The organism is Methyloceanibacter sp. (assembly GCF_035650995.1).
GTDB lineage: Bacteria > Pseudomonadota > Alphaproteobacteria > Rhizobiales > Methyloligellaceae > Methyloceanibacter.
Genome location: NZ_DASRGO010000206.1, coordinates 1 through 54,014, shown reverse-complemented (window position 1 = coordinate 54,014; position 54,014 = coordinate 1). Strand labels below are relative to the sequence as shown.

The following is a 54,014-nucleotide window of genomic DNA, read 5'->3' as shown; positions in this document are numbered from 1 at the left end:
ACGATCGGAAGGCCACCATGTCTATCAACCTCAGGGTTCCTGATCTCACAGAACTCAAGCCGCGCATCACCGTATTCGGTGTCGGCGGCGCCGGCGGCAACGCCGTCAACAACATGATCGAATGCGGCCTCAAGGGCGTTGAGTTCGTGGTCGCCAACACGGACGCGCAAGCCCTGGCGAGCTCGACCGCCGAGCGCCGCATCCAGATGGGGGCGAACGTCACCGAGGGGCTCGGTGCCGGCTCGAAGCCCGAGGTGGGCGCCGCTGCGGCCGAGGAGGCCATGGCCGACATCAAGGCTCATCTCGTCGGCTGCCACATGGTGTTCATCACCGCCGGCATGGGCGGCGGCACCGGAACGGGAGCGGCCCCTGTGATCGCGCGCGCCGCGCGCGAGGAGGGCATCCTCACCGTCGGCGTCGTCACCAAGCCGTTCCAATTCGAGGGCGCCCGCCGTCTACGCGCCGCCGAGGCGGGCATCGAGGAATTGCAGAAATACGTCGATACGCTGCTCATCATCCCGAACCAGAACCTGTTCAGGGTGGCGAACGAGAAGACGACCTTCACCGACGCCTTCGGCATGGCCGACGACGTGCTCCGGGCCGGCGTGGCCTGCATCACCGATCTCATGGTGAAAGAGGGCCTCATCAATCTCGACTTCGCCGACGTCCGTACCATCATGGCCGGCAGGGGCAAGGCGATGATGGGCACGGGCGAATCGAGCGGCGATCGCCGTGCTCTTGAGGCCGCCGAGGCCGCCATCTCGAACCCGCTGCTCGACGATGTGTGCATGAAGGGGGCGAGCGGCCTGCTCGTCTCCATCACCGGCGGCAACGATCTCACCCTTTACGAGGTCGATGAGGCGGCGAGCCGCATCCGCGCCGAGGCCGATCCCGACGCCAACATCATCGTCGGCGCAACCTTCGACGACGAACTCGACGGCTCGATCCGCGTGTCGGTGGTGGCGACCGGCATCGGGCTCGCTCCCCAGATTCGGGTGCAGCCGCAAGCCATGCAGGCTCCGGCTCCCGCCATGCCTGATCGCGGCAGATTGAGCGAACGGCTTGCTGGCCTGAGCGCCATGCCGCCTCAGGCTCGGACCGATCTCGACGAGGCGAGCCTTGTGCTTGGCCCGAACGAGATGGTGAAGGAGCCCCAAGTTTGGCGCGCTCCCGGCAACGTGACGATCGAGAAGCGTCCCATGCAGATGCAGGGGGCGCCGCTGCCGATGGGCGCGGCTAAACCCCAAGCGCCGGCGCCGCAACGGAGCTTCCAGCCGGCACCCCCGGCCATGATCCGCCGCCCGGTGCGACGCATGCCGGCCGTGGAGGAGCTTCCCGTCGTCGCTCAGAACGAGATCAAGGCGCAGGCGGGGCAGGCGCCGCAGCTCGGCCTTGCCGCGCAGAAGCGGCGGGTGGGGTTCCTCGAGCGGCTTGCTGGTGTCGGCCGGTCGAAGAAGGAGCCTGACGCCGAGATGGCCCCGGTGAAGCGCGAGCCCGAATTTGGCCAGCAGTGGCAGGCGGAGAAGCCGAGACTCCAGCCGCGGCTGCAGGCGGAGCCCGAGGCCGATTTTGAGCCCGATCTCGATGACGAGGTTCAGCCTCAAGGCCAGGCCGTGACGGGGCCGCGCATCGAACGTCCGCGCGCCGCTCCGGTGCCGCTCGCCCCGAAACGGGTCGAGCCGCAGCCGCGCCTGGCAAAGGCTGAAACCGCGGCGAATCCCGCCGAATCAAAGGGAGACGACGACCTCGAGATTCCGGCTTTTCTCCGCCGGCGAGCCAATTAACGGGAGATCGCATCGTTAACCAAAACGCGCGACCGCCGACTCGCGATTGGTGAAAGACTAACAAAATCAAATGACTAAGAAGAGGGGTAGGCGGTAATACAGTGAAAGAAACCGTGATTTGTCGCCCTCTGGCCCCAGCGTTAAGGTTCCTTGCAGGTTGATCGGCGGAACCAAAGAGGCACACGCCAAGGACTGACGACGTCCGGTTCCAAGTGCCAGGGACGCTGATCGATGGGGGGCTCGGGGGTCTCCTCGAGCTAGGGAACTCAAAAAGACGGCGCGGGGGCCGACGGGGGCTATGAAGGGTTTCATAGGGGCACGGCAAACAACACTTGCCGGCGAGATTTCACTAACCGGCACCGGAGTCCACAGCGGAGCGCCAGTTTCCATCACGCTCTGTCCCGCCGACGGGGACACCGGAATCCGCTTCCACCTTTCCAACGGCGATGCCGAAGGCACTGAGATCGCTGCCGATCAGCGCTCCGTGACGGGTGTAACGCTCTGTACCGTGCTTGGCGACGGCAACGGCGCCTCGATTGCGACGGTCGAGCATCTGCTCGCGGCGCTACGCGGCCTCGGCGTCGACAACGCCCTGATCGAGATCGACAGCAACGAAGTGCCGATCATGGACGGGAGCGCCGCACGCTTCGTCGAGGCGATCGACGAGGTCGGCCTTGCCGAACTCGACTGCCCGCGCCGCTTCCTTAAGGTGCTGAAGCCGGTACGCGTGGAGGAGAACGGCGCCTTCGGCGAGCTCCGGCCCTATAACGGCTTCCATCTCGACGTCGAGATCGATTTTGACACCACGCTGATCGGCACCCAACGGATCGAGATCGAGGTCAATCCCGGCTCCTTCCGCCGCGAACTGTCGCGGGCCAGAACCTTCGGCTTCATGAAGGATGTCGAGCGGCTGTGGGCGGCGGGTCTCGCGCTCGGGGCATCGCTCGACAACACCGTCGCCATCGGCGACGACCGCATCATCAACCGCGAAGGCCTGCGCTATCACGACGAGTTCGTGCGCCATAAGGCACTCGATGCAGTCGGCGACCTCGCGCTGGCGGGCGCTCCCATCCTCGGCGCATTCCACTCTCGCCGCGGCGGCCATCGCCTGAACACGCTCGTGCTCAAGGCTCTGTTCGCCGATGCCGACGCTTGGACCATGATCGAAGCCCCGCGTTACCGCGAGGTTCGTCATGCGGAACTCAGCCACCGCTTGGCCGCCGTCAATTTCGCGGCTGAGCGCAGCTGAGGCCCTTCGCGCTTCTTTTTGGCGGTAGCCCTAAGGCACAAAGCGCGTTTCGCGCCGCGAAGGGTCTTGCCCGCATGTCTCGAGTGGCATGCTCCGCAGTCGGGCCAAAAAACACCATAATCGGCGCGTTGGTTGGCCCTCGGCTGCGCTAGTTTCACGGCGGCTCTGCGCTAGTTTCCGGGAGCGATGATCTCCCGCGCGATCCTATGCGCGAGGGAGCAGATCTTGAGGGGTGGCATGTCCGGTCGGGGAGGGAAGGGGCTCACGCCGAGGCCGATCCGAATCGAGGTACGGGGCCTTGGTCTGCCCGTCGCCCTTCTGGCAATGGCGCTTGCGGCGAACGCGCTTTCGGGCTGCGGCTCTTTTTGGGGCAGCAAGAAGGAGATCGCGGAAGACAACGACCCCCCGGACGTCATCTACGGCAAGGCCGAGGCCATGATCAACAAGGGCTCGTATGCCGATGCCGCCAAGGAATATGAAGAAGTCGATATCAATCACCCCTATTCGCAAGAGGCGCGCCGGGCCATCGTCATGGCCGCCTATGCCTATTACAAGGCGGGCAAATACGACGAGGCGGTCTCCGCCGCCGACCGCTATCTCACGCTGCACCCGGGTACGCAGGAAGCGGACCTCGCCCAGAACATCATCGGCATGTCCTACTACGCCCAGGTGCTTGATCCGACCCGCGACCAGACCTTCGCCCGCAAGTCGCTCTCAGCCTACGAGACGCTGCTTCAGCGCTATCCGGACTCGCGTTATGCCGCGGAAGCTGCCAACCGCGCCCGCATCCTCCGCGACCTCCTGGCGGCAAGCGAGATGACTGTCGGGCGCTATTATCTTCGCCGTAACGAATATCTCGCCGCCATCAATCGCTTCCGCACCGTGGTCACCTCCTACCAGACCACCGAGCAGGTCGAAGAGGCCTTGATGCGTCTGACCGAGGCCTATATGGCGTTAGGTATCGTCAACGAGGCGCAAACGGCGGCTGCCGTGCTCGGCCATAATTTTCCGGAGAGCAAGTGGTACGGCCACGCTTACGATATCCTGCAGCGCTACGGTGTGCAGCCGCAGGAACACGAAGGGTCGTGGATCACTCAGACCTTCAAAGGCAACGCCCCACCGGCCTGATTCTCGCGTCATGCTAGCGGCGCTCTCGATCCGCGACATCGTTCTGATCGACAGGCTCGATCTCGAATTCGGCGAGGGACTGTTCGTGCTGACCGGCGAAACCGGCGCCGGCAAGTCGATCCTGCTCGATGCGCTGTCGCTCGCGCTCGGATCGAGGGGCGACGTTTCGCTGGTGCGGCGCGGCGCAGCGCAAGGTCAGGTCACAGCCATCTTCGAGCTTGAGCCGTCGCATCCCGTGTTTGCGCTTCTCGCCGCGGACGGCATTGATGTCGAGGGACCGCTGATCCTTAGGCGCGTGCAGGGCTCCGATGGAAGAAGTCGAGCCTTCCTCAATGACATGAGCGTGAGTATTCAGCTCTTACGTCAAGTCGGCCGCGCTCTGGTCGAGATCCACGGTCAGCATGACGAGCGCGCCCTGATCGACCCGAGCGGCCATCGCGATCTGGTCGACGCCTTCGGCGGTTTGAGCGGGCAGGCCGCGCGGGTCGGAGAAGCATACGCGGCCTGGCAAGACGCCGAGGCCGCGCTTGAACGCCATACCGCCGAGATCGCCACCTCCCGCGCCAACGCCGACTATATCGCCCATGCGCTCGAGGAGCTCCGGCTGCTCGATCCGAAGCAGGGTGAAGAGGAGGCTTTGGCAACCCGCCGCCAGACGATGATGCACGCCGAGAAAATCGCCGCCGAGCTGGCCGAGGCGCTCGACGCCTTGCAGGGCGAAGGCACCGACGGGGCACGGCTCGCGGCGGCGCTCCGCCGCATCGAGCGTCAGTCCCCGCTCGCGAGCGGGCTGCTTGTTCCGGTGGCTGAGGCGCTTGAGCGCGTTCTGGCCGAGACGAACGCCGCCCGCGCCAAGGTCGAGGAGGCGTTGGCACAAACGGCATTCGAGCCGAGGGAGCTTGAAACCGTCGAGGAGCGCCTGTTCGGCCTGCGTGCCGCCGCCCGCAAGCACAAGGTCCAGGTGGACGACCTGCCAGCGCTCAAGGAACGCCTCGAAGCGGAGCTTGCCGCGCTCGATGTGAGCGAAGGCCGCGCCGCCGCGCTTGCCAAGGCAGCGGCTGCCGCGCGTGAGGCATACGAGACGGTGGCCCTTTCCTTAAGCCAAGCACGCAAAAAGGCTGCGGCAAAGTTGGACGAAGAAGTGACACGCGAGCTTGCCCCGCTAAAGCTCGAAAAAGCATCGTTCATGACCCATATAGACAGCGTGCCTCTTGGCGAAGGGGGGCCGAGCGGGATCGATCGCGTCAGCTTCTTCGTCAGGACCAACCCGGGCACCGAGCCCGGCCCGTTGATGAAGGTGGCTTCAGGCGGGGAACTGGCTCGCGTCATCCTTGCGCTCAAGGTCGTGCTCGCCGCGCGGGGCTCCGCGCCGACGCTCATTTTCGATGAGGCCGATGCCGGGGTCGGCGGGGCGACCGCGGCGGCCGTCGGCGAACGGCTGGCGAAGCTGGCGACGCGGGTCCAGGTGCTTGCCGTCACGCACGCGCCTCAAGTTGCGGCGCTCGCGAGCGGCCACATGCTGATCGCAAAGGAGGTAGTGCGAGGGCCGGAGGGTGAGACCATGGCGACGCGGGTGAGGGCGCTTGAAGGGGCCGAGCGGCGCGAAGAGATCGCCCGCATGCTCGCGGGCCAGACCATCACCGACGAGGCGCGGGCCGCGGCGATGAGACTTATGAACCGCCCGGCGTAACGCGACGATGAGCAAGACCAAGACCAAGGCGAAGGGCATCGAGACGAAACCCGTTTCCGCCCTCGACGAGACGGAGGCGGCTTCCGAGCTTGCGCGGCTCGCCGCCGAGATCGCCCGTCACGACGAACTCTACTACCGCAAGGACGAGCCCGAGATCTCCGACGCCGCCTATGACGGCCTCCGCGCGCGGAACGATGCGATCGAGGCGCGCTTTCCCCACCTCGTCCGCGACGACAGTCCCTCTTTGCGCGTCGGCGCGGCACCGGTCGAGGCCTTCGGCAAGGTCGTCCATCGCGTGCCGATGCTCTCGCTCGCCAACGTGTTCGACGAAGAGGGTCTGCACGACTTTCTCGACCGCATCGCTCGCTTCCTCGGCCTCCAATCGGTCGAGGGTCTCGCTTTCACCGCCGAGCCCAAGATCGACGGGCTGTCGATCACGCTGCGCTACGAGAGAGGCAAGCTGGTGCAGGCCGCCACCAGGGGCGACGGCTATGAAGGGGAAAACGTCACCGCCAATGTCCGCACCATCGCCGACGTGCCCAAGGCGATCAAGGCCAAGGACTTCCCCGATCCGTTCGAGGTGCGCGGCGAGATCTACATGAGCCGCGCCGCCTTCCAGAAGCTGAACGAGGCCCAGGCGCAAGCCGGCGATCGCCTGTTCGCCAATCCGCGCAACGCCGCTGCAGGTTCGCTGCGCCAGCTCGATCCGGCCGTAACTGCCAAGCGTCCTTTGCGTTTCTTCGCCTATGGCTGGGGCGAGGCGGCCGAGCTTCCCGGCGATACCCAATCGGACGTGTATCGTGCGCTGCGCGATTGGGGATTTCCCTTGAACCCGCTCGTCAGGCTCACTCATTCCGTCGATGAGATGCTCGAAACCTACCGCGACATCGAGAGCGGCCGCGCGGGGCTCGACTACGACATCGACGGCATCGTCTACAAGCTCGACCGGCTCGATCTCCAAGAGCGGCTCGGCTTCGTCTCGCGCTCGCCGCGCTATGCCATCGCCCACAAATTCCCGGCCGAGAAGGCCACCACGGTCTTGCGCGACATCGACATCCAGGTCGGCCGCACCGGAGCGCTCACGCCCGTCGCCAAGCTCGATCCCGTCACCGTCGGCGGCGTCGTCGTGCAGAATGCGACGTTGCATAACGAGGATGAGATCGCGCGCAAGGACGTTCGCATCGGCGACACGGTGATCGTGCAGCGGGCGGGCGACGTGATCCCGCAGATTCTCGCCGTGGTTCAGGAGAAGCGGCCTAAGGGCGCGAAACGATTCGTCTTTCCCACCGTCTGTCCCGCCTGCGGCAGCCACGCCTCGCGCGAGATCAATCCCAATACCGGCAAGGAGGATGCGGTCAGGCGCTGCACCGGCGGACTGATCTGCCCGGCGCAGAGGGTCGAGCGGCTCAAGCATTTCGTCTCGCGCAACGGCTTCGACATCGAGGGGCTCGGCGAAAAGCACATCAAGGCCTTCTACGAGGACGGCTTGATCCAGTCTCCGCCGGACATTTTCACGCTTGCCGCGCGCGACAAGCGCGCAAGCTCCAAGCTCGCCGAGCGCGAAGGCTGGGGAGAGACGTCTGCCGCCAAGTTGTTCGCCGCCATCGAGGCGAGGCGCGCGATCAGGCTCGACCGCTTCATCTATTCGCTCGGCATCCGTCATGTCGGCGAGACCACGGCGCGGCTGCTTGCGCGGAACTATGGGACGGCCGAAGCCTTCCTTGCTGCCATGAAGGAGGCGGCCGCCGACCGTGAAGGCGAGGCCTTCGCCGCGCTCGACAATATCGAGCAGATCGGGCCCGCTGTTGCCGCGGCCATCGCCGATTTCTTCGCCGAGCCGCATAATGTCGGCGTGGTCGAGGAGCTGTTGAAAGAGGTGCACCCCGAACCGCTCGAGGCGGTCGACCATGCCTCTCCCGTATCCGGCAAGACGGTCGTCTTCACCGGCACGCTCGAGCGCATGACCCGTTCCGAGGCGAAGGCGAGAGCCGAGCGCCTCGGCGCCAAGGTCGCCGGCTCCGTGTCGAAGAACACCGACTATGTCGTGGCAGGTCCCGGCGCCGGTTCAAAGCTCAAGAATGCCGAGGCTCTAGGCGTCCAAGTCCTCACCGAGGACGAATGGCTCGAGTTGATCGGCGATTGACGGTCTGGCTCACCCGTATTTCAGCTTCATGGCGATGATGGCGAGCGCGAGCCCAAGCGTGATCGCGTTCGACACGATGATGGGCAGATTGCCGATCAGGCAGCCGAACACGAGCCACAGCGCCACTCCGGTCGCAAACGCCACGTACATGGAAAGCGAGATCGCCCGCGTCTCCTTGTAGCGGATGATGTGCAACGCCTGCGGCACGAAAGCCGCCGTGGTGAGCGTGGCCGCCGTGGCTGACACGAGAATCTCGAGGGACATGTCGCCTGACTAGCGCCTCTCGGGCGGAATGTCGCGCACCATTGCGGCAAAGCGGGCCACCTCCTCCGTGGGGTAGGAGAGATGTACACGCTTGGGCGAGGCGGGGCGCTTAGCGACGCACAAACCGGGCCGCCGCTCGGTCATTGGGCGAATGGGCCGCGGCGCGAAACCGCCGCCGCAATTCGGGCAGACATTATGCAGGACGGTCTCCACGCAGTCGGCGCAGAAGGTGCATTCATACGAGCAGATGCGCGCGTCGGGCGCGTTCGGCGGCAGGTCCTTGTCGCAATATTCGCAGTTCGGCCGAAGCTCGAGTGCCATGTGTGCCTCGTCGCTAGCCGATCGGCGCGGTGGCATGGCGGAGCCAGGCCTTGTCATCGCTCCGCAGCACCGGCTCGATCTCGCGCCTGACGCGCGCGTGATAGGCGTTGAGCCAGGCAAGCTCGAAGGGGAGGAGTTGCTTCGGATCGATGAGGCGGCGATCGAAGGGAACGAGCGTCAACGTCTCGAATCCCATCATGTCGCGTGTCCCTCCCGGGATCGGCTCGGGCGGCGTCACCAGCACGAGATTCTCCAGCCTGATGCCGTATTGGCCTTCGAGATAGAGGCCGGGTTCGTTGGACAGGATCATGCCGGGCTCGAGCTCGGCCGTGCCGAGGCGCGACAGGCGCTGCGGGCCCTCGTGCACGGCAAGATAGCTGCCGACGCCGTGCCCCGTGCCGTGGTCGTAGTCGAGCCCCGCCTCCCATAGCGGCCGCCGCGCGAATGGATCGAGGTCCTGTCCGCGCGTGCCTTTGGGAAAGCGCGCGGTGGCGATCGCGATGTGCGATTTCAGCACCATGGTGTAGTGCTTGCGCATCCCCGCGCTCGGCGTGCCGACGGCAAGCGTCCGGGTCACGTCGGTGGTCCCGTCGAGATATTGGCCGCCCGAGTCGATCAGATAGAGCGAGCCGGGTTTCAGCGCGCGCTTGTTGGCGAAGGTCGGGCGGTAATGCACGACGGCGCCGTTCGGTCCCGCGGCCGAGATGCTGTCGAAGCTGATGTCCTTGAGCTGGCCCGACTCGCGCCGGCAGGCTTCGAGCTTGATCGCCGCCTCGACCTCGTCGATCCGGCCGGAATCGGCCGTCTGGTCGAGCCAGGCGAGAAACCGCGCCATGGCCACCCCGTCGCGCAAATGGGCCTGCCGCGCCCCCTTGATCTCGACCGCGTTCTTGATCGCCTTGGGTTGGACGCAAGGGTCGGTCCCAGGCACGAACTTGGCGCCTTCTGCCTCGAGCAGCTTGGCGAAGCGCATCGGCGCGGTCTCGGGATCGAGCCGCACACGCGCTTTCGCCTGGCCGAGCGCCTTGATCTTGTCCGCGAGCGCGGCCGGTTCGGCGATGTCGACGACATCGCGCAAGTCTCCGCGCACATTGTCACCGACCTTGGCAGGATCGATGAAGAGGGTGGGGCGGCCCTCCGCCGGCACGAGCGCATAAGCGAGCACAACCGGCGTGTGCCTGATATCGCCGCCGCGGATGTTGAACAGCCAGGCGATCGAATCGAGCATGGTGAGCAGAACGGCATCGACCTTGTCCTGCTTCAGGAGGTCCTGCACGTCGCCGATCTTGTCTTTCGCGCTTCGTCCTGAATACTCCACCCCGTGCCGGATGACCGGTGCCACCGACGGCTTCGGCCGGTCCTCCCATAGCGCATCGATCGGGTTCGACTCGACCGGGACGAGCTTGATGCCGTTCCGGCTCAAGGTTTCGCCGAGGCGCTCGATCTCCTTGATGGTGTGGAGCGCGGGGTCGTAGCCCAAAGCCGCATTCTTGTTGAGCCGCTCGGCAATCCACGCCGAGGGCTTCGCCTCCGGCGTCTGCAGCACCTCGAACAGGGCCGGATCGGTTTGCGCGCGCGCCTGGAGGATGTAGCGGCCGTCGACGAACAGCGCCGCCGCCCTGTCGAGAACGATGGCAACGCCGGCCGAGCCAGTGAAGCCGGTGAGCCAAGCGAGCCGTTCCGCCGGCGGCGGAAGGAACTCGTCCTGATGTTCGTCGCTGTGAGGGACGATGAAGCCCTTGAGCCTCCGCGACCTCAACTCGCGCTGTAGTGCCTTGACCCGCTCGACGCTCGCAGCGGGCGCGGCCGCCTCCTCGAAACTCTGATACATCGTGGTCTTGTAAGCTTAAAGCCGCGCTCCGATCAATCGCCGAACGCCTCGCTGCTTGCGACGCCTTATCACCAGCGTCGCCCAGCCATCGAGGACGATTCGCTTTTCGAGGATGAAGCCGAACGCAGAGCTGCGCGCTTCGATCCCTCGCGCCTGGGCGCGGGTGAGACCCGACAGGACCGCCCGCCCGCCTCCCGTCACGCGCCGGGCAAGCTCGGGCGCAAGCTCGTGGAGCGCGCGCTCGAGAAGGTTCGCGATCAAGAGATCGGCTTCGATCTGCCGGAGCCGAGGATGTGCGAACCCTTGCACGCTCACCACTCCGACGAGCGGGCCCGTGCGATTGACGCGTGCGTTCTCGCCGGCGATTTTGGCCGCGACCGGGTCCGCATCGCTGGCAAGGACGTTCCGTTGCAGAGCCTTTGCCGCTGCGATGGCCAGAATTCCCGTGCCGGTGCCGATGTCGAGGATCGTTGCCGGCCGGTTCCGCTTGATGAGATCATCGAGCGCGATCAGGCAGCCGCGCGTGCTCGCGTGGTGGGCGGTGCCGAAGGCTTGGCCCGCGTCGATCTCTATGGCGAGACGGCGCCTCGGAATGCGCCTCCTGTCGTGGCTGCCATGGATGAGAAAGCGCCCCGCTTGGACCGGCCCGCGTTGTCCTTGCGACAACGTCACCCAGTCGGCCGGTCCGAGCGGCTCGATGTGCAAGCCGCCGGGATGGGCCGCCTCGGCGCCGATGAGCGCGATCAGCGCCTCGCGCCGCGGCGGCTCGGCGTAGAGGGCCGAGACCTCGACTTGACCCTCGCCCCGCTCGAACCGGGACACGGCAAGCGCCTGCGGCTCTATCGCCTCCTCGAGCCGAGAGGCAATCGCTTGAGCGGCGTCGGCGCGGACGAGAAGCGTCAGCTGATAGCTCGATTGGACACCGGCCTTAGCGGCCGTTCTCTCGCTCATGGCGTTGCCGGAGCGGCCGAACGGTCGAGCGTATCGACATCCAGCAGCCCGTCCCACAGCCGGTCGAGATGGGCGCGGGCCTCATCGGGCGCGATCGCGCTCAGATTGCCCGAGGCGTCCTTGCGCACGAGCCCGTCGGCAAGCAGGCGACCTAACGCATCGTTGGCATCGAAATCGATCGCCGTGCCGCACCGGTCCGCGACGAAGCGCTGGATCGCTGCCTTGAGATCGGCGAGCGCGTCATGGTGCGACGGCAGCCGCGCGAGAAAGGCGTAGAGCAGCATGTCCTCCTTGACGTCCTCCTCCTCGGCGCTGTCGGCGATCAGCGTCAGCGCGCCGTGGTTGTTGGCGAGGCTGCAGAAATAGAGGTTCTGCGCCAGCATCATCATGTAGCGGTTGCGCGTGTTGAAGAAGCCCATCACCTGGCGGAAGATCACCGCCGAAAGCCCGGCGAGCGCGGCCGCGAGCGCGAGGGGATTGGTGGCGGCGAGAATTTTGGTCGCGGTTCCGGCCACGCCGGCCGCCGTGCCGCCGCCCGCCGTGACGCACAGCTTCAGCTTGTCGAACGGGCGGAACGAGATGCGCGTGTTGGGGAACAGCATCTCGAGATCGACCTGGGGGATGCGCTTGAACACCTTGAGGTAGATCTTGTCGCTCGACACACCGGCCGGCAAATGCCGGCGGCGCTTGCGCGCGATTTCGAGCGCCTTGGACGGGTCGAGCCCCTTGGCCGCTGCGATCTCCGCGGCGAGCGCCTCGAGCGGCTTCAATTTGAGCAGCAGGAACAGCCGCTGAAAGATCGGCACCTCGCAGCGGTCCCTGGCGAGATAGAGCCGCCACGGACTGCGCGTTTCCTGCACCTCGACCGCCGTGCCGCGGTAATAGAGGAGGAGATCGTCGTAATCGATGAGATCGACCTTGAGGCTCAGGCCGTGCGGCGAACGCTCGATGAGGATGCGCTTGAGGTCGGCTTCAGAGAGACGCACATAATTCGCCTGCACGAGCAGCTTCTCGATGCCCTGGATGGTCTCGGCGCGCGCCTTGGCCTGGCCCGCAGCGTCGAGCTCGATCAGGTTCGCCGTGTCGCTGTCGGGGCTGAACGGGAGATAGTCCTCGATGAGGTCGAGCAGGAGCTTGCGGTAGGACTGGTGGCGCCAGGCGGCGAGGCAGTCGAAGGCGCGGTTCCATGCCCGCTCCGAGCCGCCGTCCTCCTTCAGCATGCCGATAAGCTTCGCCCTCAATCCGTACCGGCTGACCGGAATGAAGTGCTCGCCTCTTCCCGCGCGCTCGGTTGTGGACACGAGCGCCGGCACTTGGCGGAGGCGTGCGTTCCGAGCGCTCTCTCCAGGCTGGGTCGCGCTGTCCTGCATGGCGCGGGGGAGCTTAGGCGAACGGGTGGTTCACAATCAAACCCGTGCCGCTTCGCGCCTCCCGATCACCCAGTCGCGCGGAGGTCAGCAAATATGCCCGGCCCTGCCTCCAACGGCGAGCGCCGGGCATGCCGTTATTGCGGCAGAGACTTTGCCTTGGGCGTCGCGAGCGCGGATTGCTTGCCGAAGCAGACGCGCGGGGCGTTCTCCTGCTTGCACGGCGCCCCGGCCGGCGAGCCGCAGACCTGCGCGAGCGAGGCCCTGGGCACGCAGGCCCCGTCAGGCCCGCGCCAGCCGGTGCCGCCCTTGCAGCCGCACCCCTGGCAGCGGCAGGCATCGTCGGCGACAGCGGGTGAGAAGGCAAAGAACGAGAACAGGATAAGAACGAAAGGCATGGCACGCATGGGAACCACTCCCTCTTTAACCCATACCGCCCTAATGTACACGTTTTGTTCTACTTTGGGAATATCCCTTTTGTCGTTGCACACGCCTCCTAAGCGTGAATAATCCGGATGTGCAACCAATGAGGGAGGATCGCAATGCCAGAGGCGCCCAAGACTGACCAGGTCAAGATCGCTCTACTTCAAGCCACAACCGCCATAGTGGGCGATATAATACAGCACACCCCAGAACAATATCACGTGCAGCTTCAAGATCAGATCAATGGGATTATCGACAGGGTCATGACGTCCTTAGTCACAAATTATAACGCGAAAATAAAATGATCTCACGTGCCGTTTTGTGGGGCCGCTGTCTGGCGGCCCCACTTTCATTTCGAGAACCGGCAATGGCGTTTGCGAATACTTCCTGGCATCACCAGTTGAGGCACATCTCTGAAAATTTCTTGAATACGCTGGGATCGCGCTGCGCAGAAAACTTCGCGCCTGGCGCGTCGATGCTGATTCTCTCCGCTTTGTCGGCGATTTCGACGGCGGGCCGTTTGCCGGGCAGGCTTGCCTCGTAACGATAGATCTCGCCGTCTGGCAGATTGGTGCATTCGTTGTCGCCGCCGCAGACGAGCGCCTTAAGCGGGACGTCTTTGCGCCCGGTCTTCGTCTCCACGACGAGCACAATTTTCTCGGCCTTGGCCGTCGTGCCCTTTTCGGTGTTGACCTCGATGCGCGTCTCATCCCTGCCGGTCTCGCCTTCCTCCTGGCCGCAGGTGATGGTGAGCAGGGGCTTCTCCGGCTCACCGTAGAAGAGATAGGCGACCTCGGACCGCTCGACGCTCCAGCCGGGCTCTGCGCTCGCGCTGGAGGCGGAAATGGTCGACGCGGCAAGCATCGTCAGAAGCGCAAGCGCAAGCGGGACGGGCATCGAGCTCAAGCCCGCTCCACGAACGTATCGACCACCTTCTTCTGTCCGGCCTTGTCGAAATCGACGGTAAGCTTGTTGCCGTCGACATGGGCGACGCGGCCATAGCCGAATTTCTGGTGGAACACGCGCGTGCCGACCTCTAGCCCTGCGCCCTTTGCCGTGCTGGCGGCGACGAGCGTGCCGTCGATGGTGATCGGCTCGCGCGCCCTCGGCGATCTCTGCTCGCCGCCGGGCGGGCGATTACGTTGCGCCCGTTGCCAGCCCGGCGTCTCGTAGAAGCCCGCGGCGAACAGATTCTCCGCCGTGTCGAAGCGGCTCGGCCCGTAGCCGCGCAGCCCTTTGTCCTCGGCCACCTCGACGTGATCGATCGGCAGCTCGTCGATGAAGCGCGAGGGGAGCGCCTGTTGCCAGGTGCCGTGGGTGCGGCGGTTTTGCGCGAAGGTGATCTTGGCGAATTTGCGCGCGCGCGTGATCCCGACATGGGCAAGCCGCCGCTCCTCCTCGAGCCCGGCGCGCCCCGATTCATCGAGACTCCGCTGGTGAGGGAGGAGGCCCTCGTCCCAGCCAGGCAAGAACACGGTGTCGAACTCGAGCCCCTTGGCGGAATGCAGCGTCATCAAGCTGACGCGGGCGCCGCCCTCCTCGGTGGTGGCATCCATGACCAGCGCGACGTGCTCGAGGAACCCGGCGAGCGTGTCGAATTCCTCCATGAAACGGATCAATTCCTTAAGGTTCTCGAGCTTGCCTTGCGCCTGTTGCGACCGCTCGGCCTGCCACATGCCGGTATAGCCCGACTCGTCGAGGATGAGTTCGGCAAGCTCGGTATGGCGCATGGTGTCGATCAGCGAGCGCCAGCGGTCGAACGAGGCGACGAGATCGGCGAGCGCCTTGCGCGGCTTTGCCTTGAGCTCCTCGGTCTCGACGATCAGCCGCGCCGCCTGCATCAAAGGCACGCCGCGGGCGCGGGCAAGCTGATGCAGCGCCTTCAGCGTCGACTCGCCGAGCCCCCGCCGCGGCGTGTTGACGATGCGCTCGAATTTGAGGTCGTTCGCCGGGTTGAGCGCGACGTCGAAATAGGCGGTCGCGTCCTTGATCTCCTGGCGCTCGTAGAAGCGCGGACCGCCGATCACCCGATAGGGCAGGCCGAGCGTGATGAAGCGGTCTTCGAAGGCGCGCATCTGGAACGAGGCACGCACGAGGATGGCGATCTCGCTCAACGACTGGCCTTGGCGCTGGAACTGCTCGATATCCTCGCCGATGACGCGCGCCTCTTCCTCGTCGTCCCAGCATCCCTCGACCACGACCTTCTCGCCGTCGTCGCCGTCGGTCCGAAGCGTCTTGCCGAGGCGCCCCTTGTTGTGGGCGATCAGGCCCGATGCCGCGGCGAGGATATGAGCCGTCGAGCGGTAGTTCTGCTCGAGCCTGATGATCTTGGCGCCGGGGAAGTCGGTCTCGAACCGGAGGATGTTGTCCACCTCCGCGCCGCGCCAGCCGTAGATCGACTGGTCGTCGTCGCCGACGCAGCAGATGTTGCCGTTGCCCTGCGCGAGCAGCCTGAGCCAGAGATATTGCGCGACGTTCGAGTCCTGGTACTCGTCAACCAGCATGTAGCGGAAACGCTGCTGATATTTTTCGAGCACGTCCTGGTGCTCCTGGAACAGCCGCAGATTCTCCAGAAGCAGGTCGCCGAAATCAGCGGCGTTCAGTTCCTTCAGGCGCCGCTGATAGGCCGCGTAGAGGTCGCGCGCCCTGCCGTTGGCGAAGGCGAAGCTCTCGCCCTCCGGCACCCGCTCGGGGCGAAGCCCGCGGTTCTTCCAGCCGTCGATCATGGCAGCAAGCAGCCGCGCCGGCCAGCGCTTCTCGTCGATATTTTCGGCTTCGAGCAGCTGCTTGATGAGCCTGATCTGATCGTCGGTATCGAGCACGGTGAAGGAAGGCTTGAGATCGACAAGCTCGGCGTGTCGGCGCAGGATCTTGACTCCGATGGCATGGAAGGTGCCGAGCCACGGCATGCCCTCGACCACGCCGCCGATCAGCTCGGCCACGCGCGCCTTCATCTCCCGCGCGGCCTTGTTGGTGAAGGTGACGGCGAGGATTTCCGAGGGACGGGCTCTTCCCAAGCTCAAGATATGGGCGATGCGGGTGGTGAGCACCCGCGTCTTGCCGGTACCGGCGCCCGCGAGCACGAGAAGCGGCCCGTCGAGCGTCTCGACCGCCTCGCGCTGCTCCTCATTCAGCACATCGAGATAATGCGCCGGCCGCCGCCGCATGGCGCGCTCTGAGATCGGGCGCGCCTCCTCCGCATCCTCCTCTGGAGCGGGCAGGGCGCCTTGTACGGCGCTTGAGCGAATCTTTGTCATGGACCTTGAAACTATACCATTGGCGCGGGCCGACAAAAAAAGACGACCCTCGTCCGGTGCGGCGATGAAGCGGAGCTAGGGCCGGCAAAGACCGGTTGCAAGCCGTGCGCCCGGTTTCGAAGTCAGTTCTGTGAAGCCGACAAAAAATCGCAGGATAACGCCGCTAATAAAAGTTGCAGTGCAGCAATTGCACTGCCAAAAAGGTTTTCTGCCAAATCAAACGGGAGAGGGACATGCTTCAGGCTTTGCGCATGGGTGTAGTTGTCTTTGCTGCAGCGGGATTTGCGTTTGCATCCTTCGGTGCGATGCCCGCCAAGGCCGGTTGCCAGCTGATTACGGCGACCCACAGCGCCGCCTCCAAGGCCGAAGCCGCCCAGAGCTCGCGCGCGCTTGCCCTGCAAAGTGCCTATGAGCTGAAGCGCTCACGGGGCTGGAGCTATGTGTCTCTGAGCGCCCGTAAGGTGAAGGGCGATCCGTTCTGGAAGATGGTGCGGCCCAATGGCGTGCCGGCCGATGCCCAGCTCAAGCCCGACCTCGTGACCGGCCGCTTCTACACGACGTGCTTCACGGGCGTCGTCGTCCCTTACGTCTGCACGACGGGCTCGACGGTGTGCGGCAACTAGCGCGAGAGGTCCAGGTCCATGGCTTTCGGTGAGGCGTCGCTTCGCGCGTCGAGGGCGTTTCTGACGGCGCTTTGCACCCTTGGAGTGGGCGTCGTAGGCACCCTTGGGCCGGCCGAAGCCGCCTGCCAATTGGTGACGGCGACGGCGAGCGAGGGCTCGCCCGCCGAAGCCGCCCGGACCTCGCAAGCCCTCGTGGTGCAGAGCGCCAATGAGCTCAAGCGGGCAAGGCGCTGGGCTTACCTGACCTTGTACGCCCATAGGGTGAAAGGCGATCCGTTCTGGAAGGCGGTCAGGCCTAATGGCGTTCCACCCGAGGCGCAGATCAAGCCCGACATCGTGACCTCGCGCTTCTACACCACCTGCTTTACCGGCGTGGTCGTCCCTTACGTCTGCACGACGGGATCCGCCGCCTGCGGCCAATAATCCTCCACGCGAAGCCCGCGATCAGCATGTGACGGGCGCTTCAATTTGGCGCCCCAACCCTGCCACAGGCCTTGGTAAGCTGTTTTTCAAGCTTACATGTTGCAATGAACAGGCAAGGGCAAAGATAGCATCGTGTTTCCCAACTACACTCTGCCTGAGCGCGTGGCCGACGGGTGCATCCACGCGATCGGCATCACCGCGAGCCTGATCGCTCTCATCGTTCTGATCGTCATCGGCGTGCAATCGCAGATGACGCTTTGGATCGTGAGCCTCGCCATCTACGGTGCGGCGCTCGTCGCCATGTTCAGCTTCTCGGCCTGCTACAACCTCATCATGCATCCGCCAAAGCTGAAAGAGGTGTTTCGGCGGCTCGACCACGCCGCGATCTTCCTCATGATTGCCGGCACCTACACGCCATTCGTTCTGATCAAGATGAACAACGCCTGGGGACTCACGCTGCTCGCCGTGGTGTGGACCATCGCCTTGATCGGCATCGTCATCAAACTCGCCATCCCTCGTTTCCTCGAAGGCCTGACCGTCGGACTCTATCTCGTGCAGGGCTGGGCGATCGTCGCGGCCTGGCACCCGCTGGTGACGGCCGTGCCCGCTTGGGTCGCGATCCTGCTCGGTGTCGGTGGGCTGCTCTATACGATCGGCGTCGTGTTCCATCTTTGGGAGCGGTTGCCCTACCAGAACGCGATCTGGCACGGCTTCGTGCTTTCGGCGGCAAGCTGCCATTATGCCGCCGTGCTCGGCGTGGTCGGCTTCTAGGCAAAAAGCCCGAGCTTTTCGCAACCATCACCCCTTAGAATGGCGTCCATGACCACTGGGTTCGTAGACGCGCGGTTGCGCGCGCCGGGCGAGGACAAAGAAGCCCTGTTCGCCACTCTTGCTGCGCGCTTCGGCAATCGCTTCTCGATGAGCCAGGCGCTCAGAGAGCAGCACGCCAACACGCTGACCTGGCTCATGCTCGAGCCCCCGGACGCCGTCCTGTTCGCCGAGACCACGGCAGAGGTTGCCGACGTGGTGAAGCTCTGCGCCAAAGCCCGCGTGCCGATCATCCCATTCGGCACCGGCACCTCTCTCGAGGGCCATGTCAATGCGCCGTTCGGCGGGCTTTCGCTCGATCTGTCGCGCATGAACCGCGTCCTCGCCGTACACGAGGCCGATCTCGACTGCACGGTCGAGCCGGGCGTGACGCGCAAAGCCCTCAACGATCATTTGCGCGACTTGGGTCTGTTCTTTCCCGTGGACCCCGGGGCCGACGCGAGCCTCGGCGGCATGGCGGCCACCCGCGCCTCGGGCACCAACGCCGTGCGCTACGGCACCATGCGCGAGGCGGTGCTTGGACTTGAGGCCGTGCTCGCCGACGGCAGCGTCATCACCACCGGAGGCCGGGCGAGGAAATCGGCCGCGGGCTACGACCTCACCCGCCTCCTCGTTGGCTCTGAGGGCACGCTCGGGATCATCACCGGGCTCACGCTGAAGCTCCACGGCATTCCCGAGACCATCCTCTCCGGCGTCTGCCCGTTCGAGACCATCGCAGGCGCCTGCAACACCACCATCGCCGCGCTCCAGATGGGCCTTCCGCTCGCCCGCATCGAGCTTGCCGACGAGGTGCAGATCAGGGCCTGCAACGCCTATTCACACCTTTCGCTTCCCGAGGTGCCGACGCTCTTTCTCGAGTTCCACGGCACGGCCTTGGGCGCGCGCGAGCAGGTCGAAGCCTTCTCCGAGATCGCACGCTCCGAAGGGGGAGGGGAACTCGTATGGGCCGAACGCCCCGAGGACCGCAACAAGCTTTGGCAGGCGCGCCACGACGCCTATTGGGCGGCGCGCGGGCTCAGGCCGGGCGCCGAGTTGCTCACCACCGATGTTTGCGTTCCCATCTCGGCGCTCGCCGCCTGCGTCGTCGAAACGCGCGCCGATGTCGATCGCCTCGGGCTGCTCGCCCCGATCGTCGGCCACGTCGGCGACGGCAATTTCCACGTCATGCCGGTGATTACCCCGGAGGAGCGGGGCAAGGCGCGGGAGTTCGTCGATCGCCTGGTCGAGCGGGCGCTAAAATTTGAAGGCACGTGTTCGGGCGAGCACGGCATTGGGGAGGGCAAGATCGCCTATCTTGCCGCCGAGCACGGGCTCGGGGTGGGCGTCATGACTGCCATAAAAAAGGCGCTAGACCCGTTGAATATCCTCAATCCTGGCAAGATTTTTGCGTTAGCATAGCAGGGCGTCGCGGGGGCCAGGGCCGGCCGGCGCTGTCTGCGTTTGCCTGGTGGGCTGCGCGGCTCTCATCCAGGCCTTGGAAACAAGAATTGAACTCGTTTCTGCTCGCTCTGACGGCATTACTGATCTTGGTGCTGAGCGCGCTGTTCGCGGCGCCGCTCTTCATCGATTGGAATGACTATCGCCCCGCCTTCGAGACCCAGGCGACAAAGCTGCTCGGGCGCGAGGTCAAGGTCGGCGGCAAGGTCCATCTCGTGCTGCTTCCGGCGCCTGAGCTCAGATTCGACGACGTGAAGGTGGCCGACGAGTCGGGCAGCCTCGACAAACCGCTGCTCGAAGCCCGTACCTTCGAGGCGTGGCTCAATTTCGGCGCGCTCCTTTCTGGTACCTTCGAAGCGCGCAAGATCTCACTCGTCGATCCCGTGCTCCGTCTCGACGTCAGAGATGACGGCACCGGCAATTGGCGCGGCGTGGGACGGAAGGGCGTGGCGCTTCCCTTCGCGCCGAAAGAGGTGATGCTCGATTCGATCAGTGTCACCGGCGGCAAGATCGAGATCACCAAGAACGGGGCCCCGCGGATCGTGCTCGAGAGCATCGCGGGCGAGGCGAGCGCCGCCTCGCTGTCCGGACCCTACAAGGTCACCGCGACCTACAGTTTCGAAGGCCGCACGCAGGAGCTTCGCTTCTCCACCAGCGAGCCTGACGCCGCCGGATTGTTCCGCGTGAAGTCGGCCCTGCGCGATCCCGAGCGCAACACCACCTATCTCCTCGACGGCGACGTGACCGGCCTGTCGGCGACGCCGTCCTATGACGGCACCATCGTCGTGCGCGTGGCGAACGAAGCGGGCGGGTCGGAGCCCGGCACCGAGCCCGAGACGGGAGAGGAACCGCACGCGGCCGCGCTTCCGGCCGACAACGCTTCCTATTTCGAACTCAAGGGTCCGCTCAAGGCGACGCCCGATCGCGCCGAGTTGCCCGACTTCGATCTCACCGTCCACGCCAAGGGACGCCCGCAGATCATGAAGGGACGGCTTACCCTCGACTTCGCCGATACCTTCAGAGCCGACGGGTCGCTCGAGGCGCGCTGGGTCGACCTCGACGCCTTGTTCGGGAGCCCGGCCGGAGAAGCGGGCGAGCCTCACTCTCCCGCCGAGGCGCTTTACATGGTGGCCGACGAGGTGCTGAGCGACGCCGCGCGTTTCGGCAACGCCAAGCTTGCGGTGAGCGTCGAGCAGGCGGGACTCGGCGGCGATCTCGTCGGCGATCTCGATGTCGCGCTCACCTCGGCCGGCGGCGACGTGACGGTTGAGCGCCTCAAGGCGACGCTCCCCGGCAAGAATCGCATCGATGTGACCGGCCATCTCACCCACGGCGCGTTCGGCCCCGTCTTCGCCGGCCCGGTCGGGCTCGACGGCTCGGACTTGCGGGCTCTGAGCCGTTGGGGCTCCGGCGACCGCGAGGTGTCCTCGCAGGCCACCATGGGCAATTTCTCGCTTAAGGCGAATGCCAAGGTCGGCGACGGCGAGCTCACGCTTTCCGGCGTACAGGGCGAGGTGAGCGGCACCAAGTTCCGCGGGGCGCTGAGCCTCAAGGGCGGCGAGCGGAACATGATCGAGATTTCTCTCGACAGCGACAAGCTCGATCTGCGCGAGCTCTTGGGCGACGGTCCGATCTGGCAATCGTGGTTGTCCACGAAGACCGCCGCCAAGGACGGCGCCGTTCCGGGAAGCAATCAGAACCTGCTCGCCTCGCTTCGCGACGACGACGTGCGCGTGACGCTGCATGTCGGCGAGCTGCTCATGCCGAATATTCCCGCGGGCCGTCTCGACGCGGGCTTCACCTTGATCGGCGATACTTTCGATTTGCAGAAGCTCGACTTCGCCGCCGCCGACGTGGTCGCGCTCAACGGCAAGGGCCATGTCGAGCGTTTGAGCCAGGGGCCCTCGGGCGGGGTCGACTTCGGTCTGAAGGCGACCACCGCCGACAGCCTGCGCGTTGTCGCCCAGCTTTTCGGATTTCCCGAGAGTGTCAGCCAGTCCAAGCATCTCGTCTCGCTTGCGCCGCTCGACATTCACGTCGGTCTGGTCGCGGCAAAGGAGGGTGACGGCACCAAGGCCTCGATCGACCTCGACGGCAAGGCTGGCGGCTCCGACGTGAGCCTGATCGGCCGCGCCGTCGGCGATGCGGCCAAGCTCTCCGAGGCGATGATCGACCTCGACGGCAGCGTGACTGGTGACCGGCCGCAGGCCTTGCTCGTTCTCCTGTTCCCGGACCTTCCCGCCGAGCGCCTTGCTGCGGCAAGCGGAGGCCCCGGCACGCTCGCGCTTCAGGTCGAGGGCGTGCCCAAGACGAAATTGGCGGGCAAGGCCTCGCTCGACACCGCGACCATGAAGCTCACGCTTGCAGGCCAAGGCTCGGTGCAGGACGGCGGCGCGAATTTCAACGGCAAGGCATCGCTCACGAGCCGGGACGCGAGCCTCGCCCTCATGCTGCTCGGCTTCGAGGCACCGCCCTCCGCCGCCGGCGTTCCGCTCAGTCTTCACGCCGATATCGCCAAGCAGGCCTCGAGCATCGATCTCGCCGCGGTCGGCGGGACGGTGGCCGGCCAGCCCGTTGCCGGCAGCGCGCATTTCGATACCGGCGGCGCCAAGACGCGATTTTCCATCGGGGCGAGTTCCGACTACGTGTCGCTGCCCTCGCTGCTCGGCGTGCTGGTGGCCTGGCAGCGCACGCCCTCGACCGAGGAGATGCTGGGCGCGATCGGCTCCGGCGCCTCGACCGTTTGGCCCGCGCGCGGCTTCTCGCTTGGGATTTTGGACAAGGCGGAAGGCGACATCGCGCTGAACGCCAAGACGCTCTCGCTCGGGGCGCCGTTCCAGGTGTCGAGCGCCACCCTCAAGGCCACGGTGGACAAGAAGGGGCTGAATGTCACCAGTCTCGGCGGGCGCCTGTTCGGTGGCAGTTTCGCCGCCACGGGAGGCTTGTGGCCGCGCGGCACGGGCGCCGAGCTTGAGGCCAAGGCCGAGCTCAAGGGCGGCAAGCTCGATATGGCGTCGGAGGCCCTGATCGGCAGCGAGCTTGCCAAGGGTCTGTTCAACTTTGCCGTCTCCGTGCAGGGCGAGGGTTTGAGCCCGCCGGGTCTCGTTGCCGGCTTGAGCGGCGAGGGGGCCCTTTCGCTCGGCGCCGGCTCGGTAGAGGCCTTGAGCGCGGGGCCGCTCCGCAAAGTCGCTCTCACCGCCGAGAAGGGGATCAAGGCCGACAAAGAGGAAATCGCCGCCGACGCGCGCGCGCTGCGCGAGACCCTGACCAAGGGCATCTATCGCTATCCGGCGGCGCAGTTCGCCTTCGAGGTGAAGAACGGCACGGTCAGGCTTGCTCCGGCGACGCTCGCGACGGCAGGCGCAGCGACCAAGATCGATTTCTACCTCGAGCTCGCGAGCCTCAAGGTCGACAGCGAATGGGCCGTGAGCCTGACGGGTGCCGAGAAGGACGTACCGCCCGTCGCCCTCGTCTTCGCCGGGTCGCTCGACAAGGCAAACGAGATTACGCCTCAGGTCGATACGGCGGCGATCGAGGAATATCTGACTGTGCACCGCATGCAGGAGGACGTTGAGCGTTTGGAGACGCTCGACGTCAGTGGCCGGACCCAGGTCCCGGTCGGTCCCGAGCCGGAGACGCCGGTCGTCGAGCCCGAGGCCGAGACGACCCCGCCGCCGGAGACGTCCGAGCCGCCGGCGTTGCCCGCCGCGCTCGACCTTCCGCCACCCGCACAAAACGCCGAGCAGCCTGCGCAGCCAGCCGAAGCCGCGCCGGCGGAAGGTCCGAAGCCGCGCGCCGAGGGTGTGCTGCCCAACAGGCCAAGCCTCCAATCGGCCCCTTCGGGAGAGGTCGCACCGCCCGCGATCGATGCGATGCGGATGCCGGTCCCCAATACGAGCGAAGGCGAGGGCTCGTTGATGCCGGCCTCGACCGCGCCCGAGACGCCCGCGGCGCTTCCCCCCGATCGGCCGGCGAAGCCGCAGGCTGCGTTGCCGGCCGAGGAGACCCCACCCCCACAACCCGCGCCTGAGGCCGCGCTCCCGTCTGAGCAAGCAGCCCCGCCGGCTGCGCCGGAGACGCTGCCTTGGGAGCAGACCGCGCCCGCTCAGGCTCCTCCCGCGGAAGCAACGACGACGAGCGAGGCCGATCAGGGAACGCCGGCGCCGGTCGAAGCCGTGCCCCCGGCGCGCAAGCGCGCGGTGGGCAAGCCGAGACGCACCATCCCGCAGGAGGCACGCGATGCCTGGAAGAAGGGCATCAGCATTTTCGGCTTCTAGCCCTGCACGGCGTTACGCTCCCGGCCTGCCCGCGCGCATCCTTCGCAGCACGTAAAGGCGAATAGCGGCCGAGAGGCTCGAGTCTCCGGCTCCCGCGCCCCGCCTCTGGTCGATCTCGCCGACGAGACTTGCGATCGACTTTCCCTCATCGCGGGCGGCATCGGCCAGAGCCGACCAGAACTCGTCCTCAAGCGAGATGCTGGTGCGATGGCGCGCAATGGTGAGCGAGTGTTTGTTCTTGCGCCTTGCCATGGGCTTAAGGAAACCGGCTAAGACTTCGGCGCAATCATGTCCTCGGGCCTGACCAGCCGGTCGAAGTCCTCGGCGGTGACGTGGCCGAGCCTTACCGCCTCCTCGCGCAGCGTCGTGCCGCGCTTGTGCGCGGCCTTGGCGATTTCGCTCGCTTTGTCATAGCCGATGTGAGGGGCAAGCGCCGTCACCAGCATCAGCGAACGCTGCATGTGCTCCTTGATGCGCTCGCGATTGGGCTCGATGCCGACGATGCAATTGTTGGTAAAGCTGTCGGCGACGTCGGCGAGCAGCCTGATCGATTGCAGCATGGCGTAGGCAAGCAGCGGCTTGAACACGTTGAGCTCGAGATGGCCCTGGCTCCCGGCAAAGCTGATCGTGGCATGATTGCCCATCACCTGGGCTGCGACCATGGTGACCGCCTCGCACTGGGTCGGGTTCACCTTGCCCGGCATGATCGAGGAGCCTGGCTCGTTCTCCGGCAACAGGATCTCCCCGAAACCTGAACGGGGACCTGAGCCGAGTAGCCTTATGTCATTGGCGATCTTGAACATCGCCATGGCCACGGTGTTCAGCGCGCCGTGCGCAAAAACGTAGGCGTCGTGCGAAGCGAGCGCCTCGAACTTGTTCTCGGCGCTGACGAAGGGGAGCTTCGTCATCTCGGCGATGTTGGCGGCGAACAACTGGGCAAAACGGGGATGGGCATTGAGCCCGGTTCCGACCGCGGTTCCCCCTTGGGCGAGCTCATAGAGGCCGTGCAATGAGAGTTTTACCCGCTCGATGCCGTGGTCGATCTGCGCCGCATAGCCGCCGAATTCCTGCCCTAGTGTGAGCGGCGTGGCGTCCTGCATGTGCGTGCGGCCGATCTTGATAATGTCCTGGAACGCCTCCGCCTTGCCTTTCAGCGCTTGATACAGGCGGGCAAGCGCCGGATTGAGCCGGTAGGCGATCTCCTCGGCCGCCGCGATGTGCATCGCCGTGGGAAATGTGTCGTTCGACGATTGGCCGAGATTGACGTGATCGTTGGGATGGACCGGGCGCTTCGAGCCGAGCACGCCGCCGAGCATCTCGCTCGCGCGGTTGGCGATCACCTCGTTCAAGTTCATGTTGGTCTGGGTCCCGGAGCCGGTCTGCCAGACGACCAGGGGGAAATGCTCATCGAGCTTGCCGTTGATGACCTCTTCGGCGGCGGCAGCGATCGCTTCGGCGAGCCGCTTGTCGATCAGGCCAAGCTCGAGATTGGTCAGCGCCGCGGCCTTCTTAACCATGGCCATGGCCCTGATCAGGGGTTTCGGCATGGGCTCGTCGCCGATTTTGAAATTGCGCCGCGAACGCTCGGTTTGGGCGCCCCAATAGCGATCGGCGGGCACTTCGATCGGGCCGAACGAATCGGTCTCGGTGCGCGTTGAAGGGGAGGGGTTGAGACCTTTAGGGGAGGCGGGCATGCTCACGTTTCCCTTATCGATGGCATTGCGGTCAAGCGCCGTTGCGTTTGGCGGGGCCGTTGACGGGTGTCTATCGGGGATTTGGGGGGCTAGGCTATAACATCGCGCAAAAGGGTGGGAGAACGCGCTCGTACCTTGCGTTGCGGCCTTCTGCCGAGGAGCGCCCAAAGCTTCCGGTGCAATGCGGTCCGAGAACTTGGGTGAGGAAGGCTTGTGGCTGAAGTAGCAGCGAAGTTGGCACTGCCGGCCCCGCGCGCCGAGCGCATATCCTTGCTCTTGGCCCGCTGCGCCGCCGTCATCGTGCTTGCCATCGGCGCGCTTGCGCTCACCGCGTGGCGGCTTGGCATGCCTGACGCCCTTCCGGGTCTTGCCGGCATGACGCCAAATGCCTGCGTCGGCACCATGGCCGCGGGCTTTGCCCTGTTCTGCTTCACCTTCAGACCGCTCAGGCCGCTTGCCCGGATTATCGGCCTCGCCCTCATCCTTCTCGGGCTTCTCGTCTTGTGCGAGGATCTGCTCGGCTTCGACCTCGGATTGGACCACGCGCTGTTCCCGAGTTTGACGCCCGAAGCGGACGCGCCGCATGCCCGCATGGCCCCCGGTATCACCGGGTCTCTCATCCTGTTCGGGCTCGCGCTCCTCTATGCCAAGCGGAGCCGCCCTTCCTCTGCCTTCAGCCAGGTGGTGACCATCATTGTGCTGGCGCAGGTCCTCATCGTGCTCGCGGGCTTCGCCTATGGCGTCGCCACCTACTATTACCCGTTCCCCTTCACTTCGATGTCGATCTACGGCGCCACGAGCGCCTTCCTACTCGCGCTCGGCCTGCTCGCGGCCTCGCCCGAGTATGGCGTCGGCGCGGCCATCGTCGAGCAATCGCCGGCGGGCGAGATGCTGCGGCGGCTCTTGCCGGGCATCCTCGTGCTGCCGCTCGTGATCGGCTGGTTCGCCCATCAGGCCGAGGTGCACACCTATTACGACAGCGCCGCTACGCTCGCCATCTTTGCCGTCGCGAGCATCCTCGTGCTCGCCGTGTTTGCTTGGACGACCATCGGGGCGGTGCGGCGCGCCGACCGCGACCGCAACGCCGCGCTGATGGAGCTGCGCGGACAGCGCGAATGGCTGAGTACTACCCTCGGCTCGATCGGCGACGGAGTGATCGCCACGGATCCGAGCGGGAGCGTGCTCCTGCTCAACCGGGTCGCCGAGCAGATGACCGGCTGGACCGTGGCCGAGGCGCGCGGGCGGCCGATCTGGGAGGTGTTTCGCGTGATCGATGCCAACACCCGCAAGCCGGTCGACGACCCGGCGCTCAAGGCGCTGCGCGAGCGGGCGGTGACGCGGCTCGAGTCGGGCGCCCTTCTCATTACCCGCGACGAACGCGAGATCCCGGTCGAGCATAGCGGCTCGCCGATCTTGGGCTTCGATGGCTCGCTTGCCGGGGCCGTGCTCATCTTCCGCGACGTTACCGAGCGAAGGCGCACCGCTCAGCGCCAGACCATGCTGGTTGGTGAGCTCAATCACCGCGTCAAGAACGCGCTCGCCATCGTGCAGTCTCTGGTGCAGGCAAGTCTGCGCCAGGCGACGAGCCGCCCCGCTCAGGCCATGGCGCAGACGCTGGCCGAGCGCCTCCAGGCGCTGCATCGCGCCCACGATCTCCTGCTCGAATCGCAATGGTCGGGCGCGAGCCTCAAGGCCATGGTCGAGCGCGAGCTCGATCCCTACCGGCGCGAGGGCGGCCCCAAGATCGCGATCAAGGGACCCGACGTGCTGTTGCCGCCGGCGAGCACCTCGATCCTCGCCATGACGCTGCACGAGCTTGCCACCAACGCGGTCAAATACGGCGCGCTTTCGCACAACAACGGCCAGCTCGGCATCACGTGGAAGCTCGGGCGCGGTAATCGCCTCCTGCTGACCTGGGAGGAGAGGGGAAGCCTCCACCCCGCACCGACCAAGCGCGGCAGCGGCTTCGGCATGCAGCTCATCGACAAGGGCATCCGCCACAATCTCGGCGGCGAGACCAAGCTCGAATTCCGGCCGGCCGGTCTTTATGTCGAGATGAACGTGCCGCTCGAGCCGTCGAAGGAGCCGCGCGCGAAACCCCAGCCGGCGCAGGCCACCGCCTAGAGCCTATTCCAGCACCCCGATCTCTTCGTTGGCGTGGCGCAGGCGCTCCGAGAACTCGCGCGTCAGGTTGCTCAAGATGGTGATCATGACGTTGGGATGCTCGGCCGCGAGCGCGTGCAGCTCCTCCACTCCGAGCCCGTAGCAGATCACGCGCTCGTTGGCGACGATATCGGCCGAACGCTTGCCGCCGTCTAGCAGCGCCATCTCGCCGAAGGTGAGACCGGGGCCGATCGAGGCCACGCGCTTCCTCCGCTCGCCGCGACCCGGCACCTTGATCTCGACGCTGACCGTGCCGCGCGCGAGCACGAAAAACAGCTTCGCGTCGTCGCCCTCGCGCATGATGACGTCGCCCTTGTCGAACATGAGCGGCCTGATGATCGATTCGATCAATCGGCATTCGGCGGGCGAGAGCCCCTTGAAGAGGTTGATCTCGGATACGGCGAACTTGGTGCCGAGATCGAACGGGGCGCCGGTGAGCAGCCTGTCCTCGCACCATTCGAGCGCCGTGTCCGTGTCGCGAAACAGTTGCACGCGCCCGTCTTCGCTTTCGGCAAGCGCCTTGATGAGGCTCTCGAGCGGGCCGTTTTCGGCGATTCCCGCGAACACGAGCTCGGTCTCGCCTTGCGCCATGGCGCGCGCCACGCGCACGATCAACTTGCGTGCCGAGCGGTCGGCAAGATGCACGCGCTTGAAGTCCACGATCACGTAGCGCGCCTCGGCGGCGAGATGCATGAGCCGGCGCAGGAGCTGCTCGGTCGAGCCGAAGAACAGGGCGCCTTGCGCCTCGATCACCGCGATTCTCGCGCCCTCCTTTGCCAGCACGGCACGCTCTTCCGGCGTGCGCAGGCGGTTCGAGCGCACCAGATCGGCGCGATAGTCGCGTCTGATGACGCTGCGCACATTGGTGCGGTTGTTGAAGGCGTGCAACTCGAACTCGTTGGAGATTTCCTGGCACACGCGGATGCCGCGCACGCTGTTGCCCTGCCTGTCGATCGGCGGCGAATAGACCGAGATGCCGATCTGGCCCGGAATGACGGCGATGATGCAGCCCGACACGCCGCTTTTTGCCGGCATGCCGACCTCATAGGCCCACTCGCCGGCATAGTCGTACATGCCGCAGGAGTTCATCACCGTCAGCACGTCGCGCACATATTGCGCGTCGAACACGGCCTTGCCGGTCAGCGGATTCTTGCCGTCGTTGGCGAGCGTCGCCGCCATGATGGCGAGGTCGCGGGCCGTGACCTTGACCGAGCATTGGCGGAAGTAGAGGTCGAGCACCTCGTTGGGGTCGCGGCTGATCATCGCCGTGTTGAGCATCATGTAGGCAATGGCGCGGTTGCGGTGGCCGGTGGCGAGCTCGGAATTGAACACGGCGTCGTCGATCTCGAGCTTGCGGCCGGCGAGGTCCGAGAACAACTCGAGCATGTTGGCGATGCGCTTTTCTTGCGTGTCGCCGAGCATCATCTCGGCGACGGCGATGGCCCCGGCATTGACCATGGGATTGAACGGGCGGTTGGCGACCTCGTCGAGCACGATCGAGTTGAACGCTTCGCCCGTGGGCTCGACGCCGACCTGCTCGAGCACGGCGGGCCGTCCGTAATGCTGGAGCGCGTAGCCGTACATGAACGGTTTGGACACGGACTGGATGGTGAAGGGAACATCCGCATCTCCCACCGCGTAAACCTGGCCGTCGACGGTGGCGATGGCGATGCCGAACAGCTCCGGATCGACCTTGCCGAGCTCGGGAATGTAGTCGGCGGGGTTGCCGCCGGACACCGCGGACACGCGCGCGTGGAGCTCGGCGAGATAGTCCTGCACGGGGGCGAGCGCAGCCTGGAGAGGGCGCCCGATCGGCTCGATCTTGTTCACTAGGCTCCCCCCGCTTGGCCCGGCGCCCGCGAAACAGGCGGAGAAATCTAGGCAGAAATCGTGCCAGATGAAAAGCGAGGTGAAATCAGAGCCTGCACAAAAGAGGCGTCAAAGTTTGCCCAATTCTTGGGCACCGAGTGGGGGAAAGCCAGACAAAGACTACTTCTTTCGGAACCGGTCGAGATGGACGACTTCAGCCGGCGGCCGCGACATCACCACTTCGGCCGGCGGCTGCTCCGTCTCTTCCTGTTGAGGCTCGGGTAGCCCGCGCGGCTCCTCCGGCTCGCCCGCGAGATCCGGAAGCGCCGCGGCGAGATGCTGGCGCGCCGAATCGTTGGCGGCGCCGGGCTTGCCGAACTGGAGCCCGAACTGCGCCGACGGATCGTAGAACGCCTTGACCGCGCTGAACGGCACGACCAGGCGCTCCGGAACGTTGGAGAAAGAGAGCTTCACCTCGAAGCGGTCGTTCGACACCTGCAAGTCCCAGAACTGGTATTGCAGGACGATGGTCATCTCCTCGGGATATTGCTCCTTGAGCCGTTTGGACACCGAGACGCCCTCGGCGCTCGTATCAAAGGCGATGTACAGATGGTGCTCGCCGGGCAGGCCCTCGCGCTGCACCCGCGCCAATACCTGACGCACGACGCCCCGCAGAGCATCCTGCGTGAGAAGATCGTATCTGATCTTGTCCTCTGCCATGAAAGGCCGCCGCTTCGTCCTTTTGCGACGCTCGAGGCAGTCACCCCGTTAAAGTGGAGGGCTTCTGTTGCCCGGTGCCCTCCGAAACCGCGCCTAACCCCTGCGAAGGGGAGAGGACTTGATTTTCAGGCTATCGCGCCGCTTACGCAGCGAGAGCAGCCTCCGCATAGTTGTCGTTGGCAACTATTTGGTTGGCCCGATAACGGCGGAACCATGCCGGGCGAAAGCGCATCCTTTACACCCTCGTCGATCCTATTTCGGCCCCTTGTTCAGAACCCGGAAATCAGAAGCCGGAAACCAGAAGTGCAGTTAGGTTCGATCCTGCAGTCTCAACGTTCTGGCTTCTGGTTTCTGACCTCTGGCTTCTGAATGGTGGAGCCGCCGGGTACCGCCCCCGGGTCCGAATGGCTTATTACGAAGGCCGTTTATCGCCATAGTCGGCTTGCGCCGACAAACCCAATATAAGCCTCCACGGCGGCGAAAAAAAGATTGACGGCTCCGATACCCCCAGCGTCCAGGCGGGTTCCGAATCGGATGCGAGAGGGTCAATTATTTGCGCTTGATCTTGACCACGGCGCCGCTCCAGGCGTCGATCCAGATCTTGATTTTCGCGCCGTAGGAATCAAAGCCGACGACCTCCCAGACGCCGTCGTCGAGATCGATGTCCTTGATCATCACGACACCGTAATGGAAGGCGATATTGCGCGCCCCGTCGACGGGGACGGCGACCGGCCTTGCCGCGGCCGGAACGGTGAAAAGCAGGCTGAGCGCGACAACAAGGGGAAGGAAACGCATCGGAGCGACTCTCCTTGAGGATCAGAGGTTGTGAATAAGAGGCGGGCCGTCTTGCCCGCTCGCCTCATGAGGGCCAGATCATAGGGTAAGATTCGGAGGAAGGAAGATCACCTTTGCGACAATATCTCGACCTTCTCGCCCGGATTCGCCATGAAGGGCTCCGGAAAGGGGACCGCACCGGAACCGGCGCCTTAAGTCTGTTCGGCGCCCAGATGCGCTTCGACCTGAACGAGGGCTTTCCGCTCCTCACCACCAAGAAGCTGCACGTCAAGTCGATCGTCCACGAGCTGCTCTGGTTCCTGCAAGGCTCGACCAATGTGCGTTATCTGAACGAGCACGGCGTCACCATCTGGGACGAGTGGGCCGATGAACAGGGCGAACTCGGCCCGGTCTACGGGCGGCAATGGCGCTCCTGGCCCGCGCCCGACGGAAGGCACATCGATCAGATCGCCAATGTCGTTTCCAGCTTGAAGCGCGATCCCGATTCGCGCCGTCACATCGTGTGCGCCTGGAACGTCGGCGAGCTCGACAAGATGGCGCTCCCGCCCTGCCACTGCCTGTTTCAGTTCTACGTGGGCGAGGGGCGTCTCTCCTGCCAGCTCTATCAGCGTTCGGCCGATATGTTCTTAGGCGTGCCCTTCAACATCGCCTCCTACGCGCTGCTCACGCTGATGATGGCGCAGGTGACCGGGCTCAAGCCTGGAGAGTTCGTGCACACCTTCGGCGACGTGCATCTTTATCTGAACCACCGCGATCAGGCGGACGAGCAGCTGAAGCGAAAGCCCCGCCCGCTGCCGCGCATGGAAATCAATCCCGAGATCGCCTCTCTGTTCGACTTCGCCTACGAGGATTTCAAGCTCGTGGGCTACGACCCGCACCCGGCCATCCGCGCCGAGGTCGCGGTGTGAAACCCATCATCGCGCTCGTCGTGGCCATGGCCGAGAACGGGGCCATCGGCCGGGGCGGGGATCTGCCCTGGCGGCTGTCGAGCGATCTCCGCTATTTCCGCAAGATCACCATGGGCAAGCCGGTCATCATGGGGCGGCTCACTTTCATGTCGCTCCCCCGCGTGCTCGACGGCAGGCTCAACATCGTGCTCACCCGCAACGCCGCCTTCACGGCGCCGGGCGCGGTGATGGCCTATAACCTCGAAGAGGCGCTCGATGTGGCGCAGAAAGCCGCCGCAAAGTCGGGCGCGGAGGAGATCATGGTGATCGGCGGCGAGGACGTGTTCCGCGCCGTGCTCCCGCTCGCCTCGCGCATTTATCTCACCGAGGTCCACGCCTCGCCGCACGCCGACACCTGGTTTCCGCCGCTTGACCACGGCGAGTGGCGCGAAGTCTCACGCGAGCGCCATGAGCCGGGGCCGAAGGACGAGCACCCCTTCAGCTTCGTCGTGCTCGACCGCATTCCGCCCTTATAGCCTTTGCGGGTTCCCCGCATTGCGCCGCGAAGGTCGCTAGCCTATAACCCTCCCGACCCTGTCGCAGGACCGCCATTTTGATGCGGCTAGACTTGCCGTCTTAAGCTCACCGTCTTTGGCCGATCCTCGCGCCATCCCCACCGGACATCGGGACATAATCGATCATGCCTTGGAGCAATCAGAGCGGAGGCGGCGGCTGGAAAGGCGGCGGCGGCGGGCCTTGGGGCCCGCGTCCGGGCGGCCCGGGCCAGCAGCCCGATCTCGAGGAAATCTTGCGCCGCGGTCAGGACCGCATTCGCCAGGCCATGCCGGGCGGGGGCCTCGGCGGACCCTTCACGGCGCTCGCCGCGGTCGTCGTGATCGCTCTCGTCGGCTTCTTCGGCTTCACCGTACGCGTGAATCCGGACGAGCTCGGCATCGTGCTCAGATTCGGCAAATATGTGCGCCAGCTCCCGCCCGGCCTCAATTTCCGCTGGCCCTATCCGATCGAAGAGGTCGATCTGCCCAAGGTCACGCGCATCAACCGCATCGAGATCGGCATGCGCGGCTCCTCTGACCTGCAGCGCGACGCCTCGAGCGCGGTCCGCGACGTGCCCGAGGAAAGCCTGATGCTCACCGGCGACGAGAACATCGTCGATGTCGACTTCGTCGTGTTCTGGCAGATCAAGGACGCGGCGGCCTTCCTGTTCAACATTCAGAACCCGGAAGGCACGGTCAAGGACGTCGCCGAGAGCGCCATGCGCGAGATCGTCGGCCAGAGCGACATCGAGCCGATCCTCACCGAGGCTCGCGCCAAAACCGAAGCCGCCGCGCAGGAGTTGATGCAGAAGACTCTGGACAGCTACGGCGCCGGCGTCCTGATCAAGCAGGTGCAACTGCAAAAGGTCGATCCGCCGGCGCAAGTCATCGACGCCTTCCGCGACGTGCAGGCGGCGCGCGCCGATCAGGAGCGGCTGCAGAACGAAGCGCAGGCCTATGCCAACCGTATCATCCCCGAGGCGCGGGGCGAGGCCGAGCGCATCCTGCAGGCGGCGCAGGGCTATCGCGACCAGGTGATCGCGCTCGCCAAGGGCGACGCGGCCCGCTTCCTCAGCGTGTATGAGCAGTACAAGAAGGCCCCCGATGTCACCCGCAAGCGCATTTTCATCGAAACGATGGAGAAGGTGCTCTCCGGCACCGACAAAGTGATCATCGACGACAAGGCCGGTACCGGAGTCGTCCCCTATTTGCCGCTTCAGGAGTTCTCCAAGCGGCCGCCGTCTCCGGAGGGACAGCCGCAATGAACCGCACGGCTCTCACCTTCAGCCTCGTCCTGTTCGGCCTGATCGCCGTTCTCGGCTACCTCACGCTGTTTACCGTGAGCCAAACCCAACAGGCGATCGTGCTCGAATTCGGCAAACCCAAGCGCATCATCACCGAGCCGGGCCTGCAGTACAAAATCCCCTTCATTCAGAACGTCGAGTTCTTCGACAAGCGCATCCTCGACATCGACACGGCAAGCCAGGAAGTGATCGCTTCGGACCAGAAGCGGCTCGTGGTCGACGCCTTCGCGCGCTACAAGATCGTCGACCCGCTCCTGTTCTTCCAGAGCCTCGGCGACGAGAGCGTGGCCAATTCGCGGCTCGGCTTCATCCTCGAAAGTTCGCTCCGGCGCGTACTTGGCAGCGCGAGCTTCCAGAGCGTCGTCCGCGACAAGCGCGAAGAGTTGATGAAGATCATCGCCAGCCAGGTCAATCAGGAGGCGACGCCGTTCGGCGTCAACATCGTCGACGTGCGAATCAAGCGCGTCGATCTGCCCGAGGCCAACATGCAGGCGATCTACCGCCGCATGCAGACCGAGCGGCAGCGGCAGGCGGCTGAGTTCCGCGCCGAGGGCGAGGGCGCCTCGCGGCGCATCCGCGGCACCGCCGACCGCGAGGTCACGGTGATCAAAGCCGACGCCACGGGCGAGTCGGAGCGGATCAGAGGCGACGGCGACGCCGAGAAGAACCGCATCTACGCCGAGGCGTTCGGGCAGGACCCCGATTTCTTCGCCTTCTATCGCTCGATGCAGGCCTATGAGGGAGCGTTCAAGAGCGACGACACGCGCTTCCTGCTGAGCCCCGATTCGCAGTTCTTCAGATATTTCAACGACGCCGCCGGGAAGGCCGAGCAGCCGGGACCCTCGGCCCCTGCTCCTGCGCCCGCGCCGGCGAAGCCTTCCGAGGCGCCGCAGGGCCCTAGCGAGCAGGGGCCTGAGCCCGAGCAGGGCGCCCAAGCGGCTCCGCCGCCGGTGCCCAAGGATCGGTTCTCGGCCGGAGAGAGCACGCCCGAGGGCCAGGGAGCGCCCCAAGGCTCGCCTTGAAGCTATGAGCGATCTTGCCGTGGCGCTCGGGCTCGTCCTCGTCATTGAGGGACTGCTCTGGGCGCTCTCGCCTGGACTTGGCCGCAAGCTGCTGCAGGCCTCGGCGGAAATGCCGGAGGGTTCTTTGCGCCTCGCCGGCGCCGCGGCCGCGGCGTGCGGCGTTCTCATCGTCTGGCTCGTGCGCGGATAAGAGCGGGTGCAGACGAAGCGGCACCTGCTTTAGCTTGGCGTTTTCGGCTAGAATGGCGCCAAATCGCCGTGTGGCGACAAGCGATGCGGAGAGCTCGATCGATGGTTAAGCGATGCATGATGGCGGCACTCATTGGCGCTGTCCCGATGGCACGACGGGTGCTGGTGCCCGCCTCTTGTCTTGCGCTTCTCGTCATTGGCGCCACGCCGCTTCTCCCCGCGCAGAGCTTCGCGCGCGGCCCCGATTCGGTTGCCGACATCGCCGAGGGGCTGCAGGACTCGGTGGTCAACATTTCGACCACGCAGACGGTTAAGGGCTCCAAGGACGCCACCGGCATCGGGCCTGGCCCCAAGGGCTCGCCCTTCGAGGAGTTCTTCGACGATTTCTTCGATGAGGACAAAGAAGGCCTGCCGCGCAAAGTAAGCTCGCTCGGCTCTGGCTTCGTGATCGACCCCTCCGGCCTGATCGTCACCAACAACCACGTCATCGAGGGCGCCGACGAGATCATCGTCAACTTCACCGACGGCACCAAACTCAAGGTCACCAAGATCCTCGGCCACGATCCCAAGACCGACCTGGCGCTGCTCAAGGTCGAGCCCAAGAAGCCCCTTCACGCCGTGACCTTCGGCGATTCCTCGAAGATGCGCGTCGGCGACTGGGTGATGGCGATCGGCAACCCGTTCGGGCTCGGCGGCAGCGTCACCGTCGGCATCGTCTCCGCCACCAAGCGCGACATCAACGCCGGGCCCTACGACGATTTCATCCAGACCGACGCCGCCATCAACCGCGGCAATTCCGGCGGTCCCTTGTTCAACATGGACGGTCAGGTGATCGGTGTGAACACGGCGATCATCTCGCCGAGCGGCGGCTCGATCGGCATCGGTTTTGCCGTTCCCTCCAACAGCGCCGTGCAGGTCATCGATCAGTTGAAGCAATATGGCGAGACGCGGCGGGGTTGGCTCGGCGTGCACGTTCAGAACGTAACCGACGAGATCGCCGAGAGCTTGGGGCTCGATGGGGCGAAAGGCGCTCTCGTCGCCACCGTTACTCCCGACAGCCCGGCGGCGACCGCCGGCATTCAACCCGGCGACGTGATTCTCGATTTCGACAATCAACCGATCGAGAACGTACGCAGCCTGCCGCGCGCCGTGGCGGCGACGCCGATCGGCAAGAGCGTGCCGATCAAGCTCTTGCGCAAGAACGAGACCATCGCTCTCAATGTGACTGTCGGCCAGCTTCCCGCGAGCGAGGAGGCGGCCGATGACGCAACGCAAGACGAGAGCGGCACGCAAGAGGACGAAGCACCGGAGAAGGAGGAGCTGCTTGGGCTGTCCATCGCGCCCCTGACCGAGGATCTGCGCAGCCAATACGGCATCGGACGGTCGGTCGAGGGCGTGATCATCACCGACGTGAAGCCCGACAGCCCCGCCGCGCAGAAGGACGTCAAGCCGGGAGACGTGATCGTCGAGGTCACCCAGGAGAAGGTGAAGCTGCCGCGCGACGTGATGGCGCGGCTCGAAGCGGTCAAGAAATCGGGCCGCCGCACCGTCCTCCTGCTTCTCTCCGACGCCAAGGGCGAACTCAGATTCGTTGCCGTCCCCACGACGTGACGCACAAAGCCATTCTCATCGCCGGGCCGACCGCGAGCGGCAAGTCCGCCGCGGCGCTCGCTCTTGCCCAGCGTCTCACCGGCACCGTCATCAACGCCGATTCGATGCAGCTTTACAGCGAGCTCCGCGTTCTCTCGGCGCGGCCGAGCGAAGCTGACGAGGCGATCGCTCCGCATCGCCTGTACGGCATCGTAGCGGCAAGCGAAGCCTTCTCCGTCGGCCGTTGGCTCGAAAGCGCGGAAGCCGCGATCGCGGAAGCGAGAGAAGAGGGTAGGGTACCGATCCTGGTCGGTGGCACCGGACTCTATTTCAAGGCGCTGCTCGAGGGACTCGCGCCCGTTCCGGACATTCCGGCGGAAGTGCGCGCGCATTGGCGCGAGCGATCCGAACAGCTCGGCGCGGCGGCGCTTCATCAGGAGCTTCGCGCGCGCGACCCCGCCATGGCGGCGAAGCTCAGGCGGAGCGACCCGCAGCGCATCGTTCGCGCGCTCGAGGTGATCGATGCGACCGGCGTCTCGCTTGCGGAGTGGCAGGGCGCCGCCGCATCCCCGGTTCTCGAGCCGCACGAAGTGATCAGGCTCGTCGTCGCGCCCGAGCGCGAGCCGCTTTATGCGGCGATCGATGCCCGCTTCGATGGCATGATCGCGGCGGGCGCGATCGAGGAGGTCGAGGCGCTGCTCGCTCTCGGCCTCGACGAGGGCCTTCCCGCCATGCGCGCGCATGGCATGCGCGAGCTTGCGGCCTACCTTGCCGGGACGATCGGTCTCGAAGAAGCCGTCGCCAAGGCGAAGACCGAATCCCGGCGTTACGCCAAGCGGCAGATGACCTGGGCGCGGCGCTACATGGCTGATTGGGTGTGGTTCCCCGACGCGGCCGCAGCGGCTGCCTCGATTATGGATGTCGTCCCGCGAAAGCGGGACCCCCGGTCGTCTGCGACGCCAACTACACCGTGACCTGCGTGCCGATTTCGACCACCCGGTCGGTGGGGAGCTGGAAATAGCTCGAAGCGTCGTCGGCGTTCTTGGCGAGGATGATGAATAGCCGGTCCTGCCAGATCGGCATGCCCGACTTGGTCGCCGGCCGCACCGAGCGGCGGGACAGGAAGAAGGACGTCGACATGATGTCGAAGGTGAGGCCCTGTTTGCGGGCAAGCCCGAGTGCCTTCGGGATGTTCGGCGTCTCCATGAAGCCGAAGCGCAGCAACACGCGGGTGAAGATCTTGCCCAGCGGAGCGACGGTCACCCGCTCCCCCTGGGTCACTCGCGGCGTGCTTTCGGTAACGATGGTGAGCACGACGTTCTGCTCGTGCAGCACTTTGTAGTGCTTGAGGCTGTGCAGCAACGCCGTCGGCGCGCTGTCCGGGTCCGCCGTGAGGAACACGGCCGTACCGGGCACCCTGTGCGGCTGGTGCTTCTCCAGCTCCAGCGTCTCGATCAGATCCTCGATCGGCGTTTCGAGCCGGCGCGTCTTGGCGGCGAGGATGCGGGCGCCCTTAACCCAGGTCAGCATCACCGTCATGATCATGCCGCCGATCATGAGCGGTACCCATCCGCCCTGGAACACCTTGAGCAGATTGGCGCCGAGAAAGATGAGGTCGACGAACAGGAACGGCGTCATCAACGCGGCCGCGGCCCAAAGAGGCCAGCGCCAGTATTTCCAGATCACGATGAAGGCCATGATTGCGGTCACCACCATGGTGCCGGTCACGGCGATGCCGTAGGCCGAGGCGAGCGCGCCCGACGACCTGAACTGCACCACGAGAAGGAGCACGCCGACGAGCAGGATGAAGTTGACCCGCGGAATGAAGATTTGCCCGAATTGCGACTCCGAGGTGTGGCGAATCTCAAGCCGCGGCAACAGCCCGAGTTGAATCGCCTGGCGCGTGAGCGAATAGGCCCCGCTGATCACCGCCTGGCTGGCGATGACCGTTGCCGCCGTGGCGAGGATCACCATGGGGGCGAGCATCCAACTGGGGTAGAGCAGGAAGAACGGGTTATCGATGGCATGCGGGTCGGCGAGGAGGAGGGCGCCTTGGCCGAGATAATTGATGGTGAGGGCGGGAAGGCAGATGGTAAGCCAGGCCATCTTGATCGGGCCCCGGCCGAAATGGCCGAGATCGGCGTAAAGCGCTTCCGCGCCGGTCACCACGAGGAACACGGCGCCGAGAGTGAGAAGCCCGATCAGGCCGTTGGAGAGAAGGAAGCTCACCCCGTGCAGCGGATTGAAAGCGGCGAGCACGGCTGGAGTTTGTGCGACGTGCCAAGCACCGCCGAAAGCGAGAGCGATGAACCACACGACCGTTATGGGTCCGAAGAAGGTGGCGACACGAGCCGTGCCGTGCGACTGCACCGCGAACAGGGCAAATAGGATCACGACCGCGACCGGCACCACGTAAGGGGCGAGCGCCGGCTGGATGACCTCGAGGCCTTCCACTGCCGACAGCACCGAGAGCGCCGGCGTGATCATGGCGTCGCCGTAGAACAGGGCGGCGCTCGTTATGCCGAGCAGGAGGATGGTGAAGCCGTTGCCGCCGATCGCGCGCCGCGCGAGCGCCATCAGGGCGAGCGTGCCGCCTTCGCCGTTGTTGTCGGCACGCAGCAGGATCATCACGTACTTCACCGTGACGATGAGGATGAGCGCCCAGATGATGAGCGACAGGATGCCGAGAATGATCTCCTGGCTCGGCGGGGTATAGCCGCCGACTGCGGCAAGCACCGACTCGCGAAAGGCATAGAGCGGGCTCGTGCCGATGTCGCCATAGACGACGCCGATGCAGCCGAGCATCAGCGCGAAGAATTGCTCGTGCCCGCGCGAGGCCGCAAGCTCGGTTCCGTTGCTGTGCCCGGCGACGCTGGTGTTTGCTGCCATTGTCAGGAGAGTAATGCCGCGTGAAGACGCGGGCATAGACCTAAAAGGAGCGCTCTGTCCACAGTGCGGAACACCGGCGTCGGCTCACACCGTGACTTGCGTGCCGATCTCCACCACCCGGTCGGTCGGGAGCTGGAAATAGCTCGTTGCGTCGTCGGCGGTCTGCGCCAGAAAAATGAACAGATTGTCCTGCCAGGCGGGCATCCCCGAGCGAACGTCCGGGCGGAGCACGCGGCGCGACAGGAAGAACGACGTAGACATGATATCGAAGCTCCAGCCCACTTTGCGCGCGATGGCCAGCGCCTTGGGAATATTGGGCCGCTCCATGAACCCGAAATGCAGCACGACGCGCATGAACTGCTCGCCGATTTTCTGCATTTCCACGCGGTCCTGGAGCGCGATGCGCGGCACGTTCTCGACCACGATGGTGAGAATGACGTTGTTGTCGTGCAGCACCTTGTAGTGCTTCAGGCTGTGCAGCAGGGCCGTCGGCGCGCTCTCCGGCGCGGCGGTGAGAAACACGGCGGTGCCGGGCACGCGCGGCGGCGGCTTCTTCTCGAGCATCTTGATCAGATCCTCGACCGGCATTTCGAGCCGCCGCGTCTTGGCCATGAGAATATCCGCCCCCTTGCGCCAGGTCAGCATGACGGTGACGAGCGAGCCGCCGATCAGGAGCGGGACCCAGCCCCCTTGCGGGACTTTCAGCAGATTGGCGATCAGGAAGGTGAAGTCGATCAGCACGAAAGGAACCATGAGGGCCGCCGCGGCGCCGAGCGACCATTTCCACACCCGCCAGATCACGGTGAAGCCCATCAGCCCGTCGACCAGCATGGTGCCGGTGACGGCCACGCCATAGGCTGCGGCGAGCGCACCCGAGGAACGGAACAAGAGGACGAGGAGCACGACGCCGACAAGCAGCAGGGTATTGATGCGCGGAATGTAGATCTGTCCGGCCTGGGTCGCCGACGTACGTTTGATCTGAATGCGGGGCAGAAGACCGAGCTGGACCGCCTGGTTGGTGAGCGAAAAGGCGCCGGTTATCACGGCCTGGCTCGCGATGATGGTCGCGGCGGTGGCGAGCAGGATCATGGGGTAGAGACCCCATGACGGCACCATGCGGTAGAACGGGTTGGCGATCGCCGTGGGTTCGGAAAGAACGAGCGCCCCTTGTCCGAAATAATTGAGGACGAGCGCCGGCAGCACGAAATAGAGCCAGGCCGTCGCGATCGGCTTACGGCCGAAATGGCCGAGATCGGCATAGAGCGCCTCGGCGCCGGTCACGGCGAGGAACACCGCGCCGAGGGTGACCAGTCCGACGAAGCCGTGGCTGGCGAGGTAGTTGATCCCGTGCATCGGATTGAGCGCGGCGAACACGCCCGGCTCATCGGCGATATGGACGAGGCCGAGCGCGCCGAGGGTGACGAACCAGATGGTCATGATCGGTCCGAACAGAGAGGCCACGCGGGCCGTGCCGCGCGACTGCACGGCAAACAGGGCGAACAGGATGAGCACGGTGAGCGGGACCACATATTCCTGCAATTGAGGCGCGCCGACCTCGAGACCTTCGACCGCCGACAGGACCGAGATGGCGGGGGTGATGAGGGCGTCGCCGTAAAACAGGGAGGCGGCGATCATCCCCAGCACGAGCATGGTGAAGCGGATGCGCCCCTGGCCCAGCGCTCCTTGCGCCAGCGCCATGAGCGACAGCGTGCCGCCTTCGCCCTTGTTGTCGGCGCGCAGCAGGATGAGCACGTATTTGCAGGTGACGACGAGGATTAGTGCCCAGAGAATAAGTGACAGGACGCCGAGCACGCTCTCGCGCACGACAATGTTGCTTGGTCCCGCGGCCGCCTGCAACGCGACGCGAAAGGCATAGAGTGGGCTCGTGCCGATGTCGCCGAACACCACGCCCATGCTTCCGAGCGTGAGCGCCCAGAAGGTGTGGGGGGCATGCGCCTCCGCATCGACGCCATTGGCGACAGAAGATTCGGATTGGACCTGCGGCATCGGTGGGAGGAAAGAGCGTTAGGTGGATATCGCGAAAACGCCAGGAATGCCGACGCGATCCATCAAGGGTTAGCGAGATAAGCGGAAGCGCGCGTCTTGTCCAGCGTCCGGCCGTCAATTGGGTGAATTTCTGCGACCAATTGGGACCACTCGGGTGGGCGCAAGAAAAATGCGTAGAGATCGACCAATGCGCAATTTTTGCAAAGGTAGGTGCGGCTAAACTTATCATTCATTCGCAATTGCCGTTGACCCCCCGTCTTGAAAACCTTAGGGTGCGCGCCTTATTCACGCTTTTTCGCTATTCCTCGAGCTTTGACGGCCCCGCGGACCCTGAAGGCGCGAGGGCTTTCTTTTACCGAGTGAGTGAGAACGACATGTCGCGCGCGATGACAGGCGCCCAGATCGTGCTTGAGGCTCTCGCCGATCAAGGGGTCGAGCACATCTTCGGCTATCCCGGGGGTGCCGTGCTTCCGATCTACGACGAGCTGTTCCAGCAGGATCGCTTGAAGCACATCCTCGTGCGCCACGAGCAAGGCGCGGTTCACGCCGCGGAAGGCTATGCGCGCTCGACCGGCAAGGTCGGCGTGGTGCTTGTGACCTCAGGCCCCGGCGCGACCAACGCCGTCACCGGGCTGACCGACGCGCTGCTCGATTCGATCCCCCTCGTGTGCATTACCGGACAGGTGCCCACTCACCTGATCGGCAACGACGCGTTCCAGGAATGCGACACGGTCGGCATCACGCGGCCCTGCACCAAGCACAACTATCTGGTCAAGGACGTGAACAGCCTCGCCCGCGTCCTGCACGAGGCCTTCTACGTCGCGCGCACGGGCCGTCCCGGTCCGGTCGTGGTCGATATTCCGAAGGACATTCAATTCGCCAAGGGTATCTATTCCGGGCTCAGCAACTCGCAGCACAAGAGCTACAACCCCAAGACGGTCGGCGATGACCGCGCGATCCAGGCGGCCATCGAGTTGATGGCGGGCGCCAAGCGGCCGATCTTCTATACCGGCGGCGGCGTGATCAATTCGGGTCCGCTCGCGAGCGCGCGGCTCCGCGAGCTCGTGCGCATGACCGGATTTCCCATCACCTCGACGCTGATGGGGCTTGGCGCTTACCCGGCCTCAGACAAGCAGTGGCTCGGCATGCTCGGCATGCACGGCGCCTACGAGGCCAACAACGCCATGCACGATTGCGACGTGATGATCTGCATCGGCGCACGCTTCGACGACCGCATCACCGGCCGGATCGATGCCTTCTCGCCCGGCTCGAAAAAGATTCACGTCGATATCGACCGGTCCTCGATCAACAAGAACGTCAAGGTCGATCTCCCCATTGTCGGCGACTGCGCGCACGTGCTCGAGCAGATGATCGACGCGTGGGCCGCGCGGAAGCCCAAGCTCGACAAGGCTGCGCTCAAGGCTTGGTGGGCGACGATCGACAACTGGCGGGCGCGGAAATGCCTTCATTACCGCCACCGCGACGATGTGATCATGCCGCAATACGCCATCGAGCGGCTCTACGCGCTGACCCGAGACCATGACGTCTACATCACGACCGAGGTCGGGCAGCATCAGATGTGGGCGGCGCAATTTTTCAAGTTCGAGGAGCCGAACCGTTGGATGACCTCTGGCGGGCTCGGCACCATGGGTTACGGCCTGCCGGCCGCTGTCGGCGTTCAGGTGGCGCACCCGAAATCGCTCGTCATCGATATTGCCGGCGAGGCCTCGGTGCTGATGACCATGCAGGAGATGTCGACGGCGGCGCAGTACGACCTGCCGATCAAGATCTTCATTTTGAACAACGAATATATGGGCATGGTGCGGCAGTGGCAGGAGCTCCTGCACGGCGGCCGCTATTCCCATTCCTACACCGCGGCGCTGCCTGATTTCGTCAAGCTCGCCGAGGCCTATCAAGCGGTCGGCATCAGGGCCGAGAAGCCGTCGGAGCTCGACGATGCGATCCGGGAAATGATCGCCACGCCCAAGCCGGTCATCTTCGACTGCCGTGTCGACAAGCACGCCAACTGCTTCCCCATGATCCCGAGCGGGGAGGCGCACAACCACATGCTGATGGGCGACGACCTGACCGAAGAGGACATCGAGAACGCCATCACCGAGGAAGGCAAGGTGATGGTCTAACCATGACCTCGGGGACCCGCACAGTGCTGAACGTTCTGCTCGGCCTCAGGACGATCATGCTGATCGGCTCGGCCGGCGCCATCGTCGGCGCGCTGCTGATGTTCCTGCAAGGAGCGCGCTACCTTTATCACGCCTGGCACGATTTCTTTTCCGGCGCCCAGGTCGTGGTTCCGGTGCTCGAAGCCGTCGACGCCTTCCTGTTCGGCATCGTGCTCGTGATCTTCGCCTACGGCATCGCCATCGGCTTCGTGTTCACGCTGCCGGAGGGCTACGGCGAGAAGCTTCCCAACTGGATGAAGGTCGGAGGCGTGGGCCAGCTCAAGGCAACGCTCGCCGAGGTCGTTATCGTCGTCCTGATCGTCATCTTCGCCCGCGTCGTGGTCGGCACCGTCGATTCCGGCAAGCTGTTCGAATGGCCGATGCTGGTGCTTCCCGGCTCGATCTTTCTCATCGCGGCGGCGCTCCGCATGCTCGAGCTCGGGGGCAGGGGCGGTCCCAACTCGGAAGAGGGAGGGCATTGATGAGCCAGCCCGGTTCGGCATACCCGCTCGAGAAACGCGAGGAGAAGTCCGAAACCCACACCATGACCGTGCTCGTCGACAACGAGCCCGGCGTGCTTGCGCGCGTCATCGGCCTGTTCTCGGGGCGGGGCTACAACATCGAATCGCTCACCGTGTCGGAGACCGAGCACGAGGCGCATCTCTCCCGCATCACCATCGTCACCACCGGGACGCCATTGGTGATCGAGCAGATCCAGCATCAGTTGGAGCGGCTGGTGCCGGTCCACTCGGTGACCGATCTCACGGTCAAGGGCAACCCGATCGAGCGCGAGCTCGCCATGGTCAAGGTCGCCGGCAAGGGCGAGAAGCGGGTCGAGGCGCTGCGGCTCGCCGAGGCTTTCCGCGCCCAGGTGATCGACGCCTCGACCGAGCATTTCGTGTTCGAGATCACCGGCAAGCAGTCGAAGATCGAGCAGTTCATCACCTTGATGCAGCCGCTCGGCCTGGTCGAGGTTGCCCGCACCGGGCTTGCCGCCATCTCCCGCGGGCCCGAGCGGATGTGAGCTCGAGGCAAGAGCTGCGGTTAAGGCGAGACCTCAGCGACTCGGGGACGTGCACGTCACCTTTGTTTTCCTGCCGCTCCCGGTTGCGACACAGCATTGACCGCTGCTGCCGATCCAGAATGCCCCGTAGATCGCAAGGCAGCGGCACTTCGCATCGCAAATCTTCTGTGCCGCATCGGCGGAGCCGATATCGATGAATATCGACCCGAGAATTCCGAGCAAGACGGCAAAACACAAAGTTGAGGGTCGAGACATGGCTCCCCCCTTCACCTTCCATCTTCACAAATCTAATTCTAGCGCGGGACGTTGGCCTGATTTTGTCCGGAGGCCGAAGCCCTCATCGCTCTAGCCGCGCGCCTTCGCGCTGAACGCGTTCAGCAGGAAATTGGCGAGGAACACGAGAAGGCCCGCCAGCACCAAGAGCGAGCCGATCACGGCGAGCGCGATGGTCTGGTGCGCTTGCGCGAGCGGTATGCCCGCGATGAACAGGACCGCGCCGATGGGAAGATCACGAAATGGGCGGCCGCGAGCTTGCTCTCGGCGAGCGCCGGGTAGGCCCGATACATGAGCCCGAACAGTACCATCGAGGCGAAGCCCACGAGGTTGATATGGGCATGCACCGGCGCGAGCTCGAAATGCTCGCTCACGCCCACCCAGATGCCGAAGGCGAAGCCAGAAATGCCGAACAGCAGTCCGATCAAGATGAACCAGCGGTCGATGTTCTTCACGACGAATTCCTTCCTCAAATCGCTCCCCGGCCGGTCGGACGCGGGGCAAGACCCCTTGCAAAGTGCCGCTCCGGGCGTCACAAACGCGCCCGAGCAAACGAACCTTACAGGCAGGGGACACCCGTATGCGCGTTTACTACGATCGCGACGCCGATCTCAATCTCATCAAGGGCAAGAAGGTCGCCATTATTGGCTATGGCAGCCAGGGTCATGCGCACGCGCTGAACCTCAAAGACTCAGGCGTCAAGGACGTGGCCGTCGGCCTCCGCCCCGGCTCGAAGTCGGTCGCCAAGGCTGAGAAGGCGGGTCTCAAGGTCATGGACGTGCCTGAGGCGGCGAAATGGGCCGACGTGGTGATGATGCTCACCCCCGACGAGCTCCAGGCCGGCATCTGGGAAAAGGAGCTGAAGCCCAACATGAAGCAGGGCTCGGCCCTTTTCTTCGCCCACGGGCTCAACATTCATTTCAACCTGATCGAGCCGCGCCCCGACATGGATGTGTGCATGGTGGCGCCGAAGGGCCCCGGCCACACGGTGCGCGCGGAATATATGCGGGGTGCGGGCGTTCCCTGTCTCATGGCTATCGCCCAGGACGCGACCGGCAACGCGCACGACCTGACCCTCTCGTATGCCGCCGCCATCGGAGGCGGCAGAGCGGGCATCATCGAGACCACCTTCCGCGAGGAATGCGAGACGGATCTCTTCGGCGAGCAGTCGGTCCTGTGCGGCGGCCTCGTCGAATTGATGCGCAATGGCTACGAGACCCTCGTCGAGGCGGGCTATGCGCCGGAGATGGCCTATTTCGAATGCGTGCACGAGGTGAAGCTGATCGTCGACCTCATCTATGAGGGCGGCATCGCCAACATGAACTATTCTGTGTCGAACACCGCCGAGTACGGCGAGTACGTGTCCGGCCCGCGCGTTGTGGGCAAGGCGAGCAAGGAGGCGATGAAGGAAGTGCTCGCCGACATCCAGTCCGGCAAGTTCGTGAAGGATTGGATGCTCGAGAACAAGGTGAGCCAGACCTCGTTCAAGGCGATGCGCGCCAAATGCGACAACCACCAGATGGAAGAGGTGGGCAAGCGCCTGCGCGCCATGATGCCGTGGATCGCCGAGCGCAAGATGGTCGACAAAAGCAAGAACTAGCCTGGCGGACGGAGGGTTGCATGAGGGTCTTCGCTTCGGCGCCGGCATCTGTCGGCATTCTTGCGCTGGCGTTCTCTGTTCTGGCGGGCGCCGATTTGGCTTCAGCGAAGCCGAGCGATGAGCAATTGGCCGCGATCAAGGCCAATTGCCGCTCCGATTTCATGTCGAACTGCTGGGGCGTGCCCCGGGGTGGCGCCGAGGCGTTCCAGTGTCTCAAGGACCACCTCGCGAGTCTGTCGGCGCCCTGTCAGCAGGCGGTGAAAGCGGTGTTGGCCACGGCCGCGCCCCCGGCTGGGTCCGGCACGGCCGGGTCAGCGGCAAAGCCCGCGGCCGAGACCAAGCCAGCGGCGGCTCCGGTCGAGTCTTCGCCCGCGCCGGCGCCGGATGGGGCTGAGAATGCGGCCACGCCCGTATCGACCGACAAAGCATCCTCTGCCGCGTTCACCGCGACACAATCGGGCGCGGCGACGACTGCCGCCGGGCAGAGCGCGCCGTCGCCGGGGGCAAAGGGAGAAAGCTCCGCCGCCGTGTCCGCCCCGCCGGCAAAGGCCGCAGAAAAGGCGGCGCCTGCTGTTTCATCGAAGGCGGCGGTTCAAGGGCCGGACAATACTGCCGCAACAAGCGCTTCCGACGCCGTCTCTGCCGCGAAATCGAAGTCTGCCGCGACCGAAGCAACGGCTCCCGTTACACCTGCCGCAACGGGAGGTGCCACGCCGCCAACCATCGGCTTCATCCCGCCGCGGAAGAAGTTCCTGCTCGCGCGCGCCTGCCGCGCCGATTTCAACGCGCATTGCCCCGGCGTCGATCTCGGGCAAGGTCGCGCCATCAGCTGCCTCGAAGCCAACAAGCCCTCGCTGACGCCTGACTGCCGTGACGCTCTGGCCAAGCTCATGCGCTGAGCGCCGCCCGGGGGCCTCCGCCTTCCGTCCATCCACGGGTCTCCGCCGCACTTGGTTCAAAAGGCGCCGTTGCTCGCGTTGGACGATACAACCTAAACGTGTTGAATCGTCATCCTCTCGCTTTAGTAGATTTAAACGGAGGATGCGCCCATGAAGTTCGATGCCGAAGGCATAGCCAAAGAAATCGTTGGACAGGTCGCTACCGCCCAGAAGAGCGGGCCTGCGGCGGCCTCGATCACGGTCGCGGCAGTGAAACCGAGCGACTTCTGCTCGATCTGGCCCAAGGCCAAGCCCGTGCTGGAATTCTTGGCTGGGGTGGTGGTGTTCATCCCCGGGGCTGGCGCAACGGCGGGTGCAGTGCTTCAGGGCCTGATCAAGGTTGGAGACCAGGTCGCCTCCCAAATGTGCGGCGGCTGAGGATCCGATCGATAAATCGCGGCGAGTTGGCAGTTGAGGCGAAACTAGGCGCGGGCTGGTTTCGCCTTCTTTCCGTCCGCCAGGGGCGGGGCGAGTTGAAAGTCCCCAGACGGTATCCGCGGGCGGTAAAAGTCGTGGATGGCCGCACCAAGCCGGGCACGATTGGGTCCGTTTGACGGTAGAGTTCGTGCATTCCCTTGAGCTTGGGGGCACGCGAGCGATGCTGATCACCCGCTACGCCAAGATCGTCATGAGCCTTGCGCTCGCTTCCTTCTGCCTGCTCGTGACCTTCGACAACATCACCGACTACGGCACGAACTATCTCTTCGTGCAGCACGTCATGAGCATGGACACGACCTTTCCCGGCAACGCGCTCATGTACCGTTCGATCACCAACCCGCTGCTTTGGCAGATCGCCTATGCGCTCATCATCGCCGCCGAGGGCGTAACCGGCGCGCTCTTTTTCGCCGGAGCCGTCCGCCTGTTTCAGGTCCGCAACGAGCCGGCCGAAGTGTTCAATCAGGCCAAGGTCTATACGGTCGCAGCCTGCCTGCTCGCCTTCCTCGTCTGGTATTTCGGCTTCATGGTCGTCGCCGGCGAGTGGTTCGCCATGTGGCAATCCTCCACCTGGAACGGGCAAGAGGCCGCCTTCCGCTTCTATATGGCGGTGCTCGGGGTGCTTATCTTCGTCAATCAGCCCGATGCCGAGCTACCGGGCTTCGTTCCGCCCCCTCTGGCCACCCCGCGCCGGCGCCGCCCCGACAAGCAAAAGCGCGGCGAGACTGCCTGACGCGGGCGGCGTTTTAGACCGATTGTGGCTGGGCAACGCGAGGGGTATTATTCAATCCATGTTCGAGCAGCCGCGCGCCGAAAGGCGTTAGGGGGGCTGCTGCCTACGGACTGCGAGGTTTACTTTCGCGGAAGGAGGCTAGAACATGGCCATTGCCCTCACATTGGAACGATATCTCGACTCGAAGCACGTCAAATACGAGGTGATTGCGCACGAGCCGACCAGCACCTCGATGCAGACGGCCGAGACCTGCCGCATACCGGGCGACCGTCTGGCCAAGGCCGTCCTGCTTCGCGACGACGTCGGCTATGCCGTCGCCGTGCTTCCCGCTTCGCATCACATCCGGCTTTCCGAGCTCAAGAGGCAATTCGGCAGCGATGTCGAGCTTGCCACCGAGCGCGAGGCCGAAGAGCTGTTCGAGGATTGCGCGCGAGGCGCCATACCGGTCGTGAGCGAGTGCTACGGCCTCGATATGCTCGTTGACGACAGCATCGACGAGCAGCCCGACGTTTATTTCGAGGGCGGCGATCACGAGACGCTGATCCATATGAGCCACCGTGAGTTCGCCGGTCTCACCGCCACGGCGCGTCACGCGAGCTTCAGCGCGCGCCACTGAGCCCGCGCTGGTCGAACGGCCGGCTGTCGAGGCTTCTCCCCTCAGAAGAAGCCTCGACGTCCGCCCTTGGGCTTGCCCACGGGCGGCCTTGGCATTAATTTGCGCGCCATGCAGAGGCTGAGCAGCCAGATCGGGTTCGCAACCGGCGCCGTCGCGCCGGCGACCGCGCTCGCCCTTTTGAAACTCGTCCTTAGTCGCCCCTGAGCTCCTCAGGGCCTCGCACAACGGCGGGGCGGGCGTTCAGGGGACACCAGGCTAAACCCGCGAAAATTCAATCGACTCGTCAGTCATGTTAGACTGACGTCCACGAGCTAAGGACGAGACACATGGATTCCAACCGCAAAGACCCGACGCCCGCGCAGCCCGAGCGCGAGCGCGTGGTCATCTTCGACACGACCTTGCGCGACGGCGAGCAGTGCCCTGGCGCCACCATGACCTTCGACGAGAAGCTCGAGGTGGCCGAACTGCTCGACGAGATGGGCGTCGACATTATCGAGGCGGGCTTCCCTATCGCCTCGGAGGGCGATTTCAACTCGGTGCAGGAGATCGCGCGGCGCGCCAAGAAAGCGGTGATCTGCGGGCTCGCGCGGGCGCAGATGAAAGACATCGACCGCTGCGCCGAAGCGATCAAACCGGCCAAGCGCGGCCGCATCCACACCTTCATCGGCACATCGCCGCTCCACCGCAAATATCAGATGGGGATCGACGAGGCCGAGGTGCTTGCCCGCGTCACGGCCTCCGTGGCCCGCGCCCGGAGCTACACCGACGACGTCGAATGGTCGGCGATGGATGCGACCCGCACCGAGCACGATTTCCTGTGCCGCTGCGTCGAGGCGGCGATCAAGGCCGGCGCCACCACCGTCAACATTCCCGACACGGTCGGCTACGCCACGCCGGACGAATTTGCGGCGCTCATCCGCATGATCGTCGAGCGGGTGCCGGGCGCCGAGCGCACGGTGTTCTCGACCCATTGCCACAACGATCTCGGCCTCGCCGTCGCCAATTCTTTGGCGGGCGTGGCCGCCGGCGCGCGTCAGGTCGAGTGCGCCGTCAATGGGCTCGGCGAGCGGGCGGGGAATGCGGCTCTCGAGGAGATCGTCATGGCCATCAGGACGCGCGGCGATGTGATGCCGTTCTACACCGGCATCGACACCACCATGCTGACGCGCGCCTCCAAGCTCGTCTCGCGCGTGACCGCCTTCCCGGTGCAGTACAACAAGGCCATCGTCGGCCGTAACGCTTTCGCCCACGAGAGCGGGATCCACCAGGACGGCGTGCTGAAGCACGCCGAGACCTTCGAGATCATGACCCCGGAGAGCGTCGGGCTGAAGGAATCCTCGCTCGTCATGGGCAAGCACTCCGGGCGCCACGCCTTCCGTGAGAAGCTGAAGGAGCTCGGCTACGAGCTCGGCGACAACGCCTTCGAGGATGCCTTCATCCGTTTCAAGGCGCTCGCCGACCGCAAGAAGCACGTCTATGACGAGGATCTCGAGGCTTTGGTCGACCAGGAGATTGCCTCGGCTCACGACCGCATCAAGGTCGCCGCGCTGACGGTGATTGCTGGTACCGGGGGACCCAAGAAAGCCACCATCACCCTCGACCTCGAAGGCAGACACCAGACTTATGAGGCGACGGGCGATGGTCCGGTTGACGCGACCTTCAACGCCATCAAGGCCATCGTTCCGCACGAAGCAAAGCTTGCGCTGTACCAGGTGGGCGCGGTCACCGAAGGTACCGACGCCCAGGCCGAGGTGACGGTGCGGCTCGAGGCCGACGGCAAGACCGTGACGGGGCGCGGCTCCGATACCGACACCCTCGTCGCCTCGGCGCGCGCCTATGTGAGCGCGCTGAACAAGCTGCTCGCGCGCGAGGGACGGCGGAAGCCCGAAAGCATGCTCGCTTCTTAGGCCCCCGAATCACTCGATCCGGAATTCGAGGCGGCCGGTGGACGTCGGCCGCCTCGGTTTTGCGCGGGCTCCTTGACCAAATCCGATTGAGGGCCGCCACATTGTGACAAGTGCTTAAAACTTCGCCTTAACATCCTGCAAATTGTGGCAAAGGGCGTCGCCAAAGAGGGCGCAAGCGGTGCCGTCTTCCGCCGGACTCTGGCAAGCAAATTGTTTTTTCGAATCAGGCTTCCGACGCATTGCTCGCTAGACCAATTTGCCGCAACATGGCGCAACGCGCAGGCGACGGCGAAGCACGTTTGACGCTGTCAATCGGGCGTAATTTTAGTGGCGTTCTTGGCTCTCGGTGCTGAGCCGAATTGAGGCGGGAGTATGTTCTCGCAAGCTTTCGGCCTTGTCTCAAGGGACATGGCCATCGATCTAGGCACGGCCAACACGCTGGTTTACGTGCCCGGGCGGGGGATTGTTCTTGACGAGCCTTCGGTCGTCGCCGTCACGCAACAGCGCGACGGCGAGCGCAAGGTCATCGCCGTCGGCCGCGAAGCCAAAACCATGCTCGGCCGCACGCCGAGCAAGATCGAGACCATCCAGCCGCTGCGCGACGGCGTGATCGCCGACTTCGCCGCGGCCGAAGAGATGATCAAGCATTTCATTCGCCGCGTGCAGCGCCGCTCGCTGTTCTCCAGCCCGCGCATCATGATCTGCGTCCCGGCGAGCGCCACTCCGGTCGAGCGTCGCGCCGTACACGAGGCGGGACTTTCGGCGGGCGCAAGGCGCGTCTACCTGATCGAGGAACCGGTCGCGGCGGCGATCGGGGCCGGCCTACCCATCACCGAGACGCGCGGCTCGATGATCGTCGATATCGGCGGCGGCACGACCGACATCGCCGTTCTGTCGATGGGAGACGTGATCTACTCGCATTCGATCCGCACCGCCGGCAACGCCATGGATGAGGCGATCGTCAATTACGTGCGCTTCAAGCACCATCTTCTGATCGGCTCGGCGAGCGCCGAGGCCGTCAAGAAGGAGCAAGGCTCCGCGCTCGCCAAGGCCAACGGCGAACGCGTCACCATCCACATGAAGGGGCGCGACCTGCAACGCGGCTTCCCCACCGAGATCGAGCTCGAGCCGCAGGACATCGCCGAGGCGCTGAGCCTGCCCATCCAGCAGATCGTCGGCGGAATTCGCCAGGCGCTTGCCGACGTTCCGCCCGAGCTCGTCGCCGATCTGTGCGACTCGGGCATCTATCTTACGGGAGGAGGGGCGCTGCTCGAACGGCTCGACGTGCGGCTCGCCCAAGAAACCGGCGTCAAGTTCAAGATCGCCGAAGATCCCTTGCGCTGCGTGGTGCGGGGAACCGGCATGGTCTTGGAGCAGCTCGACGCCATGGCTCATCTTCTGATCAAGCCGTGAGCCAACGGTACTGACGAAGGGGCTTCCGGCTTGCGAGCCCCATAGAGAGGAAGGCGCTTCCCAAGGCGCCGCCTCGAGCGAGATTTAAGGATGCGTGGGGCGGCATCGTCGATCTACCGCGATCCCCGCCGCTCATGGCGGCGGGCTCGGGGCGAGCTTCTCACCTTCACGCTCTATTTCTTCTGCGCACTGCTGCTGGTGCTGAGCCGTCTCGGCAATGGCGGCCTCGACGAGGCGCGCGCGCGCTTGGTCGATCTCAGCGCTCCGCTGCTCGAGGCTGCCTCTATTCCCGTGCTCGAGGGGCGTCAGTTTCTGATGCGCGCACGCTCCTATGCCGATGCTTTCCGGGAGATCGATCGGCTCAAGGCCGAGAACGAGCAGCTCAGGCAGTGGGAGTGGAACGCCAAGCTGCTCGAGCGCAAGAACGCGCGGCTGCGTGCCTTGCTCAACGCGGTGGACGAGCCCGCCCTCCACTTCGTCACCGGCAGCGTCATCGCCGATGCGCGCGGGCCGTTTCTCAGGAGCGCGCTGATCAACCTCGGCCGCGACAACGGTGTTCGCATCGGCTACGCGGTCATCGACGGCGACGGTCTCGTCGGGCGGACGGTCGATGCCGGCTCATCGGTTACGCGCGTGCTTCTGTTGAACGACCTCAACAGTCATATCCCGGTGCTGGTCGGGCCGGCCGGCGTGCGCGCCATGGCCTCGGGCGACAACAGCGCCGAGCTCAGGCTCGATTTCCTTCCCGACGGGGCCACGATCTACGAGGGCGACGAGGTCTATACCTCGGGCAGCGAGGGCATGCTTCCGCGCGGACTTCGCGTCGGCACCGTGACCGGCACGCGGGGCGCCTTCAGGGTGCGCCCCTATGCCGATCTCGGCGCGCTCGACGTGGTGAGCGTCCTATTCTTCGACACGCCCGAGCTGGTGAGCAGCGATCCCGTCGCGGGTCCCATCGACCGTCCCTTGTCGGCGACGCCTGCGAGCGCGACGCCGCCCGCAAGCCTAACCTCCGGACCGGCCGCCGCACCGGTCGAACCCGCTCCGCCCGTCAACCCGGTTGGCGCTGCCGTCAAACATGCCGGCGGCGAGGAGGCCGTCCCGGCCCAGGCTGCCACAGCGGCCCAAGCCGACCCATGAGCACGATCCTGCCTGCGCTCTCGGTCCTCTTCGCGGTTCTCGCAACCGCGGTGCCTTGGGGTTTGCCGGCCGATGCGAGCTTCACCCTTCCGCTCGTCGTGGTGATGATGGTGTTCTGCTGGCGCATCATGCCCGA

General features: G+C 65.0%; 45 protein-coding genes and 1 other RNA gene. 29 read left to right on the top strand and 17 right to left on the bottom strand.

The window, feature by feature from the left end:
• Positions 1-17 precede the first annotated feature (17 nt).
• The 5 genes from ftsZ (at position 18) to ligA (ending at position 7,994) form a co-directional block, all read left to right on the top strand.
• Positions 18-1,784: a cell division protein FtsZ gene (gene ftsZ / locus VFB18_RS15500; protein ID WP_324977353.1), complete on the top strand. Its 1,767-nt coding sequence runs from the start codon at positions 18-20 to the stop codon at positions 1,782-1,784.
• 298 nt (positions 1,785-2,082) lie between these two features.
• Positions 2,083-3,033 (top strand): UDP-3-O-acyl-N-acetylglucosamine deacetylase, encoded by a 951-nt coding sequence (lpxC, locus tag VFB18_RS15495; RefSeq protein ID WP_324977348.1) that lies wholly within the window; start codon positions 2,083-2,085, stop codon positions 3,031-3,033.
• Positions 3,034-3,270: 237 nt separating this feature from the next.
• Positions 3,271-4,161, top strand: coding sequence for an outer membrane protein assembly factor BamD (locus VFB18_RS15490; protein ID WP_324977345.1), 891 nt, complete (start codon positions 3,271-3,273; stop codon positions 4,159-4,161).
• Positions 4,162-4,171: 10 nt separating this feature from the next.
• Positions 4,172-5,851: a DNA repair protein RecN gene (gene recN, locus VFB18_RS15485; RefSeq protein WP_324977342.1), complete on the top strand. Its 1,680-nt coding sequence runs from the start codon at positions 4,172-4,174 to the stop codon at positions 5,849-5,851.
• A gap of 7 nt (positions 5,852-5,858) precedes the next feature.
• A complete protein-coding gene (gene ligA, locus VFB18_RS15480; RefSeq protein ID WP_324977340.1) occupies positions 5,859-7,994 on the top strand; it encodes an NAD-dependent DNA ligase LigA in 2,136 nt (711 codons plus the stop codon).
• Between the two features lie 9 nt (positions 7,995-8,003).
• Here the strand turns inward: ligA and VFB18_RS15475 are convergent, their stop codons facing one another.
• The 8 genes from VFB18_RS15475 to VFB18_RS15440 all read right to left on the bottom strand — a co-directional run bounded on the left by VFB18_RS15475 (position 8,004) and on the right by VFB18_RS15440 (position 16,408).
• Positions 8,004-8,258, bottom strand: a complete 255-nt coding sequence (locus tag VFB18_RS15475; protein ID WP_324977338.1) for a SemiSWEET transporter — start codon at positions 8,256-8,258, stop codon at positions 8,004-8,006.
• 9 nt (positions 8,259-8,267) lie between these two features.
• Positions 8,268-8,579 (bottom strand): DUF1272 domain-containing protein, encoded by a 312-nt coding sequence (locus VFB18_RS15470; RefSeq protein ID WP_324977336.1) that lies wholly within the window; start codon positions 8,577-8,579, stop codon positions 8,268-8,270.
• 13 nt (positions 8,580-8,592) lie between these two features.
• Complete coding sequence (locus tag VFB18_RS15465) at positions 8,593-10,410, bottom strand: aminopeptidase P family protein (protein ID WP_324977333.1); 1,818 nt, start codon at positions 10,408-10,410, stop codon at positions 8,593-8,595.
• A gap of 15 nt (positions 10,411-10,425) precedes the next feature.
• Entirely contained in the window at positions 10,426-11,361 is a 936-nt protein-coding gene (locus VFB18_RS15460; protein ID WP_324977331.1) for a 50S ribosomal protein L11 methyltransferase, read from the bottom strand.
• Positions 11,358-12,662 (bottom strand): DUF3754 domain-containing protein, encoded by a 1,305-nt coding sequence (locus VFB18_RS15455; protein WP_324977329.1) that lies wholly within the window; start codon positions 12,660-12,662, stop codon positions 11,358-11,360. The genes VFB18_RS15460 and VFB18_RS15455 overlap by 4 nt, the downstream gene beginning before the upstream one ends.
• Before the next feature lie 203 nt (positions 12,663-12,865).
• Complete coding sequence (locus tag VFB18_RS15450) at positions 12,866-13,135, bottom strand: hypothetical protein (protein WP_324977327.1); 270 nt, start codon at positions 13,133-13,135, stop codon at positions 12,866-12,868.
• A gap of 409 nt (positions 13,136-13,544) precedes the next feature.
• Positions 13,545-14,048 carry a hypothetical protein gene (locus tag VFB18_RS15445; protein WP_324977325.1) on the bottom strand — a complete coding sequence of 168 codons (504 nt, stop codon included), beginning with the start codon at positions 14,046-14,048 and terminating at the stop codon, positions 13,545-13,547.
• A gap of 5 nt (positions 14,049-14,053) precedes the next feature.
• Entirely contained in the window at positions 14,054-16,408 is a 2,355-nt protein-coding gene (locus VFB18_RS15440) for an ATP-dependent helicase (RefSeq protein ID WP_324977322.1), read from the bottom strand.
• A gap of 251 nt (positions 16,409-16,659) precedes the next feature.
• Here VFB18_RS15440 and VFB18_RS15435 point away from each other — a divergent pair, with 251 nt between their 5' ends.
• The 5 genes from VFB18_RS15435 (at position 16,660) to VFB18_RS15415 (ending at position 23,996) form a co-directional block, all read left to right on the top strand.
• The gene (locus VFB18_RS15435) at positions 16,660-17,031 is read left to right on the top strand and encodes a hypothetical protein (protein ID WP_324977319.1); all 372 of its coding nucleotides are present in this window, start codon (positions 16,660-16,662) and stop codon (positions 17,029-17,031) included.
• 84 nt (positions 17,032-17,115) lie between these two features.
• Positions 17,116-17,454, top strand: coding sequence for a hypothetical protein (locus tag VFB18_RS15430; protein WP_324977316.1), 339 nt, complete (start codon positions 17,116-17,118; stop codon positions 17,452-17,454).
• A gap of 132 nt (positions 17,455-17,586) precedes the next feature.
• Positions 17,587-18,225: a PAQR family membrane homeostasis protein TrhA gene (gene trhA, locus VFB18_RS15425; protein ID WP_324977313.1), complete on the top strand. Its 639-nt coding sequence runs from the start codon at positions 17,587-17,589 to the stop codon at positions 18,223-18,225.
• Between the two features lie 39 nt (positions 18,226-18,264).
• Positions 18,265-19,680, top strand: coding sequence for an FAD-binding oxidoreductase (locus VFB18_RS15420; protein ID WP_414675811.1), 1,416 nt, complete (start codon positions 18,265-18,267; stop codon positions 19,678-19,680).
• An 89-nt stretch (positions 19,681-19,769) separates the two neighbouring features.
• Entirely contained in the window at positions 19,770-23,996 is a 4,227-nt protein-coding gene (locus VFB18_RS15415) for an AsmA family protein (protein ID WP_324977307.1), read from the top strand.
• A gap of 12 nt (positions 23,997-24,008) precedes the next feature.
• Here VFB18_RS15415 and VFB18_RS15410 read toward each other — a convergent pair whose 3' ends face one another.
• Together VFB18_RS15410 and fumC are read right to left on the bottom strand one after the other, a co-directional pair.
• Entirely contained in the window at positions 24,009-24,248 is a 240-nt protein-coding gene (locus tag VFB18_RS15410) for a ribbon-helix-helix domain-containing protein (protein WP_324977304.1), read from the bottom strand.
• 17 nt (positions 24,249-24,265) lie between these two features.
• Positions 24,266-25,690, bottom strand: coding sequence for a class II fumarate hydratase (fumC, locus tag VFB18_RS15405; protein ID WP_324977301.1), 1,425 nt, complete (start codon positions 25,688-25,690; stop codon positions 24,266-24,268).
• A gap of 213 nt (positions 25,691-25,903) precedes the next feature.
• On the opposite strand from fumC, the gene VFB18_RS15400 reads away from it, so the two are divergent.
• Complete coding sequence (locus tag VFB18_RS15400; RefSeq protein ID WP_324977299.1) at positions 25,904-27,814, top strand: sensor histidine kinase; 1,911 nt, start codon at positions 25,904-25,906, stop codon at positions 27,812-27,814.
• A gap of 3 nt (positions 27,815-27,817) precedes the next feature.
• Here the strand turns inward: VFB18_RS15400 and glsA are convergent, their stop codons facing one another.
• The 4 genes from glsA to VFB18_RS15380 form a co-directional block, all read right to left on the bottom strand.
• Positions 27,818-29,683, bottom strand: coding sequence for a glutaminase A (gene glsA / locus VFB18_RS15395; protein WP_324977296.1), 1,866 nt, complete (start codon positions 29,681-29,683; stop codon positions 27,818-27,820).
• Positions 29,684-29,842: 159 nt separating this feature from the next.
• Positions 29,843-30,382: an SspB family protein gene (locus VFB18_RS15390; RefSeq protein ID WP_324977294.1), complete on the bottom strand. Its 540-nt coding sequence runs from the start codon at positions 30,380-30,382 to the stop codon at positions 29,843-29,845.
• Between the two features lie 52 nt (positions 30,383-30,434).
• Positions 30,435-30,873, bottom strand: a transfer-messenger RNA (tmRNA) gene (gene ssrA / locus VFB18_RS15385).
• 58 nt (positions 30,874-30,931) lie between these two features.
• On the bottom strand, positions 30,932-31,177 hold the full coding sequence (locus VFB18_RS15380) for a hypothetical protein (RefSeq protein WP_324977291.1): 246 nt from the start codon (positions 31,175-31,177) through the stop codon (positions 30,932-30,934).
• A 113-nt stretch (positions 31,178-31,290) separates the two neighbouring features.
• Between VFB18_RS15380 and VFB18_RS15375 the strand changes: the two genes are divergently transcribed.
• The 7 genes from VFB18_RS15375 (at position 31,291) to miaA (ending at position 37,697) form a co-directional block, all read left to right on the top strand.
• Positions 31,291-32,085: a thymidylate synthase gene (locus tag VFB18_RS15375; protein WP_324977288.1), complete on the top strand. Its 795-nt coding sequence runs from the start codon at positions 31,291-31,293 to the stop codon at positions 32,083-32,085.
• Positions 32,082-32,600, top strand: a complete 519-nt coding sequence (locus VFB18_RS15370; protein ID WP_324977285.1) for a dihydrofolate reductase — start codon at positions 32,082-32,084, stop codon at positions 32,598-32,600. Before VFB18_RS15375 ends, VFB18_RS15370 begins: the two co-directional genes overlap by 4 nt.
• Positions 32,601-32,764: 164 nt before the next feature.
• Entirely contained in the window at positions 32,765-33,883 is a 1,119-nt protein-coding gene (gene hflK, locus VFB18_RS15365) for an FtsH protease activity modulator HflK (RefSeq protein WP_324977282.1), read from the top strand.
• On the top strand, positions 33,880-34,944 hold the full coding sequence (hflC, locus tag VFB18_RS15360) for a protease modulator HflC (protein ID WP_324977279.1): 1,065 nt from the start codon (positions 33,880-33,882) through the stop codon (positions 34,942-34,944). Before hflK ends, hflC begins: the two co-directional genes overlap by 4 nt.
• Positions 34,945-34,948: 4 nt before the next feature.
• Entirely contained in the window at positions 34,949-35,134 is a 186-nt protein-coding gene (locus VFB18_RS15355) for a DUF2065 domain-containing protein (protein WP_324977276.1), read from the top strand.
• 146 nt (positions 35,135-35,280) lie between these two features.
• Positions 35,281-36,744: a DegQ family serine endoprotease gene (locus tag VFB18_RS15350; protein ID WP_324977273.1), complete on the top strand. Its 1,464-nt coding sequence runs from the start codon at positions 35,281-35,283 to the stop codon at positions 36,742-36,744.
• A complete protein-coding gene (gene miaA, locus VFB18_RS15345) occupies positions 36,741-37,697 on the top strand; it encodes a tRNA (adenosine(37)-N6)-dimethylallyltransferase MiaA (RefSeq protein WP_324977270.1) in 957 nt (318 codons plus the stop codon). The genes VFB18_RS15350 and miaA overlap by 4 nt, the downstream gene beginning before the upstream one ends.
• Here the strand turns inward: miaA and VFB18_RS15340 are convergent.
• Together VFB18_RS15340 and VFB18_RS15335 are read right to left on the bottom strand one after the other, a co-directional pair.
• Complete coding sequence (locus VFB18_RS15340) at positions 37,687-39,612, bottom strand: potassium transporter Kup (RefSeq protein ID WP_324977267.1); 1,926 nt, start codon at positions 39,610-39,612, stop codon at positions 37,687-37,689. The genes miaA and VFB18_RS15340 overlap by 11 nt on opposite strands.
• Positions 39,613-39,696: 84 nt before the next feature.
• The gene (locus VFB18_RS15335) at positions 39,697-41,619 is read right to left on the bottom strand and encodes a potassium transporter Kup (RefSeq protein ID WP_324977263.1); all 1,923 of its coding nucleotides are present in this window, start codon (positions 41,617-41,619) and stop codon (positions 39,697-39,699) included.
• Between the two features lie 374 nt (positions 41,620-41,993).
• On the opposite strand from VFB18_RS15335, the gene VFB18_RS15330 reads away from it, so the two are divergent.
• From VFB18_RS15330 to ilvN, 3 genes are read left to right on the top strand one after another with little or no spacing between them, the layout of a single operon-like run.
• Complete coding sequence (locus VFB18_RS15330; protein WP_324977350.1) at positions 41,994-43,760, top strand: acetolactate synthase 3 large subunit; 1,767 nt, start codon at positions 41,994-41,996, stop codon at positions 43,758-43,760.
• 2 nt (positions 43,761-43,762) lie between these two features.
• Positions 43,763-44,281, top strand: coding sequence for a YqhA family protein (locus tag VFB18_RS15325; protein ID WP_324977260.1), 519 nt, complete (start codon positions 43,763-43,765; stop codon positions 44,279-44,281).
• Complete coding sequence (ilvN, locus tag VFB18_RS15320) at positions 44,281-44,823, top strand: acetolactate synthase small subunit (RefSeq protein ID WP_324977257.1); 543 nt, start codon at positions 44,281-44,283, stop codon at positions 44,821-44,823. The genes VFB18_RS15325 and ilvN overlap by 1 nt, the downstream gene beginning before the upstream one ends.
• A 431-nt stretch (positions 44,824-45,254) precedes the next feature.
• On the opposite strand, the gene VFB18_RS15315 is transcribed toward ilvN, so the two are convergent.
• Entirely contained in the window at positions 45,255-45,551 is a 297-nt protein-coding gene (locus VFB18_RS15315) for a hypothetical protein (RefSeq protein WP_324977254.1), read from the bottom strand.
• 125 nt (positions 45,552-45,676) lie between these two features.
• Here VFB18_RS15315 and ilvC point away from each other — a divergent pair, with 125 nt between their 5' ends.
• From ilvC to mreC, 8 genes are all read left to right on the top strand, one after another.
• The gene (ilvC, locus tag VFB18_RS15310; RefSeq protein ID WP_324977251.1) at positions 45,677-46,696 is read left to right on the top strand and encodes a ketol-acid reductoisomerase; all 1,020 of its coding nucleotides are present in this window, start codon (positions 45,677-45,679) and stop codon (positions 46,694-46,696) included.
• Positions 46,697-46,716: 20 nt separating this feature from the next.
• Positions 46,717-47,595 (top strand): hypothetical protein, encoded by an 879-nt coding sequence (locus VFB18_RS15305; RefSeq protein WP_324977249.1) that lies wholly within the window; start codon positions 46,717-46,719, stop codon positions 47,593-47,595.
• 150 nt (positions 47,596-47,745) lie between these two features.
• A complete protein-coding gene (locus VFB18_RS15300; protein ID WP_324977247.1) occupies positions 47,746-48,012 on the top strand; it encodes a hypothetical protein in 267 nt (88 codons plus the stop codon).
• A gap of 220 nt (positions 48,013-48,232) precedes the next feature.
• Positions 48,233-48,802: a DUF2165 domain-containing protein gene (locus tag VFB18_RS15295; protein WP_324977244.1), complete on the top strand. Its 570-nt coding sequence runs from the start codon at positions 48,233-48,235 to the stop codon at positions 48,800-48,802.
• Between the two features lie 145 nt (positions 48,803-48,947).
• The gene (locus VFB18_RS15290; protein ID WP_324977241.1) at positions 48,948-49,418 is read left to right on the top strand and encodes a YbaK/EbsC family protein; all 471 of its coding nucleotides are present in this window, start codon (positions 48,948-48,950) and stop codon (positions 49,416-49,418) included.
• A gap of 326 nt (positions 49,419-49,744) precedes the next feature.
• Positions 49,745-51,325, top strand: a complete 1,581-nt coding sequence (locus VFB18_RS15285) for a 2-isopropylmalate synthase (RefSeq protein WP_324977238.1) — start codon at positions 49,745-49,747, stop codon at positions 51,323-51,325.
• Positions 51,326-51,697: 372 nt separating this feature from the next.
• Positions 51,698-52,738: a rod shape-determining protein gene (locus tag VFB18_RS15280; RefSeq protein ID WP_324977235.1), complete on the top strand. Its 1,041-nt coding sequence runs from the start codon at positions 51,698-51,700 to the stop codon at positions 52,736-52,738.
• A 90-nt stretch (positions 52,739-52,828) separates the two neighbouring features.
• The gene (gene mreC / locus VFB18_RS15275) at positions 52,829-53,878 is read left to right on the top strand and encodes a rod shape-determining protein MreC (RefSeq protein ID WP_324977232.1); all 1,050 of its coding nucleotides are present in this window, start codon (positions 52,829-52,831) and stop codon (positions 53,876-53,878) included.
• Positions 53,879-54,014 lie beyond the last annotated feature (136 nt).

Excerpts from the sequence above, each read along its gene's own strand:
- VFB18_RS15330 (WP_324977350.1), top strand. The coding sequence starts at position 41,994 with ATGTCGCGCGCGATGACAGGCGCCCAGATCGTGCTTGAGGCTCTCGCC.
- VFB18_RS15340 (WP_324977267.1), bottom strand. The coding sequence starts at position 39,612 with ATGGCAGCAAACACCAGCGTCGCCGGGCACAGCAACGGAACCGAGCTT.
- ligA (WP_324977340.1), top strand. The coding sequence starts at position 5,859 with ATGAGCAAGACCAAGACCAAGGCGAAGGGCATCGAGACGAAACCCGTT.
- recN (WP_324977342.1), top strand. The coding sequence starts at position 4,172 with ATGCTAGCGGCGCTCTCGATCCGCGACATCGTTCTGATCGACAGGCTC.
- lpxC (WP_324977348.1), top strand. The coding sequence starts at position 2,083 with ATGAAGGGTTTCATAGGGGCACGGCAAACAACACTTGCCGGCGAGATT.
- VFB18_RS15450 (WP_324977327.1), bottom strand. The coding sequence starts at position 13,135 with ATGCGTGCCATGCCTTTCGTTCTTATCCTGTTCTCGTTCTTTGCCTTC.
- ilvN (WP_324977257.1), top strand. The coding sequence starts at position 44,281 with ATGAGCCAGCCCGGTTCGGCATACCCGCTCGAGAAACGCGAGGAGAAG.
- VFB18_RS15460 (WP_324977331.1), bottom strand. The coding sequence starts at position 11,361 with ATGAGCGAGAGAACGGCCGCTAAGGCCGGTGTCCAATCGAGCTATCAG.
- VFB18_RS15290 (WP_324977241.1), top strand. The coding sequence starts at position 48,948 with ATGGCCATTGCCCTCACATTGGAACGATATCTCGACTCGAAGCACGTC.
- VFB18_RS15350 (WP_324977273.1), top strand. The coding sequence starts at position 35,281 with ATGGCACGACGGGTGCTGGTGCCCGCCTCTTGTCTTGCGCTTCTCGTC.
- VFB18_RS15325 (WP_324977260.1), top strand. The coding sequence starts at position 43,763 with ATGACCTCGGGGACCCGCACAGTGCTGAACGTTCTGCTCGGCCTCAGG.
- VFB18_RS15445 (WP_324977325.1), bottom strand. The coding sequence starts at position 14,048 with ATGCCCGTCCCGCTTGCGCTTGCGCTTCTGACGATGCTTGCCGCGTCG.
- VFB18_RS15285 (WP_324977238.1), top strand. The coding sequence starts at position 49,745 with ATGGATTCCAACCGCAAAGACCCGACGCCCGCGCAGCCCGAGCGCGAG.
- VFB18_RS15435 (WP_324977319.1), top strand. The coding sequence starts at position 16,660 with ATGGGTGTAGTTGTCTTTGCTGCAGCGGGATTTGCGTTTGCATCCTTC.
- mreC (WP_324977232.1), top strand. The coding sequence starts at position 52,829 with ATGCGTGGGGCGGCATCGTCGATCTACCGCGATCCCCGCCGCTCATGG.
- ilvC (WP_324977251.1), top strand. The coding sequence starts at position 45,677 with ATGCGCGTTTACTACGATCGCGACGCCGATCTCAATCTCATCAAGGGC.
- VFB18_RS15490 (WP_324977345.1), top strand. The coding sequence starts at position 3,271 with ATGTCCGGTCGGGGAGGGAAGGGGCTCACGCCGAGGCCGATCCGAATC.
- VFB18_RS15335 (WP_324977263.1), bottom strand. The coding sequence starts at position 41,619 with ATGCCGCAGGTCCAATCCGAATCTTCTGTCGCCAATGGCGTCGATGCG.
- VFB18_RS15470 (WP_324977336.1), bottom strand. The coding sequence starts at position 8,579 with ATGGCACTCGAGCTTCGGCCGAACTGCGAATATTGCGACAAGGACCTG.
- VFB18_RS15440 (WP_324977322.1), bottom strand. The coding sequence starts at position 16,408 with ATGACAAAGATTCGCTCAAGCGCCGTACAAGGCGCCCTGCCCGCTCCA.
- VFB18_RS15465 (WP_324977333.1), bottom strand. The coding sequence starts at position 10,410 with ATGTATCAGAGTTTCGAGGAGGCGGCCGCGCCCGCTGCGAGCGTCGAG.
- VFB18_RS15295 (WP_324977244.1), top strand. The coding sequence starts at position 48,233 with ATGCTGATCACCCGCTACGCCAAGATCGTCATGAGCCTTGCGCTCGCT.
- VFB18_RS15300 (WP_324977247.1), top strand. The coding sequence starts at position 47,746 with ATGAAGTTCGATGCCGAAGGCATAGCCAAAGAAATCGTTGGACAGGTC.
- VFB18_RS15380 (WP_324977291.1), bottom strand. The coding sequence starts at position 31,177 with ATGCGTTTCCTTCCCCTTGTTGTCGCGCTCAGCCTGCTTTTCACCGTT.
- hflC (WP_324977279.1), top strand. The coding sequence starts at position 33,880 with ATGAACCGCACGGCTCTCACCTTCAGCCTCGTCCTGTTCGGCCTGATC.
- VFB18_RS15280 (WP_324977235.1), top strand. The coding sequence starts at position 51,698 with ATGTTCTCGCAAGCTTTCGGCCTTGTCTCAAGGGACATGGCCATCGAT.
- hflK (WP_324977282.1), top strand. The coding sequence starts at position 32,765 with ATGCCTTGGAGCAATCAGAGCGGAGGCGGCGGCTGGAAAGGCGGCGGC.
- VFB18_RS15305 (WP_324977249.1), top strand. The coding sequence starts at position 46,717 with ATGAGGGTCTTCGCTTCGGCGCCGGCATCTGTCGGCATTCTTGCGCTG.
- VFB18_RS15390 (WP_324977294.1), bottom strand. The coding sequence starts at position 30,382 with ATGGCAGAGGACAAGATCAGATACGATCTTCTCACGCAGGATGCTCTG.
- VFB18_RS15475 (WP_324977338.1), bottom strand. The coding sequence starts at position 8,258 with ATGTCCCTCGAGATTCTCGTGTCAGCCACGGCGGCCACGCTCACCACG.
- VFB18_RS15420 (WP_414675811.1), top strand. The coding sequence starts at position 18,265 with ATGGCGTCCATGACCACTGGGTTCGTAGACGCGCGGTTGCGCGCGCCG.
- VFB18_RS15410 (WP_324977304.1), bottom strand. The coding sequence starts at position 24,248 with ATGGCAAGGCGCAAGAACAAACACTCGCTCACCATTGCGCGCCATCGC.
- fumC (WP_324977301.1), bottom strand. The coding sequence starts at position 25,690 with ATGCCCGCCTCCCCTAAAGGTCTCAACCCCTCCCCTTCAACGCGCACC.
- ftsZ (WP_324977353.1), top strand. The coding sequence starts at position 18 with ATGTCTATCAACCTCAGGGTTCCTGATCTCACAGAACTCAAGCCGCGC.
- VFB18_RS15355 (WP_324977276.1), top strand. The coding sequence starts at position 34,949 with ATGAGCGATCTTGCCGTGGCGCTCGGGCTCGTCCTCGTCATTGAGGGA.